The following is a 56,366-nucleotide window of genomic DNA, read 5'->3' as shown; positions in this document are numbered from 1 at the left end:
CGACAAATGTCATCCAGGCAGCAATCAACCAGAGTGTGAAAAAGGTAATCTTTACCAGTTCTGATAAGGCGGCAAATCCCTCTAACACGATGGGGACGACAAAACTGCTTGCAGAAAAACTCATAATCGCGGCAAATGACTATGGTGCCAGGACTACGGTCTTTTCCTGCTGCCGGTTTGGTAACGTTGTCGGTACAAGTGGCTCGGTTATCCCGTTGTTCAGAAAACAGATTCTCGAAGATGGTGCCATTACCATTACCGATCCTGTCATGACACGGTTTATGATCACCCAGGATACTGCAATCGATCTTGTCCTTAAATCAGGCTTCGTTTCCGAGGGGGGGGAAATTTTTATCTTCAAGATGCCGGTGGTCAGGATCGGGGATCTGGCTGATGTGATGATCAGGAAATATGGAAAAGCAAAGAAGGTAATCATCGGCAAAAAACCCGGTGAGAAGATGTATGAGGAGATCATGACGGAAGAGGAGATGTCCCGTGCTCTGGAAGGGAGTGACATGTATATCATCCTCCCCCAGACAAAGACTCAGGAGTTTACCTGTTATTCAGGATATGCCCCGGTAAAATCCATCAGGAAATCCTCCGAGATGAAGCCACTCAAACCAGCAGAGATTCAACAGCTTCTCAACGAGGCCCATGTATGACCGTACTGGTCACCGGTGGAGCAGGCTTTATCGGGCGCTGGGTAGTCGGGCATCTCCTCAATGAAGGCAATTCTGTCGTGGTGCTTGACGATCTCTCCAACGGAAGCAGGGAAAACCTGTCCGAGTTTTCAAAAAGATCAGATCTCACTGTCAAAATCGGGGATATCAAGGATAAACAAACCCTGTCTGATATCTTCAGGACCGATATCGAAGAGATCATCCATCTTGCAGCGAATATCAATGTCCAGGAAAGTATCGATAACCCGAGGAAAGTCTTTGAGAACGATGTGATCGGGACATTCAATATTCTTGAAGAAGCAAAAAAGGCAGATGCACGGTTTGCATTTATCAGTACCTGCATGGTTTACGATACTGCATCATCCGGCGAAGCTATATCAGAAACCCACCCGACAAAAGCCGCCTCCCCGTATGCCGGTGCAAAACTTGCCGGTGAAAATATGGTACAATCGTACTACCATGCGTATGGATTACCTGCTGTAATTCTCCGCCCGTTCAATACGTATGGCCCTTATCAGAAGACCACCGGGGAAGGGGGCGTTGTTCCGATCTTTGTGAACAAAGAGCTGAACGGAGAAACTCTGAATATCTACGGTGACGGTAACCAGACCCGCGATCTGATGTATGTGGAAGACTGTGCAGAATTTGTGGTCAGGGCCGCGATGAGTGACCGGTGTACCGGGCAGATACTAAATGCAGGCCTTGGCAAAGATATCACGATTAACGATCTTGCGGCCATGATCTGCAAAGACAGGAGCCGTATAAAACACATCCAGCATATCCATCCCCAGAGTGAGATTCCCCGGCTTGTCTGCGACCGGTCAAAAGCAAAGAAACTGCTCGGGTGGGAACCGGGGACGTCACTTGAAGAGGGGATTGGGAAGACCCGGGAATTCATGAACCTTACGAGGAGATAAACCGGCACATATGATTGACACGGTGATTCTTGATTTTGATGGTGTCATTCTGGAATCAGTTTCAGTGAAAACAGACGCTTTCCGGTCCCTTTTCTCATTTGTCCCTGATCACGTCGATGAGATTATAGAGTACCACCTTTCCCATGGGGGGGTTTCCCGGTTTGATAAATTCAGATTCATTTACCATGACCTGCTGAAAAAAGACCTGTCAGAGGAACAGTTTAATTTTCTTTCTGAAGAGTTTGCAAAACTGGTGTACAACGGGGTACTCACATCTCCTTATGTGAACGGAGCAATGCCTTTTTTGGAAAAAAATCATCAGCGGTTTCACCTTTTCGTTGTTTCTGCTACCCCGGAAGAAGAGCTGATCTCCATCATCAGGACCCGGGGGATAGCACACTATCTCCAAGGCGTTTATGGAGCACCCCGGAAAAAAGAGGATTGTATCAGGCATATTTTATCTGAACGGGGAATCACTTCGGATTCTGCACTTTTTGTCGGGGACTCTCCCAACGATCTCGAAGCAGCACAAAAGACCGGGGTTCATTTTATCGGGAGAGTCAGACCTGGAGATACTGATCGGTTTTCTGGTAAGCCGGGTATCGAACGGGTTATTGGAGATCTATCCGGGCTGGCGGACTGCATTGAGGGAGTTGTCAGATGATACGGATCTCGTATCCCCTCAGACGAGACACCCCCCTGTATCCAGGTACTGCCCCGCTGAAAATAACTCCCGACAAATCGATGTCTCATGGCGATTCCTCTAACACCAGTGTATTCACCTTCAACAGTCATTCCACAACACATATCGATGTACCCCGCCATTTCTGCCAGAACGGATATTCCGTATCTGACCTGATGGATGATGAGATGGTCTTTTTCCCGGCGTACTGCCTCGATATTCCAAAAAATGACGGTGAATGCATCAGCACCAGCGATTTTTCAACGATTTCTTCCGGGATTTCGGATGCCGAAGCCCTGTTGATTAAAACAGGATTTTTTCAGTATCGGCTTTGTGACAATGACCGGTATTCCAATCATCATCCCTGGATTCATCCCGATCTTCCCGATATGTTGAGAATGGTTTTCCCCAACCTGAAACTGGTCTGTTTTGATATGCTGTCCATTTCAGTACCCGGTCACCGCGAGGAAGGGCGACAATCCCATCGCGCATTCCTTTGTGGAAATTCCCCGATCCTCCTTCTTGAGGATGCCGATTTGTCCGATCCCCTCTTGTTGCATAAACGGCATCATCTCCGGATCCATCCCTGGATCTTTGAAGATACCGATGGAGTGCCCGTAGTTGCATTCGTCACGGATAATTGATTCCCGGGAGATGACATCCGTTGAACTGCTATCCAAGATGTGATTTAATATCCCTGTTCTGATAAAACCGTGACAGATTCTCTTCAAGGCCCGGGGTTTTTCGGGAGAACATGTGTTCGTATTTGCTTATGGAAAGGGAAAGGTCACCCTGTCTTCTGGCTTTGAATGAATCCGGTTTCGTCGTTGATGGCGTGATCGTTGAAGTATCAAAACCAAATTTTCGTGCTAGTGCCATACCGAATTCGTATTTCGAACAACGTTCCGATCCTACAATGTTTAAAACTCCCCCAAAATCTGAGCGCATGACAAATTCCAGTGCCTCAGTAAGGTAACTGACTTCGATCGGGCAGAAATACAGATCGGTGAATAGGGTTATTGGTGTTTTCTCACGCAGGCTGTTGAAGATCCACTCAGCAAATGTGGGGGGATGGTACCGGGGACTCCACCCGAAAAAATTGGTTCTGATAATTGCAGCATCCGGAGCCAGATGACGAACCGTATCCTCTGCCTTCAGTTTCATAGTTCCATACACGTTTAAGGGGGCCGGCAGGTCCTCTTCCGAATACATCATCTTTTGCCCGTCAAACAGTTGATCGGAGGAGATATGGATCAGGTGACATTCCCGTTCCGATAAAGACCCTGCAATCGTGCGGGCTGTATCCACGATCATTTTTTCAGCCAGGTCCGGTTTCTCTTCACACAAATCCACATTCACAAGACTAACCGTATTGATGACGACATCCGGTTCAATTGTTGAGATGAGATTGTCAACAAAGGATTTGTCGAGTAAATCCCCCTGGAAGAATCGCTCGTTTTTTTGCCCTGCGGGATCTCCCGTGCGGGAGGTTGAAAAGATTTCATAATTCCTGTTACCGGAGAGTGTGTGGATTAGGTTTGATCCTAAAAAACCGCGAGACCCGGTGATGAGAATTTTTGTCATGTCATTACTGTTTATTGTAAAACCGGATGATAATTGTCTCGATATTCCTTAATCCTGTGTTGGCAGCTCATTTCCGGATATTCCGGGAACGGGATGCGTTGGGCCCCCCATAAATAATGGTATTTTGCTAGACTCATTTTTTTATTGTATCTGTTTTATTGGTTTACAGGGGTTGCCGACGGCAACTACCTGTGAAGGAATATCTTTTGTTACAATGGATCCGGCACCTATTGCACTTCGGGCTCCAATATGTACATCGGGAAGTACTACAACATTGGCACCTATCCATACCCCATCATCGATTACTATTCGTCCAGGGATGTGACCGCTCCCTTTTCGATAATCATGGTTTGCAGAACGAAGTACTGTATTACATCCGATAGAGACATTGTCACCAATGATAATCTCTCCCCCTCCGTCGGAATTTATTACCACATTCCGGTTGGTTGAAAAATTTTCTCCGATTTGTATCCTGCCATTTCCCTGGTAAATATGTGATAACGGCATCAAACTTAAATTCTTTTTAAATTTTACTCCCTGAAGCAGTAAATACGATCTCCAGTATATATTGTGCATATTTTGAATAATGTTTAGCATCGTCAGCACCAAAATGTACTATTCATTAAGATTTTTCCTATCATATTTATTTTTCTCAACCTGCATTGTGAGATCTCTGCCCATTTCATGAAGGCATATCGCACGATTTTTTTATGAGATCTTGAACGTTTTACTTATTTGTCAAAAACCCTGCTGCCACTACCGGGAATACTGCTTATGGCGGACCGTATTCCGGTGATGATGCGTTTGACCTCAAAAATCGTGGCGGTGAAGATGAGTTCTCATAATTTTGATGGGGCCAATCACCACGAATTCGTCATACCGTTTTTCTTACGGAAATGAGTTGGTTATGGAATACGTTCACCATGTGTCCCCCTTCTTAAATCCCTTACACAACGAGCACCGGTATTCTCAAGCCGATCTGAATCCTGATGGAACAGAATCATTTTCTGAAATTCTCATCTGTCTGGACGAGATCGCATCTTATGATCGAATACAGTCCGGAAAGATTTCCTTTTGCCTCTCTCAACCCCCCGAGATCCCGTTCTTTTATACTCTTGAGGATGTTGAGAATAATGAGGCCAAAGGTTGACCAGTAAAACAGGAATATCGATAATTCCGGGTTTTTTTCCACGAAATGATATCGGTTGATGACCGACATTTTTCCAAGGGCTGTATTCTTCATCTTATTGTAGGGTGGGGGATTATGCCAGACTTTTGCTTCACAGAGGGTATAGAGATCAAATTTTTTGGAAACGGCATAACTGAAATCTACATCTTCCTGGTATGCCCACCCGGCATACCATTCATCAAACTGGTACTTGCCAAGGATCTCACGTCGCCAGACCGTGGCCCCTCCACACAACCAGTCGCTTTTGATATCTTTTGTAAGGGGTACTTCGGCAGACACGAACCCGGACTTCAGTACTTTTCCGGGAATGGAACTGTCTATGCAAAATATCCGCGTAATAACTTTTGAAAGTGGATTTCTCGTGGGGTTATTCACGATATTGAACTGAGTGCCCCCCGTGTTTTCCGGACATGATTGCCAGAATGTTAACAGTTTTTCCACGGTATCGGGTTCCATCTCAATATCGTCGTCCAGAAAACAGACAAGGGAGATCCCGTCTTCCAGACTGCGGATCCCGATATTTCTCTGTTTTGTAAGAGAGGGCTGGCTGACATGCTTATAGGTGAAGGGTATGCGGGTCCTTATCCTCAGATCATTTTCAAAAGGCTGATCACTCCCGTCCACAATGAGAACCTGATCAGGCTGAACCGTTTGTGCTTCAATGCTCGTAAGCAGTTTTGCCAGTAATTCAAGTCGGTTTCTCGTGGGTACGATTATCCCCAGTCTGTGCCTGAAAGTCTGCATTTCCATAGTACCCACGGATTAACCCCGCATTTTCAGCTCTTGCATCTATTTATTTTTAAATTATTCAATGGTTTTTACCAAGGAACACACTAATCGCACTACCATCAATCGGTGCAAAAAATTCCTGCACAAACGCTTTCCCTGTTTTCTGGGATTCGAATCCTTCCCTGGAAATCGTTAAAAATGCCTGATACATCTCTTCCGGTCGTGAAACAGAAACAATGTGATCGCTCTCGTTAAAAATATCCCTGTCAATTGTCAGATCTGAACGGACATGCAGTATCGGGATTCCCCGGGCCAGTGCTTCAACGGCAACGGTAGATCCGGTATACACAACAAGGTCAACACAGGATAGCAGGTAATCAACCGGTTTATCACTGACGATGAAGTTACCTGGGATTTGCGACAGGAACGCGGAGATCTTTCTTTTAGGAAACGTTGGGTGGAGCTTGACTATGCACGAAATCTCTTCTTTATTGCCAAAGGCGTGTATTGTTTTTGTGACAAGTTCAAGAGTTGAATTGATGTCATCAGTAGGAATGATTAATATATTTTTTATGCCCCTCTTTTTGGGGCTCACCGGGGAAGTCACATCCAAGGAATGGTAGCGGTATGCTCCGCCAATGATAACCCGGTTGTGATCGAATCCCGAATTGATTAATACGTCCTGTGCTCTCACACCGTTCACTACAACCATATCCGGCAGTGGGAGAAAATCCCGTTCATATGATGAGACCGAGTAGAATGTTTCCATTTTGCTGATCGTTGAATGCGCATACCCGATTATTGCGGTGTCTGGTGAGAACTCCCTGAACGACAGGCAGAACAACTTTTCCCACATTAAGTTTTCAAAGGAATAAATAAATGACCGGACTGAACAGTTTTTTGAGATCTTCTGACCCACCAGATAGTTGAGATATGTCTGGAATGCACGGAGGTTTCTCCGATCTGCTTCAAGTTCCTCATATACAATCGGGGCGATATCCATATCCCTGAACCGGGGAATTTCCGTCGGTTTTGGAAAGTGAGCCGAGACCGAATATACTGATAACAGGATGTCAAGTGGATTTATGAACTCCTCCATTACAAGGAAATCTTCCCTCATCCCCATGAGTCTGGATAACGCAACCGGAAAAAAACAGGTTGGCAGGACATCGATGAGATACCAGACACCAGGATGAATTTTTTTAAGATCGCTTCCCAGGCGTCCAAGAAACACATCCTCATACATGCCAGGAGTCTGGAACGATCGGTGGTCTGTCCAGGAGTGTATTAAAATTATTTCTCCCTCATGAGCAAAGCTCTTTTTCTGAAAAATCCTTGACACCGAAAAAAGATATGCCAAAACACATCGCCCGGTCCATCGGACAAGAAAAATTGCAGTACTTCTCAGCCGGAGGATCCCGTTCAGGAGATCTTTCATGACCGGCCGGGACGGATTATAATCGACGTGGATATCTTCTGTCTCCTTCAAAAAAGTATCAATTGCTGTCATCAGTGCCGGAGATTCACAGATGATAACCAGGTTCTGGAATGTCTTTTTTTTATAAATATCCGCAACTACCTCCAGGTAACAGCTATAGAGAAATACATTTGAAATGAACGGGTTTTTTTCAGAAATTGATGTCAGCCACCAAAACCTGGTTCTCTCGGAAGCTCCCATTCTTCCAACATAATCGATATAATCCTGCCGGGCATTGTTGGCAATCGTCTGCAATGAGTCTGCAATATCCAGTCGTTGGGCCTTCATCCCGATCAGATCATTCAGGAACAGGCTCAATGGGACGTCTTTTCCCAGAAATATCCAATAAACGTTATTTTTTGAATTTTCAATTCTTTTATCTTCATTCTCAAAAAATACCTTTATGCTTGTGGGGTCTGCAGGTAAAATTGCAATATACCGCGTTTTTGTATCCGACATGATAATAATCCAGAATGCGGGGAAAATGCTGTAATTATTGTACTTCCGTTTGACTCTCGTGATACAAATTTATTACGGTTAAAACACAATATCACTTGAAATCCGGGTAATTCGTGAATTTTATGAAAAAAATCAATGTTGCGGTTACGATACGATCTTTCAATAAAGATAATCTGAGCAGGGAGGGCTTCATGAAACGATGTGAAGTCTCCTTTTTTAATGCAACGGGTCGTCGTTTATCCGAAAATGAACTCATCCGGGCACTTGATGGTGCTGATGCGGTTATTGCCGGGACCGAACACCTTGGTGAGAACGTTTTTGCAGCCTGCCCATGTCTCAGGATAATTTCCCGGGTTGGTGTTGGTGTCGATAATATCGATCTTGAAGCGGCAAAAAAAAATCACGTGATTATTCTCTCTACGCCGGAAGCGCCGGTTCAGGCAGTTGCTGAGCATACGATCGCGTTGTTACTCTCCCTCATGAAACATATCCCGATGTACAATGTGAACGTGAGAAACGGCAATTTCACGCTGACCGCGGGATCCCTGCTCTGCGGAAAAACCGCAGGTATCGTCGGAATGGGGCGTATTGGAAAGAAAGTGGCATCAATCCTCACGGGTTTCGGCTGCCGGATACTCTATTATGACCCGTTTGTTCAGAACAGCATCCCTGAATCGTGGGAGAGACTGGAACGTCTTGAAGACTTAATGAGTCGATCTGATATCCTGTCCCTTCACTCGCCACCCCAGCCGGATGGATCCCCCATTATCACTGCAGAACTTATGACATGCTCCCGTCGGGGAATGATTATTATTAATACCTCGCGGGGTTCAGTATTAGATGAGCAAGCTCTCATGCATGGTCTGGATTCCGGAGTGATCTCCGGAGCGGGACTCGATGTTTTTTCTGTCGAACCTTATACGGGGCCGTTGTTAAAATATCCGCAGGTTATTGTCACACCTCATGTTTCTTCAAATACCACGGAGTCACGGGATCAGATGGAGACCGATGCTATGGATAATTTACTGACTGCAATAGAGGGTGTTATGCAATGAAAGTGCTGGTAACCGGTGGATCAGGTTTTCTCGGAAGTCATATTGTCAGGGAATTGGTAAAAAATAACGTAGAGACGATCATTTTTGATAAAACGGCACCAAAAAATCTTAAATCCCCGATCACAGACTCAGACTATTTCACATTTATAAAAGGCGATGTGCTCGACTATGATGCAGTATACAAAGCAATGGAATCCTGCGATATTGTCATCCACGCAGCAGCTATCGCCAACCTGGACAAAGCACGTTCAATGCCTGTCAAAACGATGCAGGTCAATGTTATCGGAACGGTTAATTGCCTCGAAGCTGCCAGGAATCTTGGCGTAAAGCGATTTCTCTATGCAAGTTCAGTATATACTGCCGGGAAATGGGGATCTTTTTATCGCGTTTCCAAGCAGGCCGGGGAGTCCTTGTGCAAGACATTCTACGAGGAATTTGGCCTGGAATATACAATAGTGCGGTATGGAAGCCTGTATGGACGTGATGCCAATGAATGGAATCCCATTTATAATGTGCTGAAGGCCCTTCTCACCACCAGTGAATATACCTACATCAGTTCCAAGGATGCCGTCCGGGAGTATATCCACATCTACGATGCAGCCCGGGAAACCGTCCGGATAGCACTGGCCCCGCAATTTGCAGAAAAAGCTGTGCTGATCACAGGGCACCAGAGAATCAAAGTCGAAGAGCTGTTTTCCATTATCAAGGAGATCCTGGGAAAAGAGATCACAATCCATTACACTCCTGCCGAAAAACACAAGCACTATGTTATGACCCCGTATTCATTCCAGGCGGACATTCCCGAACGGGTAAATCTGTCCACGTATGTTGATATCACCGAAGGACTTCTTGATTGTCTCCGGGAAATCCAGAATGAACTGGACCAGGATAAGAACTGATACCTGAATAGTATTCCCGATAAATCCGGAACTGATTATGACCACTTGTTACCTTTGCCAGAATGACACATTTGACCTTGTGACCGAGAAACTTCGGTATGACGTTCCAAAAAAAGCATATAAATGTAAAAAATGCGGGCTCGTCTTCCTGTCCCCCCGTATGACCCCGGAAGAGGAACGGATCTTTTATGAGAAGGAATACGGTGACATCTACAGCACCGAAAAGGGAACGACCCCCGACAAATTATTCCAGTCACGTCTGCCTGATGCACAACTATACTTCGACTGGGTTAAACCGTATCTTGCCTCCTCGCACGATTGTCTTGAACTTGGATGTGCATCCGGCTATTTCCTTGCAACTATCCGCGATACGGTAGCACGCGTGTCCGGAATAGAAACACACAAGCTTCTCAATGAGTATTGCAGGAATATCGGGATCAACACCTATGAATCCCTTGAGGGATGCGGAGACTCCCAGTTTGACAGGATTTTCATGTTCTTCCTCCTCGAGCATATCGGGGATCCTGTCGAGTACCTCCACTCCGTAGACCGGGTCATGAAGCCGGGTGGAAAGCTTTTCATTGTTGTCCCCAATGTCAACGATGCCCTCATGAGCCTGTACGATATTCCTGCATTCAAGGATTTTTACTTCACGCCGGCCCATCAGTATTATTACACGAAGGAGACCCTTACCGCTATGCTGGAAAAGGCCGGGATGAACACGATCTCGGTTTTCCCACGCCAGAGGTATGACCTGTCGAACCACATGCACTGGATGATGAACGGGAAACCCGGGGGAGCTGGCCGGTATAATTCCGTCTTTTCCCGGGAATTACTCCATGAATATGCCAAGAATCTCGAAGATCATTTCCTGTGCGATACCCTTTTTGCGGTTATCACAAAAACGGATCATTAACGGAAAGAAACCAGGACGTCACGATTATGGCCGAGAGAAAAAAAGCAGCGATTATTGGTTTTGGGGGAATGGGTCAGCGGCATCATTCCGCCTACGCATCTATCGGTGTCGATGTTGTTGCAATTTCTGACTGGGAACCGCAAAAAGTAAGGACTTTGCTGCCGTCATTCGATCCCGATCGTATCTACCATACCTACCAGGATCTTATAGAAAATGAGAAGGACAACGTGGATATTTTAAGTGTGGTGACAAACGGCCCCACGCACGCGGAAATCACTATCTGTGGATCCGAGGCCGGGATACGCAATATCCTCTGTGAAAAACCGATGGCAACAAATCTTCCCGATGCACAACGGGTTATCGATGTGTGCAGGAAAAACAACACCCGTCTTGCAGTAAACCATATCCGGCGATGGAGCCCCGACTATTCAAAGATAAAAGCGATCATAAAAAATGGGATTATCGGGGATATCCGGCATATGTACTTCAGTTGCGGATCAACAGGGATTGGGAATTTTGCGATACATTTTTTCGATACCGCACGCTTCCTGACCGATAGTGAACCCGATTGGGCGGTAGGATTTCTTGATATGACGGGAACACCCAATCCCCGGGGAAAATCATTTGTTGATCCCGGCGGATATGCAGTTATCCGGTTTAAAAACGGCGTCCGGTTTTTTATCGACACTTCGGAAGATACCGGAGTCCAGTATTCTTTCCAGATTGTCGGTGCCTATGGCAGGATAATTATTGATGAACTGAACGACCACTGGGAGATCAGGGCGAGGAACGCCGATAATAAAAAGATTCCCCTCACCCGGTACGGCACAGATATGGATCCCGTCTCCTTCAGGAGTGAGGAGAAACTTGATATAGTCCGTCTCACTTCGAGAGCAATGGCAGAACTCCTCTCGGGCCAGTCGATCAGCTCTACCGGGGACGATGGCAGGAAGTCTCTTGAGATGGTGATAGGGATCCATCTTTCCGATGATGCTGAAAATGCAAAAGTCCCCTTCCCTGTTACGGGAAAAGGTCTTGAAAAAGATGTAAAAATCGCATGAACGGGCCACAGGAATTCTGATGAAAAAAGAGATACTTATCACCGGGGGTGCGGGATTTATCGGTTCCCACCTGGCAAAGAGGCTGCTTTCCGACGGGCATTCGGTAACGATTATCGACAATCTCGCTACCGGCAGCAAAAAGAATGTACTTCCCGAGGCAACCTTCATCAAAGCAGACCTTTGTAATAAGAACGTACTTAAAAAAATTCCCTCGAAAGAGTACGATGCGGTCCTCCATCTTGCGGCACAGTCTTCCGGTGAAGTATCCAATGAACAACCGGAGCATGACCTGAAGGTCAATACCCTGAGTACCCTGCAACTGCTGAAATGGTGCAAAGATTCCGGTATCCCCCGGTTCATGTACGCAAGCTCCATGGCAGTATATGGTGACACCGCACATTCACCGGTTGCCGAGAATGATCCGTGCCAGCCGCTGTCCTTTTACGGGATATCCAAGCTTTCCAGTGAACAGTACGTTCAGCATTTTTCAAATGAAGGACTGGATACAACCTGTTTCCGGATGTTTTCCGTGTACGGTCCCGGGCAGAATATCACCAATATGAAACAGGGAATGGTCAGTATCTTCCTCGCATATCTCCTGAAAGGAGAGCCAATCTGGGTGAAAGGAAGCGGGGACCGGTTCAGGGACTTCATCTTTGTCGATGATGTCGTTAACGCATGGTGCTCTTCCCTTGACAGCCCCCGTACGTTTGGCAAAATCTATAACCTGGCCACCGGTAAAAAAACCCTGGTTCGTGAACTCGTCGAAAAGGAGATACGTGCTTTCGGGTCAGAACCCGCTGCATACCCGGTAAAATATGAAGGTCATACACCCGCAGATCAGTTTGGGTTATATGCCGATATCTCAAGACTCAGGGAAGACCTTGCATGGGAACCTGCGGTCAGCCTCGATGCCGGATTAAAGCAGATGTTTGCATGGGCAAAGAAAGAATATCTTCACGAATAACCATTTATTATACGTTCAGGTGTTTCACGCAATGATTCCTGCATTATTGATTGGAAGGGAAGGAAGTGTCGGGTTTCCGGGAAAAAATGTGTATCCGGTTCTTGGGAAACCCCTGATGGCATATCCGTTGATGGCTGCAAAAAAGGCAAAATCTGTCGATACGGTATATGTTTCTACGGATTCCCAGAAGATCAAATCGATTGGGAAGGAATACGGGGCTGAAATTATTGATCGACCCCCAGAGCTTTGTTCCAAGGAAGCGTTGGGAGAAGATGCATACGTTCATGGCTACCGCTATATAAAGGAAAAGACCGGTAAAGATATCGAACTGGTTGTACTTCTCTTCTGTAATGCAGCAACAATTCTGCCTGAAACCATAGATGAAGGAATTGCCGTGCTGAGAAAAAATCCCGGCTATGATTCTGCTGTAACGGTCTCAAAATACAACATGTGGAGTCCCCTCCGTGCCCGGAAAGAAGGGGCTGACGGCTTATTGCACCCCTTCGTTCCTTTCGAAACGTTCGGCGACCCGAAATCACTCAATTGCGATCGTGACTCGCAAGGCGATGTCTGGTTTGCAGATATGAGTGTATCCATCGTCAGGCCACACTGTCTTGAGCATCTTGAGGAGGGGCTCCTTCCCCAAAAATGGATGGGGCAGAATATTTATCCTCTTAAACAGTGGGGTGGATGCGACGTCGATTATGAATGGCAGATCCCGCAGGTCAGATTCTGGCTCGAAAAACACGGGTTTAAGGAGTAACTGCATGGTCAGGCCGAAATCACATCTTGAGGATATATACCGATCATCAGCTGAAAAGTTTGACAGGACCCGGTACCTGCGTCTCGACAAGAATGAAAATACCGGCACTATACCTGCCCCGGTACTTGAGATTATCAAATCAGGGATTACACCGGAATTAATCTCCTCCTATCCCCAGGTCTATCCCCTCTATGAAAAATTAGGCCGGGTGCTCGGTCTGGATGAAGATTGCCTCCTTCTGACTGCGGGTTCTGATGCAGCGATAAAAAACGTATTTGAAGTGTTCGTTAATCCCGGTGATGAGATCATCATTCCCGATCCCACCTATGCGATGTACGAAATTTATGCCCAACTTTTCCAGGGTGTATTGCAAAAAGTACCCTATGGGGCGGATCTGACGTTTTCGCTTGATGACGTATATGAAAAGATTACCGATAAAACAAAGCTTATCGCGCTTGCAAACCCGAACAGTCCCACGGGGTGTGTTCTGGATCAGCAGGAACTTGTGGCTCTCATAAAGTATGCTGAAGAAAAGGACATTCTGCTCCTGATCGACGAAGCGTACTATCCGTATTATCCCCATTCAGTAATCGATTATATTCCCGGCTGCAGGAATCTTATTGTCACGAGGACGTTTTCAAAAGCCTACGGCCTTGCCTCGTTGCGCCTGGGTTTTGCTGCTGCGAATCCGGATACAATCCGCTCGCTGGCCAAATTCCGGCCGATCTATGAGACAAATGGTCTTGCCGTCCTCTTCGGGTGTCAGCTGCTGGATCATCCTGAGATCATCTCCAGGAATGTGAGTGATATTACTGAAGGAAGAGAGTTCCTCTTTAAGGAAATGGAAAAAATGGGTTTTTCCTGTTATCCGAGCCATACGAATTTTCTCAATATCCGGGTCGGGCAAAAACTCGTTATACCGTTAACTGATCACCTTAAGGCCCGGGGAATTCTTATAAAACCCGGCTATGACCACCCGGCGCTGAAGGAATGCATCCGGGTGACAATTGGTCCGATCCCCCAGATGAAACCGGTGATTGAATCTATTCGAGATTACATTGAACATAATTCTCAGATCTGATGCTGAAAGCACCGGATATTCTTCCCGTCCCTGAGAAATCTTTCCGGAGCAGGTACCATGTCGCCCGATGAAAACAAGAACAACCCCTGGTCCGTCCCGAATGCGGTACATTTTTACGCGAAGAACCGGCAGTCCGTTGACGAAGTGTACGCATCCGAAGAGTTCTTTCTTAAACAGGTGATTCAGCCGAATATCTCGATTCTCGACGTTGGATGTGCGGCAGGCGGTTTTTATAACATTTTCAGATCCATTGAGCCATCCGTCCGGTATACCGGGGTGGATTTTTCATTAGAGATGGTTCAGGAGGCAAAAAGATGTTTTCCCGGGACAGCGTTTGCAGCAAGTGACGGTGGTGCACTACCATTCAGGGCAGAATCCTTCGATGTTGTGTATTGTTCCGGGGCAATCCACCTGTCACCGGACTGGAGGGATATCCTGAGAGACTGCTGGAGAGTTACGAAAAACCACTTCGTATTCGATGTGAGGCTCGTTGAGACAGGCGGATCTGTTGAAGATATTAAAAAATCCTATGAAAAGATCGCGTTTTTCAACAACTGGGATGGAAAAGCCATCGTTCCCTACATTGTACTGAACGTGCGGGATTTCCTCCATGAAATTTCCCGTCTTGTGCCGGAACCGGTTTCACAGCAGTATTTTGGATATTACCGGCCGGTTTCGAAAATGGCAGTTTCTCCCTATAGCGAAGTATGCATGTCTATGTGTTGTTTCAGTAAGAATATGCTGACGGAAAAGGGTGTTGTGTGGAACTTGCCGATAAAATACGAAAAATGCCCGTGACCCCGGAGTATCTCAAACTACGATCTTTTTGGAACTGAAAAAACCAGGTCTTTCCGCCCGGGACTGGGATCTCTGTGAACTGGCCCACCGGGATACCGGACGATCATTTCTTCCTAACGTTATTAACGAAGTTTAACGCTTCAGAGCACCGCTCCTGCCTCCCCGTTGTAGCGAACCCCTGCAACGTCTCACCATTTTGTTTTAAACCTGTGAAGACCAACGATAGTATATGTCATCTTTTAGCGAATGAGGACGCATGCTCCGGGAAACGGATCGGAGGAAGTATCGGGCCCCCACTCATCCGTATAAAAATTACCGTCCCCGGAACCGACAGACTATATTTTAATAGATGGAAACGCGAAGTAATTGAAAACAGTTAGTCAGATCCTGATAGAATGAGATCCTCATGCAACAAAGCCCCTGATGAAGATTTACAGGAGAGCGGAGAAGTTAAGGAATTCTCAACTTTTGATTATAATTACATCGATCAGTATGCGCAACAGAACAAAGTCCTTTCCAATATCGAATCGATCTATGAAAACGAATTTTGCAACGACACTTTCATTGGAAAGATCGAATCCCTTGTCGGATCACCGGTGATACGGGGATCGTATAAAAGGGCGATATGCTATATTCTATTTAGAAATTACCGGAACAGATTTTTCAATATTCCCAAGATCCCTGTCCCTTTCTGGAAAGCGGGCTATAAAAAAGTAAAATCGGTTTCCCAGTTCGCTCTCTATCCTCTCTGGATCCTGTATCAGATCGGGGTACCCTCATTCCGTAAGAAAACACCACAATCCTATCAGTGTGGTATCCGGGTGGGTTGTTGCGACTGGTCATTTAAGAATACGTACAAGTCATTTGACTTTCTCATTGACAACCGCGAACTAACTGCAGAGAACGTACTGTTCTGTATTGAAGAGCCGATCTCACAGGAATACCAGGACGCCATTGACAGCCGGGGGTATCATTCGGTTCGCCTGCGCGAAGTTCTGAAAGGTGCAGATATATCATTCATTTACCGGGTATTCCTGAAAAAACAGGTTCCCGTATGGCTGCATCTGCTTTTCGGGTCGTTCAAAAAACAACCGTTTATGCTTCCCCTGACCCTGGAGATAATGTACAAGTCCCTGATCTGGTCCAAGCTTCTCGAAGAATATCATATCCGGCATTATGTGGTCTTTAACGACTATCTCACGGCAGACACCGTACGATATATCCATTGCGATCAGAATGATACCCAGACCTGGTGTTACATACATTCGAGCAGCACGAACGACCTCATCACTCCGCCCGGGGAGGAGGAGGTTATTGATATCCAGTTTGCCTTTTATGCCACCCATCACCTCGTTGTCTGGGGCAGAAAGATGGAGAATTATTATAAGAAACACCCGAATTATATAAAAAATTTTGATCTTTCCGGATGCATGACATCAGAGCTGATCCGGAATGCCCTGGAACCGCCGGCATCAAACATCCCCCGTACCAAAATTAACGAAAAATGTTCCCCGAAAAAAATAATCGGTGTTTTTGACACTTCGTTTACTGAAATATGTCCTTTGACTTACCGGGATATGGCACAGTTTGTCGAGGGCCTTTTACGACTGCTTGACGATTTCCCGGATGTCGGGATCATCTTCAAGGACAAAAAGTCTGTGGAATGGTTGTCCGAATATGTACCGCAGATAATCCCGTATTACCAAAAACTGAGAGATCACCCCCGCTGTTATTTCCCGGATGTGGAAAATACCGATCCTACCGAGTGCATTGCGGCGTCAGACCTGATTATTTCAGCCCCCTTCACATCTCCCAGCATCGAAGCGCTCGGGGCAGGTATAAGGGCAATGTATTACGATGCGTCTGACAGGTTCCCGGGTTGTTATTATGATCGCATTCCCCGGTTTGTGGCTCACAATTATGACGAGCTGAAAGACTTTGTTGAATACTGGCTTTACGGAACTACCGCTGAGGAGTTTGAACTGTTCCTGAATACTCACATAAAAGGGGAGATCCATGAACACCTTGACGGGAAAGCGATCACACGATTCAGGCAACAGCTGTCCCGGCAGCCTTAAACGCAGGCCATCAATTTTTTTATTGTATCTTTCGTATCAATGCCCGGATCTCATCCCTGTTCAACAAATATGCTTTTCTCGATGAGAACTCCTCAACATTGGCTTTTTTGAAAGAAGGCGGTCTTTTTGTCTCAAACGGGTCATCATGGGTGATTTTCTGCGGCAATATTATGAACATCTCATCGTTTTCATATGCATGTTCCGCTTCTTCTTTTGTCATTAATTCCTCGAATAATTTTTCACCGCCCCGTTTTCCTATGACGGTTATGCCGATATCCCCGGGATCGAACCCTGAACGTGGTGCATATTCATCGATCATTGCATACGCAAGATCGATGATATTCATTGCCGACATCTTCAAAATAAAAATTTCCCGTCCCCGGCTGATCCGGCCCGCATTGATAATCAGTTCTACTGCTGAGGGGATATCCATAAAAAAGCGGGTCATTTTTTTGTCAGTAATCGTGACCGGGCCCCCCTTCTGGATCTGTTTTGAGAAGAGTGGTATGACCGATCCACGTGAGTTCAGGACATTCCCGAATCTGACACTTGAGAAAACGGTCCGTTTGGTCCCACGATAATAATTGGCAGAGATCGTAAGTCTTTCCGCTAGCAGCTTGGTTGCACCCATCACATTGGTCGGACTCACGGCCTTGTCGGTACTGACATTTATCACTTTTTCAACTTCTTTTGAAAGCGCTGCATCCAGGACATTCTGCGTCCCGATGACATTGGTTTTTACTGCATCGAACGGGTTGGATTCGCATAACGGAACGTGTTTCAGCGCCGAGGCATGAAACACGATATCGATTCCTTCAAATGCCATCAGGAGGCGGTCCTTATCGCGGATATCCCCGATAAGCGGGCGGATTTTATTAGAATCCAGCTCGTTCTCCAGCTCAAACAAACCCGTCTCATTGTTGTCGAAAACCCTTATGGTACCTGGATCATACTCCAGAAGTTTTCTGACAAGTTCGTGTCCGATTGAACCGGCCCCGCCGGTTACCAGAATCCGTTTATTCCTGTAGAATGACAAGTTATCCATCTAGTTCATCTCATAGAAGTGTTGGATTGAATCCACAACCAGGTCAATTTCATCTGTAGTGATCCCGGGATGGAATGGCAGGCTCAGAATAGTGTCCGAGACCTGCTCGGTCACCGGCAATTTACCGGTGTATTTCAGCTGGCTTTTGTAAAAGTTGGTACAATGAACCGGCGAGAAGTAAATCTTTGTCATGATGCCGTTCTTTGCCAGATATGCCATCAGTTCATTTCTCTTTGGCACGCACAATGAGAATAACTGGTATACTTCGAGATAATCCTTTGGCGGGTTACAAAATCTGACTCCTGCAACCTTCTTTACCAGCTTCTTTTTGTAATATTCTGCCTTTTCCCGCCGCAGGCTGATGATCTTATCTACCTTTTTGATCTGGGCAACACCGAGAGCTGCGGTGATATTTGACATCCTCATGTTGTATCCAAGGGACACGTATTCAAAATTTTCTGTCGAAGAGAAATAATCGCAGGTTTCGACACGGCCGTGGGACCTGATCAGTTTTAATTTCTCCTGGATCTTTTTGGATTTTGTGACGATCGCCCCTCCCTCACCGGTGGTAATTATCTTGTTCTGGCAGAAACTCAGCAGTGCGGAGTCTCCGAACGATCCCATCATGTCATTGCCGATCTTTGCACCAAATGCCTCTGCTGCATCTTCGATCAGGATAAGGTTATGATCATCCGCAATCTCTCTCAGTTCCCTGATCTGGCAGGGTGTCCCGCCATAATGGATCGGGATAATTGCCTTTGTTTTCGGGGTAATTTTCCTGATAACATCCTGCGGGTCCAGTCCCAGGGTCTTGTCTTCGATATCAGCAAAAACGGGTTTTGCGCCAACAAAGAGCGGGGCATTTGCGGTTGCAATAAACGTGAATGAGGGGACAATCACTTCATCGCCGGCTCCTATGCCGTATGCCAGGAGTACTGCATGTAATGCAGAGGTTCCGGAGTTGAATGTCACCGCATAATCCGAATGTATGTACTTTGCTGTGAGCTCTTCGAATTCCGTCACTTTTTTCCCTGTTGCCCAGTTCATGCCGGATTTGATCACTTCTGAAACAGCCTGGTCATCGGTGTCATCGGTATATATCCTGAATAATGGTATCTTCCACGTCACTGGATATCACGCCCGGTTTTTTCAATTTCTTCATCGGTGAGAGTCCGGACTACCGTTGCCGGAACTCCGAATGCAACGACATTGTCCGGGAGACTTCTGGTAACAAAACTGAATGCACCTACGATGGTATTTTTACCGATACAGACACCTGGCATGATGACCGAGTGGCTTCCGATACGACAATTCCTGCCTAAGATTACTTCCCCTTCCTTCCCATCAATAGTTGATACCGAGTAGATGGAACAATGCGATCCGATTTGTACGAAATCCTCAATTACTACCCCGTTTTTCGCATTTATATAGGTAAAGGCACCGATATCGGTTTGTGATCCCAGGGAAAAGTGTTTTTTGTTCTGGACGACCCAGTGATATTTTGTCAGGATTCCTTCGTCAATTCTGGGATGTTCCCAGTGGGAAAATCGTGACGGCATTACTGAATAATTTCTCTTATTAGCATAAAGGCTTCTGCATATTTTACACCGATCTCCGATCCACGCTTCATTGCAAGGGCAGAGATCAGTTCTGCCGATCGCGGGTGAGGTGCATCTTTTAATTCAGTCTCAAATAATCGCATCGCTTCTATTTTAAGTCCGATAAAATCGGTGATGTCGATATAGACACTGGGCCGGAATTGTGCAATCGAATGTCCCCATTCTGTTTCTGAAAGGGTCTCATAGGCCAGTATTTTTTTGATATTGGAGGAGAACGGTCGTGTTGCCACAAGAGATGCTTCATGAACTATGCGATGGTCCCTGTTGAGATCCCCATAGTGAGGGATAAAAACAAGATCCGGTTTGTGTTCGGAGATCACCTTCGATAATGCATCGTTTAATTCCTTTTGGGGGATTGTATCGAGTTTTACGGTTGGATAGTCAAGGAAGATGGTTTTGGCGATCCCGAGCTTTTTATTTGATTGTTGGATCTCTTCTGCTTTTTTTCGTATATATTCCGGTGACCAATCCGGAGTATAGGCTTTTGTCACTATACAAAGGACGACCTCATCACCTTTGCTTGCGAAACGTCCGATAGTTCCGCCACACCCCAGTACTTCATCGTCTGGATGTGGGGATACAATTACTATTTTAGACATACTTTTCCTCCACCCCGCAATTGAATAAATAGTCTATTACAGAAAGATTTGGTATGAAATCCCCCCATGCCTGAGGGTATCTGGGATAAGAAAATTCCTGATATTCCACCGTTATCCCATGCTCCCTGAACAAATCTTCCTTCATATATACCTTGGCTCCCTGGCCGGATAAATAAACATCGGCTCCGACAGTTTTGCATAAATTAATTAATTTTTCATTACTCATTCCTTCTGCTTTCAGCTCAGATGATCTGTAGAATTTTGTTTTGATCCCCATGATCTCGCAGATCGTTTCATTCATGGCGATAGTCAGGTCTGATAAAATTTTCCAGTCCCTCGAATAGATCTCTTCGAAAATCCCGGCATATTCTTTGAAGAACAACGTCTTTGAATAATTGCAGGTTATTGTTTTCCAGTGCTTCTCTCTCCAGTTACCGCTGTTGTCTATCTCTGTCTCATGTATGGATCTTCCACTTTTGTATCGGACGGGTACTGTAAGCCAGAGTTCGCCGATCTGTGTCTTGATCCTGTTCCTGTTGAAGAGATTATTTTTGCTGTATTGGGCGTCGTCAAAAAAAATATGTACGTCGCTCTTGGAAATTTTGTCGAAATATCCAAGCCATGGTAAATATGCGGGTTGATGAATACTGGCGATCATTTTTACTGAACTATTTCCTGCCCGAGCCGGTCCTGCTTGCCCAGGCAAAAAGCTTCTTCACTATCGCTTTTTCCCATCCGTAATAGCCAAAAAATCTCAGTCTCCAGCGCAGGTGAGCAGAAATCTCGAACGGCAGGATGATCAGACGTTTCAGACCGGGAAAATTCCTGTCGGTGGAATCGCCTTTTTTACCACGGAACCGCAATCCGGATATATAATACAGATTTCCGGCAACGGGATTCACCTCGTTGCTGAGGGTCATTTTGCTCCATCCATCCAGATCGTGCGGCTCTTTGAATCCCGCCTTTACGGCTTCATTGTACAGCTCACTGCCGGGATACGGGGAATATGCATCGAATGTGATCTTGGCATTCTTATCGGTTTTCCAGATCCAGTCGGCCAGATCCATACTCTGGTGCATTTCGTGTATCGTCTCGCTTGGCAGGCCGGCGATGAAATTATACCTGCTCTGAATTGTCGTCCCGCTCAGTACCCGGGCACATTCGCGGGTATCCTCCACACCATGAGGGTGCATTTTATTGACCACTTCTTTAAGGACCCGATCTGAGCCGGACTCAACACCCAGGAGTAATTCCCTGCATCCGCTCTTTTCCAGCATCCTGGCGGTTTTCTCGTCGATACTGGGGCATCGTATACTCGTAGTCCACTTCAGCCCAAAATTCCTGAGAATGTCAGATATTTTCTGGATCCTGTCCTTTCTCGAACCAATATTGTCGTCATTGATATAGATATTCTCTATGTGGAATTCGTCGACAAATATTTTTAATTCAGTCTCGAATTTATCTACCGGCATCGGCCTCCAGGTTCTCTTATTGAAGATCTGGTTATAACAGAAATTGCAGTTGAACGGGCAACCTCTGCTTGCCTGGAACATCAGTTCCCCGCGTTCGGCAGCAATCCGGAAATATTTCTTACTTTTTCCGGTCATGGGAAACGGCCATTCTGACGGATCCATAAATTCCCGTGGTTTATTGGTTATTATTTCCCCGTCTTTTTTCCAGACGATTCCGTCGACCTTACTCAGGTCCCCCTTGTTTTTCAGGGTTTGTATCAGTTCGAGCATTGTCTTCTCACCCTCGCCGACAACAACGAAATCTACAAACGGCTCTTTGATGCATTGTTCCGGTAACAGAGACGGGTGGACTCCCCCGAAAATCGTATGAATATTTGGGTTTATTTTCTTTGCATATTCGAGCATCTTTTTGCTGCCGATCAGCTGAAACCCGGTCATTGAGGAGACGCCTATGGCAAAAACACCCGCTTCCAGCAATAACACAAAATCCTTGAATTTATCGAATCTTTCATCAAAATATTCGACGTCCAGACCATTTTTTTCGAGCTCCGCACCAAGATAAAAAATACTTAACGCTACACCTTTGGTCGGGCTGTCTTCCGTTGGTATGGGATATGCTAGTAAACAGTCAGTCATTGTAATGCTGCACCTGGGTCGGGGCCGGTCTTCAGCTGGTATCGGATCTGCCGGAAGCAATCTGTTATGTTAATACGTTAGATGTTTTTCTAATAATTTGTTGTCCAGTTTGACTTTTTTCAAGACTTTGACAATTTTTTCTCCTGCCTTGCCATTGCCGTACGGACTCCTGCATTTTTCAACGTGTGCCAGGAATTTCTTGTCCGACAACGCCTTTTTGATAGCCCCGGTTATCTCTTTCCTGTCATTGGTGACAAATATCTTATTCCCGGCGTTCTCCCTGACGGATTCCCTCGTACCTACGTTCACGACAGGAAGTCTGAAAATCGGAGCGTCGATAGTCCCGCTGCTGGAATTCCCCACCATCACGCTGGCAAGTTTCATCAGGCTGAGATAATCTTTCCTCGGAAGATTCTTAAAAGTTTTCAGGAAATCGTATTTTTCATACTTTTCAATAATCTTTATCATTTTTCTTCCCCCGGCATCCGAGTTCGGATAGATCAGAATTGTCTGGAGATTGATCTCTCTCAATGCTTCTAAGGTCTCTGTAATCTGTTTTTCAGCCTGATCTATCTGGGTAAGCGAGGGGTGCTGAATTGCAAGAATAAACGGCCTGCTCAAATCCAGTCCATATTTTTTTTCAAGAAAATCCCTGGAATAAAAATCATCTGACAACAGATCATCCACCGCCGGTGACCCGACAAGGTGGATCCTCCATGGCTCCTCACCCATCTTCAATAACCTATCAGCACTCTTTTGTGTTGCTGCCAGATGGATATGTGCGAATTTGGTAATGGAATGTCTGATCGGGTCGTCGATATGCGCACCGTCATCTCCCTGGTCACCGCCATGAATATGCGCAACAGGGATATTCAGGTGTGCTGCGGCAAGTGTACCGGCCAGAGCCTCTCCCCGATCCCCGGTCACGAGTAAAATGTCCGGTTTCACGCTTTCCAGGGTCTGGGTAATTCCGATTATCGCAAGGCCGAGTGATTTTGCCATTGCTGCAGCAGAATCGTTTGCCAGCAGCATATCTACCGTATAATAGTGTTCAAAACCGTCCTTCCTGATATCAGTGAGCGAGTACCCGTACTCCGGACAGAGGTGCATCCCCGTGATAATCAATGTTAAACTGAATTCTTCTTTGATTTTCAGCAGGGTGGATCGCATCAGTCCGTAATCCGCTCTTGTACCAGTTATGTAGCAGATCTTTCTCTCACTCATTTTCCGGCACCCCCTACCATATTCCAGTGGATAATGGTATCCCGGGGAATTTCAACCCGTGCGACTTTTCCGATCACGCCGGAGATATTTGTCAACGTTGGTTCAATTCCGAAGCCGGGGCGCTTGATGCACAACATCCCTTCTGAGATGACATCGTTCCGGTGGATGTTTACTGCCGAAACAATACTTTTCCTGGATGATCTGATGACATCCTTCTCTCTCGATGTCGGTGTTTTCTCATAATTTCCCCGGTATACATCAATATCCGGAATTGTTTGTTTTATCAGCGAAAGACGCGGATCGCCCGGTGCCACTCTCTCAATAATCCGTATATGGTTAATCATTTCCCTCAATTCAGCTGGTTCGATTGAAGCCTTATGATCGGGTCCGGTCATTGTCCGATCAAGGGTGAAATGCTTCTCAATGACCGTCGCCCCGAGCGCGACTGCTGCAATGGACGCATGAATCCCCATAGTATGATCGGAATATCCTGCCGGATAACCGAATTTTTCCTGTATTGTCAACATTGCATTAAGATTTACCTCGCCTGGCAGGCACGGATACAGACTCGTACACTGTAATAATACAATCTTGTGATTCCCCTCATCCTCAATTACGCGGACTGCATCCCCTACTTCCTTAAGGGTGCACATACCGGTCGATAATATCACAAGTTTATTGGAAATTGCCACGCGTTTTAACCGTGGATGATTTGTAATATCGCCAGATTCAAGTTTGAATACTGGCACAATGGCTTCCAGAAACGATATTGCATCGTCAGAATGTGGAGTCGAGAGGAACAGGATATCTTTTTTATCGCAGTAGTCTTTCAGTTTTAAGAAGTCTTCATGGCTCAATTCCAGTTTTTTAAGCATTTCCGCCTGGGTTGTCTCGCTCCCGGAGTTCTCAATCTGGTAACTCTCCATCTCTGCATCTTTCGTGCAGACTTCTTCAGAGGTAAACGTCTGGAATTTTACGGCATCTGCCCCGCATTCCTTTGCGGCTGCAACCATCTTCTTGGCTAACTCCAGAGAACCGTTGTGATTCACTCCGATCTCTGCAATGATAAAACATTTTTCATCGTTACCAATATTCAGATTATTAATTTTATACGATGTCATTAAGCCTCGGATGCACGTAATCTTCTATTATCTTTGTAAATCAGAAATATTTTATACCTTCCTGATATCCCTGTTCACTGTTCTTAAGAAGGTCGCCTCCCGGTTTTGCGCTCATTGGTGTATTGTTCACCTCTGTGAAATTACCGGTCCAAGTGATCCCCGGGCCGGGACGCCTGGACTATGGTCCATCTCCCCGTAACGAGCAGGTGAGAAACAGATGCTGTCACGCCGGTAAACTGGTGGCATTTGATCGAGGGTTATTTTAATTCCGGTGGTTCAGTATCGTTTCTGCCATCAGGAAATCAAATTCCGTGTCAATATCGATACTTGTCAGGGATGACATGATGAGCGGAATAATCTTTTTACCATAGAATCCCTTGTTTTCTACAAATTTTTCCGGCGTTGAAACATATATTGCCCCATTCGGGATATATGTCGGAGGAAGATCCTGCCTCCGTGTATGGAAGTATTTCTCATCGAACAGGGGTTTTAAGAAGCTCTTTTCAAGGGTAAAACTCCAGTAGGGAGAATGCGGGGTTTCAGAAACGCTGACAACGGAATCGCAGTCTTGGTGTAAAAAAATATCAATTGCGGTATCGATCTCCTTTGCATTCCGTAACGGGGACGTGGGCTGGAGGAGGACCATGACATCCGGTGTATAGTGCCCCTCCCCGAGTACCTTTATCGCATGGGTAATGACATCATCGGAATCTGCAGTATCCGTGGCAAGTTCTTCCGGCCGATGAATTATTTCTGACCCGTATTTTTTTGAAACCCGGGCAATTTCCTCATCTTCCGTTGAAACGACAACCTTGTTGATATACCTGGATTTCAGGGCCTCGACAATAGAATAACTGATCAACGGTTTCCCGCAGAGCAGTCTGATATTTTTTCTCGGTATCCCTTTACTTCCCCCGCGTGCGGGAATGAGCGCTAAAATATTCCTGCCGCCAGTCATATTGCGTCCTGTTTCGTGTTCATCGTATATATTTCCATTTTGCCGTTTCCGTACCGGGATCGACGGATACACATCCTTCATCCGGAAGACCTGGGACGGGCTGCTTAAGATCCGGAAAACACCGGAGAATTATGGGTATGCCCATGATATCCGCATGTCCTGGTATGTATCAGGTATTCTCGGTAACCACATTGTACATTCTCCAGTAATCCCCTTTGTTCCGGAGTAACTCTTCATGAGTACCTGCTTCAGAAATTTTTCCGTCCTTCAACAGATAGATTTGATCAGCATTTATTATCGTGGACAACCGGTGGGCGACGATGATGGTCGTGCACTTCTTGGCAACATTCGAGATCGCATCCTGGACTGCTTTCTCTGATACCGTATCAAGGGAACTTGTCGCTTCATCGAGGATCAGGATCTCCGGTTTGCGGATGATTGCCCGTGCGATAGCAATTCTCTGGCGTTCTCCCCCGGATAACTTCAGGCCACGATCTCCTACAATGGTGTCATACCGGAGGGGCATTCTGTCGATGAACTCGTGGGCATTAGCCAGTTCCACGGCTTCCATGACCTCCCCGGGGGAATACGAATCCCCGAATGTGATGTTCTCTCTGACAGACGCGTTGAATATGAACGTATCCTGGCTCACAAACCCGATTTTTTTCCTAAGGGATGTCAGGTCATAACTGGTAATATTTTTATTATCTATCTCAATAGTACCTGAATCGACATCATACATGCGTAATACGAGATCGATCATGGTGGATTTGCCGGAACCGGACTGGCCCACAATTGCCGTTGTTTTACCTGATGCGATCGTAAGTGAGATTCCCCTGAGAATCGGCTCTTGCTTCTTGTACCCGAATTCAACGGTGTTGAACGATATCCCGGGTTTTTTTGCGGTTAACGGGATCTCTCCGTTGGCTATCCGTGAATACGATGTATCCATCTGGATGTCCCGGACAATGGATAAATTGGGGAGGGCACTCATGATTCCCATCTGGTAATTCCCGAAATTCGCAAGTTTTGGCAACAGCGTCAGGACTGCAAGCGAGAATGTTCCGAGAACCGGGAGATATGCAATAAAATTCTCCGGGTAATACAGCTTGATTACAATTATCACAAGCCCGATAACGACAAAGATAAAGAGATATAGTATCAACGACGGGATCTGGAGCCAGAATGTATCTTCTTTCCAGTAATTCCAGTATTCCCTGACAGAGCTCTCGAATTGTTTTATCCAGAAGTTTGATGATCCGGATGCCTTGATCTGTTTTACCCCATTGATATATTCGTTCAGTATAACGTTCTCCTGTTCATTTGCCTGGTATCTTCCCGTGCCTGACATATACGATACTTTCAGACTGAGATACCGGGTAAACAGGTAATATCCCAGGCCCGCTATGATCAGAACGACTGTTCCATATAATGAGATAGAAATCAGGAGAAACAATGTCGATACTGAAAGCAGACCATCAACCAGGAGTTTGGTTAAATTGATAAAAACATCGGAAATGAACTGAGGTGCTCTCGATATCCGGTAAATGATATCCCCTTGTTTGCTGTCAATAAATAACTGGTAATCCGAGCGGGTATATTTCTGAAAAAGTTTTTCTTTATTCTGAACCGTGATGTCTGTTGTAATTTTAATTGACACTATCATAAAAACAACAGTCAGGATAAATGACACGATTGCCGTACAAATGAACAGCAGGCAGGCGGTAATCAGGGGATCCTGGATATTGAAAATTCCTGAAAAACCCTGTTCGAAAAGACCGATCAGGGTAAAAATAATATTGTGTGGCTGATAGGTCTGGTTCGTGCTGAGAGAGAGAATCGGGTACAGCAATGCAAGATTAAGCATACTGACCAATGACATCACGATGCCGAGTAATAATAACCCCAGGAAAATAAATTTGTAATCGCGTAAAAAAAACCAGATTAATTTTACTGAATCCCGTTCTTTCATATTTCCCCGTAAATTGTAGTAATGTAGTTCTTACTGGTTTGCAGTTCAGTGGCTTAGAGTTGTCTACCCTTGTATATATCTTCAGGTTTTTACATAAATTCCTTGACCCCGGATTCCGATGAATTCGTAGGGGAAAAGCAGATCCAGCCTTCGTTTTTGTAGTATGAAAAATTGTTACGGCCTCATCCGTGGCTGACGGGCATCCATCAAACCCCGGCTTCGGTAAATGTTCCCACTCTTCTTGATTTGTGTTTAATTAATGATTTTGCAACACCACCCTATCGCATGAATACATGCATGTGAGCAGTACCAGGCAGGCAGACATTATTGGGAGGTGAGGGTATATTTTGAGAATTGGTGTGCAGGCTGTTCTCTATTGCGATGCCCCCCACCCCGCTTCACAAGGAGCCCGTGCGAAACGAGCGAATACGAACCCGGCCCGCAGGTACCATCGCCACATCTATATACTCAATCAGATAATATCCGTTCCAGCCCATCGGATGACCGGGAAAGGATGAACGGCTCCGGGAGGAATTAACCATGGATACCAATACCCTCATGATTGTTGCATTAATTCTGATTGTAATCGTCGCGCTCCTCGCCATGGCGATAAAGATTGCGAACCAGTGGGAGCGGGCGGTGGTCCTCTTCCTTGGAAAATTTATTGGCATCAGGGGCCCCGGGTTGTTCTTTATTGTCCCGTTCCTGAGCCGGGTCGCGTACATGATTGATCTCCGGGTGATCACCACCTCGTTCACGGCCGAGCAGACCCTGACAAAAGATACGGTCCCGGTCAACGTGGACGCCGTCTTATTCTGGCAGGTAATCGATGTAGAGAAGGCCGCGCTCGAAGTCAGGGATTACCAGGGTTCAATATCCCTGGCATCGCAGACTGCGCTCCGGGACGTGATAGGCAAGACCATCCTTGCCGACATGCTCACCGGCAGGGAAGCCATTGACGCCGAACTCCAGCGGCTGATCGGGAGCCGTGTCAGCGGGTGGGGTATCAGGATCCTGTCCGTTGAGATCCGCGACGTGATCATCCCCGGCGCACTCCAGGACGCGATGTCCATGCAGGCGCAGGCAGAGCGCGAGCGACAGGCCCGTGTGATCCTCGGGGATTCCGAACGGCAGATCGCCGAGAAGTTCGAGCAGGCCGCAAAGAGCTACGAGAACAATCCCACCGCGCTGCACCTGCGGGCGATGAACATGTTGTACGAAGGGCTGAAGGGCGGGCAGTCGACAATCGTGATCGTCCCGTCAACCGCTCTCAATACGATGACGCTTGGTGATACTACGGGCATGATTGCGCTTGCAAAGACGATAGAAACCGAGAAGAAAGTGCAGAAGGATACCGGGCAGCAGGGGCAGCAGTAACGTAGGGGGCCGGGTCGAGCAGTCGTCAGGGGCGACTCATTTTTTCCTGGCGAGTTCTGATGAAAAATCTGATTGGCGTATGTCCATTGCGATGCTCCCCCCTCCCCGCTGCGCAGGGAGTCGCGCGGGGGGGTCTCGCGGCCGACCCCTCGCTGAGCAGTTCGGTTTTAATAATGAGGACAGGTAAGTGCGTAGCGCAAAACCTGACGAGTCGTTTTGCGCGTGGGGAACATTGCAAATGAATCGGATAAAAACCCGGCAGATTTTTGCAAATAAATTCCGATCAATTTTTTTCAAAAAGTTTTACAAAATTTCGCTGGAGAAGTTTTCTCAAAAAAATTTCAAAAAAGCCTCAGCCGTGACTGACTTTTACTGTTCAAACCATTAAGACGATGATATTTCAAAATTTATATCGGGGAGGTGCCCAGCCGGAGTATAGTGACGAATAAAAACATGTGAAGAAAAAAATAACCAAAGTCAACTGCCAGAAATAGCTGATATACAACATCTGGTACAGGCAGGCAATAACAATAATCAGAATCCAGAGAAGGACAGACAGGTAATGCCCCCGACCGATAGCGTTCTTTCCGCCCCGGATATTTGATACGATATCGGCAATTCTTCCAACCCATATGTCATACAGTTCCTGGTAAAATACATCCTGTGGATCCTGTTTTGTATAAATGGGGAAAGTCTGACCTGGTTTCGGTCGGTCATCCGACAAATAGTCCCGGAACTTTTTGCTCACAATAAAGGCGACGATCAGACCAACAAGAACGATAATCAATAACGCTATGAAAATTCCTACTATCATGATACCAAGCTCATGCGGTGTGATATCCAAAGACTATCAACTCTCTCTGAATAAAATAATTTTACTAGATTATAACTTTACTGAAATGAAAGTCATAGTATTTTTTTAATCAAAGTTAATGATGTGAGATTATTGATGAATTCTACAGAGTCAAATGCGAACTTTCAAGAAAAATATCGAAATACGGCAAAATTATGATCAGTTTGACAAGATAAGGCAAAATTAAAGAGATTCTCCCAAGCCTCAGCCGTGATTTGAACACGGGACCTGCTGATTACAAGTCAGCCGCTCTGCCAACTAAGCCACTGAGGCGCCATACTATTTTATCATTTGATGGTAAAAAAGATGGTGCCCGTCACGGCAGATTCCCGCCAGTACTCCGCAGGAACGAGAAATTCCCCCGCAGAATCCGGATGACAAAAACGGATACAAATATCTTATACCCCCCGGCACAGACGTAGTAATACAGATGGCCCAACTGACCGTGGATATCGGGGGCAGCCCGGGTGTCGGCTGCCGCGGTTTCTGCGAATACTGTTATTTCAAAAAAGTCCGGGGTGTGCAGCCCCTCGGGTGCCGGTACTGCCTGCCGTTCAAGAAAGGGTGCGACTACTGCACCCGGGGCGTAAAGGAGGAGTACGCCGGGTTCAAGGACCTCCGTTCCATAGCGGACGAGACGCTCGCAAGCCTCCAGACCAGGCAAGGGGAGATCGAGCGGATCACGATCAGCGGCGGGGGCGATCCCAGCTGTTACCCGCATTTTAAGGATCTTGTCGAGCTGCTCGGGAGCACGGAAGCCCCGCTCCATATCGGGTACACGAGCGGGAAGGGCTGGGATGATCCTGCCATCGCCGATCTCCTCATTAATAACGGGCTCACGGAGATCTCCTTCACGGTCTTTGCCACCGATCCAAAACTCCGGAAGAAGTACATGCACGACCCGACTCCCGAGGCCTCGCTCGCGATCCTCGAACGGCTCTGCGGTGCGGTCGATGTCTATGCAGCCGCGGTCGTCCTCCCGGGCGTGAATGACGGGAAGGTGCTGGAGGAGACCTGCCGGTGGCTCCAGGACCGGGGGGCAAAGGGTCTGATCCTGATGCGGTTTGCCAATAATGCCGACCAGGGCCTCATCCTCGGGAACGGACCGGTCATGAGTAAGCAGAAGGTCCAGAGCGTCGAGTCCTTCCGGGACTTGATCACCGATCTCAGCAAACGGTTCACCATGAAGATCTCCGGTACCCCGCTCTGGGACCCGGAGACCGGCTCGCCGTTCGCGATCCGCTACGAGCCGGCCCTGCTCGCAAAACTCCCGAGGGTCACGAAGAGGGCGAGCGTGATCAGCGGGAGCATTGCTACGCCGTTCATCAATACAATTCTCACGACGTGCGGGTCAAAGGTGCCGGTCGTCCCGGTAAAGAAGGAGATCGCCTGCCTGATCACCGCTGACGATCTCCGGCGGATCGATCTTGCAGCGCTCGAACCGGTCGTGATCATCCCCGGTCGTGCCTTCGTGCACGATGCTGAGGCAGAGGAAATCCTGTCACGCGACGGGATCGACCGCGTGGTGATCCGGGGCCCGGAGATGCTCACCGCCGATGCCGAGACCAGCATGGGCATGACCCGGGACCAGGTGCTCGAGATGGAGATGAGCGGGTTTGCGGATCTCATCCGGTTGATCAACCGGTATGGGGTGTAACGGGTTCGTTCACCCTGCTATATAATTGTAAAAAAAATTACTATCTGTTGTGAGGGCTCCCCGCCTCAGGTCCTATCAGGGGCACAGCGGGGCAATACGGTGTCTTTAAACATTCAGCTTTGAGCAACTGTTTCGCCGCTCTGGCTAAAACGCCGAATGTAACAATTCCCGAACAGGTAATTCCCGCATCATCGCAATGCGGGAGATGCCCACGCGGCGGGGAATTAATCGTCGCTCAGTGAGGAATAATTGGAGAATAATTCGTCAAAATTCTTCGATTGGGAAGATGCGAATATCGAAGAACCTGCGGTTCTTCTGCAGCCCGCTCTTCCCTCCGGGAACAGCAGGCTCCCCCAAGAGCGTCAAATCTCCACGAAATATTTTAAAAAATCAGGCGTAAAACCGGAAAAATGCTGCGAGAGGGTTACGATCCCCCGATCTCCAGATGTCCCAAAGCGTGAACGCGAAATTGTGTTCAACACCCTATGAGTCTGGCGCCCTAACCAACTAGGCCACCGCAGCACAAAAGTGCATAATAAAAAGGCCGTAAAAATTATTAAAGGTATTCATGAGTCGTCGGGAGAACCGCCTCATTCCTTCTTCTGCTGCATATACATGTTGACGGCTGCCGTGATCGCAGCCACTTTCTTGCCCTGATCAAAGGAACCGGCCAGCGTCTGCATACGAGCCTCCTCGTCCCGCTTGTATCGTTCGAGCGTGCTGAAGATGTGCTCCTCCTGCAGGAAGTGCGTGTGGGTGTTGCCCTCGACGAACGCCTGGTTGTTCATGATCGCATAGTGGAGTGGGAGGGTGGTCTTGATCCCGAGGATAATATACTCCGATATCGCCCTGCGCATCCGCTTGATTGCCTCCGGCCGTGTGCTGTCCCAGGCACAGAGCTTCGCGATCATCGAGTCATAGTTCGGGGGAATGGTGTATCCCATGTGGATGCCGCTGTCCATCCGGATGCCGGGGCCGCCGGGCGAGCGGTACCGCACGATCTTCCCGGGGTCGGCCGCGAAGTTGTTGAGCGGATCCTCGGCATTGATCCGGCATTCGATCGCGTGGCCCCGGATGGAGAGGTCCTTCTGTTCGAAGGTGAGCGACTCTCCCGCCGCAATCGCGATCTGCTGCTTGACGAGGTCAACGCCGGTGATGATCTCCGTGATGGTGTGCTCAACCTGCAGCCGGGTGTTCATCTCCATGAAGTAGAAGTTGTCCTGGTTGTAGAGGAACTCCACGGAGCCGGCATTGGAGTAATCGGATGCCTCGGCAACCCTGAGTGCTGCCTTCGACATCCGCTCGCGCAGTTCCGGCGTCATGATCGGTGACGGGGCCTCCTCGATCAGCTTCTGGTGCCGGCGCTGGATCGAGCACTCGCGATCGTACAGGTGGACCGCGTTCCCATGCTCGTCCGCCAGCACCTGGAACTCGATATGCCGGGGCTTGACGAGGTACTTCTCGATGAAGACCGTTGCATCGCCAAACGCGGACTTTGCGATCCGCTGGCTTCCGGTGATTGCTTCTTCCAGCGTCTTCTCGTCATTGACGATCTGCATGCCGATACCGCCGCCACCGGCGCTTGCCTTCACGATGACCGGGTACCCGATCTCTGCGGCGATCTTCCTGGCATCGTCGATGCTGCTGATGCCGCCTTCCGTCCCCGGGAGGACCGGCACGCCGGCCTCCCGCATCATCTGCTTGCTCCCGATCTTGGAACCCATCGCCTTGATTGTCTTCCACCGGGGCCCGACAAAGGTTACGCCCTCGTCAAGGCAGAGCTTGGCAAACCGGTAGTTCTCTGCAAGGAAGCCATAGCCGGGGTGGATCGCCTCGGCCCCGCTCTTCTTCGCGATGTCGAGGATCCGCTCCATGTTGAGATAGCTCTTCGAGGGGTGGGCCTCGCCGACATGGAAGGCCTCGTCCGCGTATTTCACGTGGAGGGCGTTTTTGTCGGCATCGGAATAGATCGCCACGGTCTCGATGTCGAGCTCGCGGCAGGCCCGCATGACACGGATCGCAATTTCTCCGCGGTTTGCTATCAGGAGTTTCTCGAAATATTTCATTGGACCACCAGCAGGACATCGCCGTTCTGGACGACATCGCCGGTATCGACAAAGATCTCGGTGACCCTGCCATCGACCGGGCTGTGAATCGGGTTCTCCATCTTCATGGCCTCGAGCACGATGAGCGGATCCCCCTTCTTCACGTGGCTGCCGCGGCTGACGAGCACCTGGAGCACCATGCCCTGCATGTTGCTCTTGATCCCGCCGGCATATTCGCCCCGGGGGATCTTTGCCTGCGGCGTAACGCCGGTGACCCCGACCTGGCTCCCGCCGACGGAGATGATCTTGACCGAGAAGACTTCCCCGTCCACCTCGACTTCCATGATGCCCGGCATGCCTGTCCCGGCTTTCGGTACCGGCTGCTTCTTCGGGAGCTCTTCTGCGGACTTCCCGCCTTTCAGGAATGCCGGGGCGATCGCCGGGTAGAGGATATAGGTGAGGATGTCTTCCTCTTTCTTCACGAGGCCTGCCTTCTCCGCCTCGTCCTTCATCTTTGCATAGGCAGGTTCCAGCAGGTCTGCCGGACGGACCGTGATCACTTCCTCATCACCGATGATGAGCGTGCGGATCTCATCGGAGACCGGTGCCGGGGATTTCCCGTACAGGCCCCGGACATAATCCTTGACTTCCTTGGTCACATTCTGGTACCGCTTGCCGTTGACCAGCACGTTCAGCACGGCCTGGGTGCCCACGATCTGGCTCGTGGGGGTGACGAGAGGCGGGTACCCGAGATCCCGGCGCACCCGGGGGATCTCTTCAAGCACCTCGTCCCACCGGTCGAGTGCGTCCTGCTCCTGGAGCTGCGACACGATGTTGGAGATCATGCCACCGGGGAGCTGGTAGATGAGCACGTCGCTGTCCACCCGTTCCGAGATCGGGTTGAGCAGGCCGCCGTATTTCTCCCTGACCTGGAGGCAGAGGTTGCGGACCACACGGAGTTTGATTAAGTCGATGCCGGTATCGCGGGGGGTGCCCTTCAGCGACGCCACGACACTCTCGGTCGGCGGCTGGGAGGTGCCCATGGAGAAGGGCGACATCGCGGTATCGAGGATATCGACGCCAGCTTCTATCGCCGCTTCATAACTCATCGGGGCGATCCCGCTCGTGGAGTGGCTGTGGAGGCAGACCTTCACATCCACGGATTTCTTTATGCCGGTAATCAGGGCCTTTGCCGCGCCCGGCATGATCAGCCCTGCCATGTCCTTGATGCAGATCGAATCGCAGTCAAGGGTGTAGAGCTCCTTTGCCATCTCAATGAAGGTCTCAGTGCTGTGGACCGGGCTCGTGGTATAGGATATTGTGGCCTGGAGATGGCCGCCCACGTCCTTAACCCGCTTCATCGACCGGGTCATGTTCCGGATATCGTTGAGCGCATCGAAGACCCGGAATATTTCAACACCGTTCTTGTAGGAGGCATCGACGAATTTGTCTACGACATCGTCGGAATAGTGCCGGTACCCCACGAGGTTCTGCCCGCGGAGGAGCATCTGGATGGGGGTATGGTTCAGTTCTGCCTTAAGCGCACGGAGCCGGTCCCACGGATCATCGTTCAGGAACCGGATGCAGGTGTCAAAGGTCGCCCCTCCCCAGGCTTCGACGGAAAAAAATCCACAATGATCGATCTCCCTCGCAAGAGGGATCATATCCTCAGTCCGGAGCCGGGTCGCGATGAGCGACTGGTGGGCATCCCGGAGTGTGGTATCAGTAATCAGGACTTTTTTGGATGAGGCGGTATGCATAGAGGAGACCTCTGACGGGCAGCAAAATTCTGTACAGCCTCTCAAAAATTCATCGGTATAGTATAAAAAATTCACTTACGGGAATGATGGCGAGGACTGCAATGCAGCATGCAAGCAGGCTGGCGACAATGTCCCGTCGTGTCGTTTCAAAAGCGGGACAGAGCGATCCGCCGTCGCTATACCCACGGACGGCAAGGAGTTCTGCGGTATCGTCAGCCCGGCGGAGAGCATTGTTCACCAGTACAATTCCCGCAGGTACGATGCGTGCTGCATTCAGGGGTCGCCGCTTCAGTCTCTCTGCAATCCGTATCTTCTCAAAATCGGCGATGAGCAGGTCCATTGCCTGCATTCCCATATCAGCAACCAGGCCCATGTCAAACCCGGCTTTTTCTCCAAGCAGCCAGACCCCGAGCCGCAGGAACTCGCCTTTCTTCTGTTCGGAATATACCCAGGCCCCGATGAGGACGATCACCATCATGCGGATGAAATACGACACCCCGTCCCCCCCGCTTATCGCAAGCACGATGGCAAAAAAGCCTACCAGCACGCCAAGGGACAGGAACAGCCGGACATGTTTCCGCAGCGACACCTTGCGGGCAAAGATCAGGCACCAGATGGCTGCCGCTACCGCACCCGCAAGGCTGAGAAATGCGGCTGCCGAGAGCAGCATCGCGACCCCTGTCCGTAGTCTCACGTCCTGCATGCGGCCTCCACCAGATCATCGGGAGAAATATTTTCCGGGATTTTCCCGGCTGCAAGAAGGTCCCTGACAATCTTCGGTGCGTGCTGCCATGACGGGAGCGCGTCCGGCAACCGGCCCCGGTATGCGAGCCTGCCCTGCGAAATCTCCCAGATATGATCCACCCGGGGGAAGATCTGCTGCTCGTGAGTGAAGAGGATCGTTATCCCCGTTTTTCTTCCCGAGAGCTCCTTGCACACCCGCTCTTTTTCCCGGCAGTCAAGAGAACTGAAGGGTTCATCGAGAATCAGGAGGTTATATTCCTGCCCGAGAAGACAGGCAAGGTGCAGGCGCTTGAGCTCTCCCCTGCTGAGCCGCATCGGAGAGAGATCGCCTTTCCCGTCAAGCCGTGTGGCTGCCAGCACCTGCTCCGGATCCATTCCCCATGATGTGCATTCGTCCCGCACCGTGAGACCGGTGACATGGTACTCGGGAAACTGGAACGAGAGCATGGATGAACTGATCCCATCCCGCTCAACGGAGCCGGAGGCTGGCAGGATCAGGCCCGCGAGCGTCAGGGCAAGCGTTGTCTTCCCGGACCCGACATCCCCGCTGATAAGATGTATTCCTTCTGCGAAGATCCCGTGCCCGGCCAGCGACCAGTCTCCCTCTCCCCGTCCCGCCACAACCCCGTTCATGGAGAGCTTCATGCCCTGCACCGCCATGAGAGGGGATAAAACGGTGTGCCGGAAAGCCCGGAAAAAACTTCTTCCGGGGATCCGGAAAAGACTGGTTTTCCATCATCCAGGTACAGGACATGATCGCCCTGTGCCGCGACTTCCATCTGCTGGGTACACTGGATCACGTACGGGATCGCGCTCTGGCGGATCAGGTCGCCAAGTGTTTCTGTACGGGATTCATCCAGATGGGAGTCGCACTCGTCAAGGATAAGCACATCCGGCTGGTGAACGATTGCGGCAGCAAACGCAACAAGGATCTTCTCGCCTCCGGATAATTCCCGTATGGATCGATCGCGGAGATGGGAGATGCCGCACCACGCAAGACAGCCGTCAACACGTTTTTCTGTCTCACTGCATGGCACCCTGCGGAACCGGAGTGGGGATGCGATCTCATCCATCACGGTCCCGAAGAGGATGTTCCGGTCCGGGAACTCATTCACCCACCCGACTTCCCTATTCCTGGGGGATTGATCGCCGATCAGGATGGTTCCGGCTTCTGGCAGATCGATGCCGGAACAGAGCCTGAGTAACGTGGTCTTCCCGCTGCCATTGGGGCCGATAACTGAGGTGATGCCAGGCCTGATGTCCAGCGAATCGATCGCAATGTGCCGGTGGCGGAGCGAGCGGATCGCGATCATGGCAGCCGTTCTGCAATCAGGTATGCAGCACCGGCCTTGATCACGTCACCGATCACGAAAGGGGCGACACCGGCAACTATGGCCGGGACCAGTCCCATGCGGAGGGAGATGATAAGCCACGCCACTCCGAACAGGTAGATGATTACCGTTCCGAGAACGATCCCTGCACCATGAAGATATTTTGATCTCCGCTCGTATGCCAGTCCCACGACGAGGGCAGCGAAGACAAACCCGACCAGGTATCCGCCGGTGGGGCCAAGAAGGACGCCCGGCCCGGTCATACCGTTATGGAATATCGGCAGGCCGAGTGTTCCGAGAATAAGGTAAAGCGAGACCGGAACTACCGCATGCCGTTTCATTACGGCGCCGGTGAGAAGGACGAACAGGGTCTGCAGCGTGAACGGCACCGGGATAAACGGGACCGAGATCCAGCCCCCGAGTGCGATCAGCCCGATACATGCCGCAGAACAGGCAATGATTCGTGATTTATCCGGGTTACCAAACATCGTCAACCTAATAAAAAATGATGGTTGACGATAAAAAAATAGCGTTGCTGCTTTTGAGTTTACTGGTGGAAACAGTCGCCGGCTATAACCCGCTCGAGTTTCCCGTTCTCTTTCCTGATGATCAGTGCGCCGAACTCGTCAATATCCACCGCATCGCCTTCGAAACTGTTCTTCAGTGTCCGGATCTGGACCCGGTTCTCCAGCGTGCAGGAGATGCTCTTCCATTCCTGGACGATCGCATCGTACTCCCCGCTCTCTACGAGGAGATACCGGCTCTCGAACTCCTTGAGAATCCGTGCAAGGAACGAGGCCCGGTCGACCTCATGGCCCATCTCGGCACTGATGGACGTGATCCGGTCCTGTAATTCCGGTGAAAAATTACTGATCGGGACATTGACATCGATACCAATACTGAGGAGGCAATGGTGCACCACATCTGCCTCAGCGGAGAGTTCGAGAAGCAGGCCGGCCACTTTCTTGGTGCCGATGAAGACATCGTTCGGCCACTTGATCAGCGCCCCGATATCGAATTCCTTCCGTATCGCACGGGCCACGGCAATGGACCCGGCCATCGTGATCATGAAGATGTGATCCACAGGCACGTTGGGTTTGAGGACGATCGTAATCCAGATCCCGCCGATTGGCGAGACCCATGCCCGGCCCATCCGGCCGACTCCCCCGGTCTGCTCCTCGGCGATGATCACCATGCCGTGCATCTTCTCGACATCCCCCTCAGAAGTGAGCTCTTTGCCGATCCAGATCGTTGAGGGCGTGTTCTCGAGATACCGCATCTTCTTCCCGATCACCTTTGTCCGGAGTTTTTTGTGGATCTCATACGGCAGGAGCTTGTTGCTGGTCCGCGTGAGCCGGTACCCTTCCTTCTGGGAGGACGAGATGTCGTACCCCATCATGCGGAGTTCGTTGATATGTTTCCACACGGCCGAGCGGGTCATTCCCATCCCGTTGCTTATCGCCTCGCCGGACAATGGTCCCGTTGCATGTTCAAGGATCTCGAGCACTCTGAAAGCCGAATCTGGCATCTGATCACCTCTTGGAATCGATCTGTTCTGAATCAAGGGGGCAGGGGTCCTTGCCGCAGACCTGTTTTATTATTGCCGACTGGTTCTCCATCAGCGTTGCCAGGTCAAAGATCCCGGTGATGTCGACAATGCCAATGGCACCGATGGCATTCCCGCTCTCGTCCCGGAATGGCGTAACCCTTACCGGGACTCCCTTGTACGCCCCAGCTGACGGGGTTACCTGGATCTGCTGGTTCTTCGCGATCGCCTCGAGAAGAACCGGCCCGTTGTAGTGGCGATCGACTACCCTGCCGTCTTCCACCCGTATCCCGTCCATATCCCGGGATTTTGCCGTTACCGGGAGGCGGTGGATAAGTTCATGGACTGCGAGGACGATGGGCTCGAGATCATTAGCCCCCGCACTGCAGGATAACGTGTACCGGTCCATTGGATTTACCTCAAGTACTCTGGTCAGCCTTTATGCAGAAGAAGATTGCGCAAGGCGCAACACAGTGGGGCGGTGCGATGGGTAGAGCGAGAAGCTGGGAAGATAATTTTTCTATAAAAATAATTGAACTCAGATCAACGGAGATGACATTTTCGCAGCAAAGAACATGATAGCTCTTATCGCATCAAATCAGCCTTCGGGAGATGGTAAATCAATAAATTCGTACTAACGGGAAATTATAAAATCCTTCAATACCTGCGAGGGTCCCCCGCCTCAGGGCCTCTCCGAGGAGGCAATCGTCGCTTCAGCGAGGATTGACTGGAGAAGAATACGCAAGGATTCTTCGACTTGCGAAATCTCATGAGAGATGAGGCACGGCGGGGCAAAATGCTTTTTTAATAATGTTTTTAGTCGTTGATCCGCCGCGGGGGCGCCCCGTCGGGGGCGGCAGCGTTGCCCGTAAATTAAGATATGTAGATTCCTTCTCATAGGATCAATATAAACCCAAAACAGAATTAATCCAAAATCGGATTTTCTTCCGGATTGTTGGAATGGTCTGGGGCAACAGCCTACCTTGCTTATTTCTCTCATAAATCTTGTTGATTTACTCCGGTAATACCGCCTCATCGCTCTATGGGGGATGCCACAGCGGTGGGGGCGAAGCCCCCAGGAGTGTTCAGAGATTTTTCCGGGCAATCGCTTCGGTCAAAAAAAACTTCAGAACACCGTCTGCTCCCCTTCGCAGCAGAACTTCCTCAAAAACTCCCGGGACGGATACTCGTGGACGCTTGTCACCAGGATCTTTCCTTTCCCGAGAGTATATTCGATGATCACATCCGCAGAGTCCGTTGTCCCGAGGCAGACTCCGCCATGGGATGGGAACGACCCGTCGCATTCGATCCGGTCCGCATCGTAATCATCGATCAGTTCGGCCCCCGGCGATCCCTTCTCGCACCTGATCTGTGCCGGGTGGAAATCGTGGGCATACGAAACCGGGAACGGGAGCCAGTCATAGGCATCCGGTTTTTCGGCTGCCGCCCCGAAAACGAGGAGCCTGCCGCCATTCTCAACGAACCGTTCGATTCTCGATGACGAGGCCCGGAGAGCGGGAAGCAGGTTCGTATACTTCGCATTGCCAAACCCGGTCGGGATGATCAGGCAGGTGAAGTGCCCGCGGAAGTACGGGGCGGCGAGCATGTGCGGTGTGACCAGTTCGCAAACGGCACCGCAGTCCTCAATATACCGGGAAAAATGCTGCGGGGTCTCCCAGACAAAGCCCACCCGGCAGCTCATCTTTGTATCATCCCTTGATCACGCCGATGGGGGAGAGCCGGGCCACGAGCCGGGAGATGCCCACATCGTGCACCACATTCACGACTTCATCGCTGGACTTGTACACGTCCGGCGCCTCGTCGACAAGGGTGCTGTCGTTCGGTGCCCGGACCATGATACCGTCCCGGAGCAGGTGTTCGGCGATCTCCTTCCCGCTCAGCTGCTTCTTGGCCTGCGTCCGGCTCATGATACGGCCTGCACCATGACAGGTGCTGCCGAACGTCCGCTCCATCGCAGTCTGCGTGCCGCGGAGCACGAACGACGATGTCCCCATGCTGCCGGGGATGATGACCGGCTGGCCTATGGATGCGAGTTCCGGCGGGAGATCCGGTGCACCGGGCCCGAACGCCCGGGTCGCGCCCTTGCGGTGGACGCAGACCATGGTTCGTTTCCCGTCGACGGTGTGCTCCTCCATCTTCGCGACATTGTGGGCAACATCGTAGACAAGCGGCATCTCTTCGTACCCGATACGGAACATCTTTGAGAGCAGCTGCCGGACCGTGTGGGTGATCATCTGGCGGTTGGCCCACGCATAGTTTGCCGCTGCGGCCATTGCACCGAAGTACTCTTTTCCTTCCGGCGATGTAATGGGGGCACAGGCCAGCTGGCGGTCGGGAAGAGTGATGTGGTATTTCTTTGTCGCTCCCTCCAGCACCTTCAGGTGATCCGTGCAGGTCTGGTGCCCGAGTCCCCGGGAACCGCAGTGAATCATGCAGCAGACCTGCCCGGCCCGGAGTCCGAACGCTTCCGCAGCCGGGGCATCATAGATCTCGCTGACAACCTGGATCTCAAGGAAATGGTTGCCGGACCCAAGGGTGCCGCCCTGGGGAATCCCGCGCTGCTTTGCCTTTGCGGAAACCGCCCGGACATCCGCCTCTTTCATGCACCCCTTCTCTTCGCACCGTACCAGGTCGCGGGGGACACCAAAATCGTTCTCCACGGCCCAGCGGGCGCCCTTCACCATCATCTCGTCCAGTGACTTTGGCGAGACCTTGTGGGAACTCTTGGCCCCCACGCCGGTGGGGACCGCATGGAAGAGCCCGTCTACGAGATCCCGGCGCCCTGCCACATCCGCCTTTACCAATGGTGTGGTGATGAGCCGGACGCCGCAGTTGATGTCAAAGCCGACCCCGCCCGGCGAGATGACCCCCGTGTCGAGCGCGAAGGCAGCAACGCCCCCGATGGGGAACCCGTATCCCCAGTGAATATCGGGCATGGCAAGCGAATTTTTTATAATGCCGGGCATGGTTGCAACGTTTGCCAGCTGCTGGAGGGCTCCCTTTTCAAGGATTTGTGCCAGAGACTCTGAAAGGAAAAACCTTCCCGGCACTCTCATGCCGGGAACATACCCCACCGGTACTTCCCACTCATTTATGCCGATCCGGTTTATCCCTTCAATCATGAGTTCTCTCCATTCTCTTGTGCGTTTATCTGCCGTTATACATCAAATAAGATCTCCAGCATATATCCGTTCGTATCCTGTGTAACGGACATGCCCGAATAGGAGATTCCCTTGACCTCGGTGCCCCCGGCATGGCGGCTGCGGTCAAATGGCTCGCCCTGCATGACTGCATGGAGATGCGTCCCGGTGATCCGGACAACGACTTCTGAAAAGACCATCCCGTCCACTTCCGACCGGAAGAGTAATTCCGAGAGAAAATCTGCAAGAAGGCTCTCGGTGTCGCTGGAATCCACGTCAATCTCTGCAGAGATCACTGCACGGCGTTCTTTCCCGTACATAACCTGCATCAGCGCTTCGCAGGCTTCAGAGAAAAGGGTTTCAAGCGTGGGGGCATGTGCCCGGATTTTTATATCTGCCGTATGCGGCATTTCTTCAAAACTCATCCGCGTTCGTACCTGGTCAGTTCATCGTCGTCAAAGAACGGGATCATGTCCATCTGGATGGTATTGAGAAACCGTGCCTGGTGAACCGAGACATAGATCATCTGGTTGCCCGCTTTCAGCAGGAGATCGGATTTTTTTGGCTGCTTGATGCGGGTGGAGAGGAGTACCGGCCCGCCGCACGAAGTACAAATACGAAAATCACAACCCCGCTTATTGATATATTCCAGTACTTCAGGGGCAATGGTGACTTCGCCGAACTCGGCAGGGTCCTGAGAATGAGAATACATGATGCTAATAGCATAGGAAGGCTGGAGTAAAAAACGGTTATGGATCAGGGGTGCGCCGCGGGCTATACGGCCCCGACGATGCTGATCACAGTGTCGACATACTTTTCCTTGAGTTCGTAGCTGTTGACTCCATCGGTGTTCCGCGTGGCGCGGAGGATACCGATGCGGGAAGCAATGATACCGACCATGGACGCAATCGCGTGGAATGTGACCGTGAACCGTTTCTGGAGCTCGGCAACAATTTCCGCGATGGTGATCGATTTGGTTTTTACAAAGAGTATGAGGACTTCGCGCCGGATTCCGGTCCTGTCCCTGGACAGGTAGGAGCGCAGCCGACCTTCAATCACTCTCTTGATCTCTGAAGGAGATCTCATACTTTTACTCTCCAAGTTCTCTGTATATATATTTTTTGATTTTGTGCGTTTTAAAATCCCTGTTCGTGGATTCAGCCATTTTAAAAAGAGACAAAAATTTTCTGCGAACTCCGGGAAATTGAAGAAAGTACACCTGCGCGCGGATTGTTGTTCCGGGAAGGTTGGGGGGCATGATACAGGAATCCGGGAGAAACATATCTGGTAAATATTTAATCGTACGTAAACAGATGATTACGCTATGGGATTGATCAACTACAATATCGAGAAATACTCGCCAAAACAGCTGGTGGTAATCCCGCTCGTTCTCCTTATCATCTCCCTCATTGTCCTCGCCTATTATACAGCGATGACAGGGATGCCCGTTACGCCGGGTATTGATTTTTCCGGAGGAACAGCGGTTACCATAGAAACCAATGAGAGTGTCGCTCAGATGCAATCGACCTTTGCAGGATACCCGCTTGTCGGTGTCAGTGATGTGAACGGGGGAAAATTCCTGAAGTTCAGCGCAATGGATACTACGCAGTTCAACTCCCTGACCGCGCTCATCACCCAGAAATATCCCGCTTCCACGATCGAGCAGATCGATGAATCGTTCGGGAAAACCCTGCAGTACCAGGCAGTGATTGCCCTGATCTTCTCGTTCATCGGCATGGCAATCGTGATCTTCATAGCCTTCAGGACCTTTGTCCCCGCCTTCGCGGTAGTCCTTTCCGCCTTTGCCGACATGGTGATGACAGCAGCCATGATGAACGTTGTGGGAATCACGCTCTCGCTTGGTACAACCGCGGCCCTCCTGATGTTGATCGGTTATTCCGTGGACAGCGACATCCTGCTTACGAACCGGGTGCTGAAACGGCAGGGCAAGCTGCATGACAAGCTTGCCGGGGCATTCCATACCGGGATCATCATGACCTCGACAACGTTTGCTGCGGCCACCGCGCTGTTCATTGTCTCGTGGTTCGGGTCGATCCAGATGCTTATGGATATCTCCGCGGTACTGCTCATCGGGCTTGTTGCTGATGTCCTCAACACCTGGCTGACGAATGCAGCAATCCTGAAATGGTATGTCCAGAAAGGAGGCGGGAAATGAACGAGAAGGAACTCAAGGCCTTCCTGACCGACTGGAGAATCGCCACCCTGATCATTCTCATTGTCCTCTCCGTGATCGCGATATATCCTCATTTCGATCAGGACGGCAACATTGCAACCAACCTGCAGTATGGTCTCGATCTCCAGCAGGGCTCGTGGATCCAGCTTGAGCTCAAAGGTGAAGTAGTGGGTTTCACCACCGATCGGCCGGTAAATGATTTCATCACGAACCTCTCCCAGAGCCTTGATACGGAAGTCGACCAGATCGATGCAACCCACCTGGAGATCCGTAAAGCATACACGCAGCCGGATCTTGAAGTTCAGTTCACTAATGCCGGTGGGAAGCTGACCAGTTACCAGCAGGGAGTCTCCAAAGCGACTGCGGAAGACGCCAAGATGATCCTGGAAAACAAGATCAACTCCCTTGGCACCAAGGATGCAACCGTCAACACGCTGACCGGGTTCAACAACGTGGCCCGCTATATCCGGATCGAGATGGCCGGTGTAGATATGAACGAGGCCCAGTCGCTTGTCGGGAAGCAGGGCAAGTTTGAGATCCGTGTACAGACCACCGGCAATGATACCGAGCATGTGCTGTTCGGCAATGATATCACGAGCGTCCAGACCCCCGCGCAGAACCCGGCAGGCAGCGATAACTGGGGTGTAGCGTTCACGCTGAGCGATGCAGGGGCGGCAGCATTCCAGCAGGCAGCGATCCAGTCCGGGGCAACAAACGATCCCACGCACCATTACCTGACTATGCTCCTTGACAACCAGACCGTCTATTCCGCACCCCTGAATACGGCCCTCGCCACCGAACTCAAGACAACGCCGACCCGCCAGATGATTGCATCGACCGGAACCGGTACGTACGGGTCCCAGGAGGCGACAAACCTTGAGATCCATCTCCGGGCCGGTGCGCTCCCGGTTGATGTGAGCATCGCCGGTTCCGGCAGCACGTCGGCACCCCTTGGGGAACGCTACAAGGTAATGGTGCTTCTCGCGGGAATCCTTGCGCTTATTACCGTGGGCTGTGTGATCTACTACCGGTACCGCGAACCCAGCATCGTCCTTCCGATGGTACTGATCAACGCGTCCGAGATCCTGATCCTGCTCGGGTTTATCGCCCTGATCCGGTTCCAGATGGACCTGCCGACCATTGCCGGTCTGATTGCCGTGATGGGAACGGGTATCGACCAGCTGGTCGTGATCACGGACGAGATCCTGCACGAAGGAAAAGTCCCGTCGCCCAACCTCTATCTCAAGCGGCTGGCCCGGGCACTCGGTATCATCGTGGTTGCCGCAGCAACGGTGATCATCGCAATGGTCCCCCTCGCTCTCATGGATCTCTCCACGCTCAAGGGTTTTGCCCTCATCACCATCCTCGGTGTGCTGGTCGGCGTCATCGTGACCCGGCCTGCCTATGGCAAGATCATCATGGAGATCCTCTCCAAGTAGCGATACCATAGGTTTATCTTTTTTTTCATCGAGTAATTTACCGGGTAAACTCACATGAGCAAACCGGTTTTGTTTGACTTTTTTGCCACCTGGTGTGGTCCCTGCAAGATGCAGACGCCGATCATCGAGGAACTGGCAAAAAAGATGGGAGATAAAGTGGATATCCGGAAAATGGATGTGGATAATGATCCGGAGCTTGCGGGAAAATACGGCATCCGCGTTGTCCCGACTCTCATCATAGAAAAGGACGGGAAGATCGTCCATTCCCTGGAAGGGGTTACCGATGCAGTCACCCTTGAAAAACTCTTAACACCCCTGGTGGGATAGCTCTGTGAAGATTGGTATCGTTGGCGGGACCGGTGATATCGGTGAAGGGATGGCAATGCGTCTCTCGCCGATCTTCGATGTGGTCGTGGGATCCCGCGAACAGGATAAGGCTGAAGCAAGCTGCACGATGAGCCGCGAACTTCTCAAAAAACGCGGGAAGGAATGCTCCCTCACGGGTGTCGGGAACCAGGCAGCAATCGATGAAGCGGATCTTGTCATCCTTGCGATTCCCTACAAACACCTTGTCGGGACACTGGAGACCCTTCATGGTTTTGAAGACAAAATTGTGGTCAGCCCGGTCAACCCCATGGAGAAACAGGATCATTTCGTGTTCGTACCGCCCGTCGAAGGTTCAGCTGCGCTCCTGATCCGGCGGATGCTCCCGAAAGAGGCCCGGATCTGCTCGGCGTTCAATACGATTGCCGCGAACAAATGGAAGGCGCTCGATGAGGAACTCAGTTACTCCGTCCCGGTCTGCGGGGATGATGCGGAGGCCAAGAAAGAGGTCATGGCAATCGTCAATAAAATATCACGCCTCCGGGCATTCGATGCCGGCCCCCTCTCCGTTTCTGCCATGGTTGAATCCCTTACGCCGCTTCTCCTGAATATCGCGCGGTACAACAAGATGAAGGATGTCGGGATCCAGTTCCTCTGAGGTCAGCAGGAGAACGATCTGCAGGATCGTCCGGGCCCTGAAGCAGCGGTACGGGAAGATCCGGTGGTGGCCCGGGGATACCGATGAAGTGATGGTCGGTGCGATCCTCACGCAGCAGACCCGGTGGGAGAATGTGGAGCGGGCGCTTCTCGATCTCAGGAGCCGGGGACTCTGCACCATGGCCGGGATCCATGCTGCGGATACCGCGGATATCGAGTCCGCCATCCGGTGTACCGGCTTTTTCCGGGTCAAGGCAGCACGGCTGAAATCCCTTGCACAATTTGCTCTGGAGAGCTGCGGGGGTGTCCAGGTGATGGCGGAGATTCCTACAACGGAACTCCGCGAAGGCCTGCTGGCGGTCCATGGGATTGGTGAAGAGACCGCGGACAGCATCCTCTGTTACGGTTTTTCCCGGCCGGTTTTTGTTGTCGATGCATATACGGAACGGATGGTCCGGTGCGCCGGTATCACGGAACCCCGCAACCAGCTGAAAGCATCGTTCGAGAGCGTGCTGCCGAAAGACAACGAAGCCTGCCGGCAGACCCATGCCCATATCGTGGAGTACGCAAAAGAGTACTGCGGGAAGAAGAGGTGCGATGCATGTATACTCGTGAATTCGAACGGATAGGGAAACGCCTCTTTGCCGAACACCTGGTGGGCGGCAACTTCGGCAACATGAGTCTCCGCGATGGGACCGACGGGTTCCACATCAAGCGGACCGGCGACTATCTTGATGACGTGCACGAATTGGTCTTCGTGCCGTTTGACGGCTCGGTACCGAAGAATGCCTCGACTGAGTACCGCGTGCACCTTGCGGTTTACAAAAACTCCTCTCATGCAGCTATAGTCCACGCGCACCCGCAGGCAGCCATAGCCGCTTCACTTGTCATGGGCCGGATCGTCCCGGAAGACAGCGAGGGAAAGATGTTCTGCCCCGAGATCCCGGTTGTGTCCGGGGAGCCGGGCTCGCAGGAGATCGCTGATAATGTGGCGGCGGTACTTTCCCGGTCGAAGCTGGTGATCGTGCGGGGGCACGGCACGTTTGCCGCGGGAAAAACCCTTGACGAGGCGTACCAGTTCACCTCGCTTGCCGAGCACTCGTGCCGGGTGCTGGCGTTGAAGCGGGATTTTGTGCGGATGTAAGGGGGCGGCGGCCCGAATTACATTCCATTAGGCCCCCTTCTTGTGCCACCAGTCCCCCAAGGGGGACGGGGCACAATTATGATAGTGCCAACATATGGTTTACATTTCCCACGGGTTTTGTTATGGTAATACAGCGTCATCGCAATGCGGGGGATGCCCACGCGGCGGGGGCGGAGCCTTTGGCGCAGCCCCCAAGAACGTTAAATTCCTGCTTACTTCTATAAAACATTTTCAAAATATTTTATGAAACCGGATTCCGGCAATATAAAAAATAAAATTCACTTAAAATCACTTCGGCGGTTTCCCCGGCTGCAACAGCTGGATCTCCCGGATAATCTCCCGGTGGAAGACAAGCAGCATATCGCTGATCATACCGAACATGAAGATCTCGATACCCACGACGATGAGGAGCACGGTGAGGATCGTGAGCGGTATATGCTCGATGTGCCGGAACCATTCAAGAAGCACATAGACTCCCGTGAGAAGACCGAGGATCGAAGTGAATATACCCATCATGCCGAAGTAGAACATCGGGTTGTTGACCCGGGCAAGCCGGTAGATGGTGCTGACGATCTTGATGCCATCGTGGAATGGTGACAACTTGGTGGCGGTGCCGGGCCGCTGGGAATACCTGATGGGTACCACCATGATCCGCTGGCCGTTCCGCACTGCTTCAACAGAGATCTCGGTCTCGATCTCGAACCCTTTCTCCTTCAGGTGCATCTGCTGGACAGCAAGCTTCGTGAATGCGCGGTACCCCGAGAGGATATCGTGCAGGTCCCGGCTGTGCGCGACCTTGAAGAGGAGATTGAGCATGTGGTTGCCAAAGAGGTTCAGCCGGGAGAAGGATCCCTCCTCGGCATTGATCAGGCGGTCCCCGATCACCTGGTCGAACCCGAGGAAGAGCGGCCCCAGCATCTTCTCTGCATCCCGTGCAGAGTACGTGCCGTCACCATCAAGCATGAGAATGTACGGTTGCTCGATCACTTCGAATGCCTCGATGATCGCATTACCCTTCCCTTTTCCGGACTGTGTCCGGACATTGGCACCGGCCTCGCGGGCGATCTTGACGGTATTGTCCGTACTCTTGCCGTCGACGACGAGGATATGGTTATACCCAAGGGTCTTGAACTCCCGGACTATGCTGGCGATTGTCGGGCCTTCGTTCAGCGTGGGAATTAAGATGCAGACCTCATCCTTGTTGAATTTCATTGGTATACTATTTTTAATCGGTTGACATAAGTGCTTCTATGCACATGCCCAAAAAAGGGCTTCGGGCACTCGGGATTGCAGAAAGTTATACGGGCAGGATCCGGTCGAATCTCGCGGGGGTCGTCATGAGAAAAGATCTGCGCATCGACGGTTTCGCGTTTGGATCCGTGACGGTCGGCGCTATGGACGCCACGGATACGATCCTGCAGATGGTCCGTGAACTAAAGCGCCGGGACATCAACGTGATCCTGTTGTCCGGCTGCGTGATCGCATGGTTCAATGTCATCGATCCCGGCCGGGTTGCACGCGAGACCGGGATCCCGGTTATCTGCGTTACGTACGAGGAATCCGACGGACTCCTTGAGGATATCGCACGACATTTTCCGGATGATGATGCCCGGATATCTGCGTACCGGCAGCTGGGTGAGCGCACCGAAGTCCGGCTGCACACCGGACTGGCATGCTTCATCCGGTCGTGGGGGCTCGCTCAGGACGATGCCGCACGGTTCTGCGATGATTTCACGTGCGAGGGAAAGATTCCTGAGCCCCTGCGGGTGGCCCGGCTCTGTGCCCGGAATCTGCCGTGCTCCTGTCGTCCGGATGATGCAACCATCTGAACCTGACGTTTGGGTTCTGCCCGGAAAGGTGCTTTCATATAACCGGAGGAAAAATTATTGTTGCAATCAATCCGGTTGTTCGGAGATTATTTTCTATGTCACAGGCTGTTAATTCTTGTCGATGGGTATGTCTCGAATGCCATTACGTGTATGACCCGGCGAAGGGAGATCCCAAGAACGGTATTCCCCCCGGCACAGCATATGAGGATATCCCGGATACCTGGCGCTGTCCCGAATGCAAGATCCTCAAGTGCAAGAAAGGCGTTTTCAAACGTCTTGATGATTGAAGTATAATCGCATCATCTTTTCCTGGTTTTCATTGGTGTGCGGGTAGGTGTCCCGCGAAATGAGCTGGTTGCTAGTCCGGTCGTAGACATCGAACTGCATGCTGTCGCCGGGATGGAAGGTTCCTTTTGAATAATAAATAAAGATCCCTGCCCCGGGATACCAGGAAAAGTCGTCGGATCCGACCCCTCCCATTTTCCAGATCCCATACGGATGAAGCGGGCTGATGAGATCATGTCCGTTCATGGTGGGAATATCGGGAAGATGAACGCCGTTCCTGTAGGTTTTTGCACATAGTTTCCTGTTGTCATAGGTAGTATCTCCGGTGTTCATCACTACCATGTAACTGTCGTAATCGAGAATACCATCCTGATCGGTATGCCCGATTTTCGTGATCTCAAAAATTGTCGGAACTGTCGGATCGTACCACAGGTTTGGCAGCTGGAGTGCCATGAGCAGTACCAGCAGGGCCAGTACGATCGTGATCATTACCGCCAGTATGGCCCCAAGGGGGCTCTCTGCTGCCTCTTCGTAGCGGATGGGAACACCCATTGAGCGTTGACAGGAAAATATATAATTATTTTGAAATTAATTCAGGTTAAAAAAATATGCAAACATATAATATCTGTTTGGGCCGTATCGGGAAAATGTGCGCGTGATCTGTGCCCGGAACACCATGAACATAAATATCCTGCGCACAAACTTCTGTTAAGTATAATCTCCTTGTTTCCAGGATTGCATCACATGGTCTCTCTCTCAGAAGCGTCCGAAAACACCCCGGTATCCCGCCAGAAAGGGCGGGAATTTTACCTGGAGGGGCTCTCACTCGGGCGCGAGGGACGGCACGATGATGCCCTCACCTCGTTTTCACTTGCGCTTGCGGTCGATCCGGATCTCGCTCTTGCCTGGGTAGGCCGGGGTTTTGCCCTTGGCAAACTGGGGCGATATGAGGAAGAGATCGAATGCTGCGATAAGGCGATCCAGCTGGACCCCTATTGTGTGGATGCCTGGAACAACAAGGGATTTGCCTTTGGGATGCTCGATCGGTTCGAAGACAAGGTCGAATGTTGCGAACGGGCATTGCAGATCGATCCTGAGAATGCAACAGCCTGGAACAACAAAGGAGTAGCTCTTGGCATGCTCGGCAGGTTCGAGGCCGAGATCCGGTGTTGTGACCGTGCCCTCGAAATCCGGCCCCGGTATCTCTCTGCATGGGTCAATAAAGGGTTTGCCTGCGGGAAACTGAAACGGTACGAAGACGAGATCGTCTGCTATGATCGTGCCCTCAGGATCTATCCGTTTTTCCTTTCCGCGCTCATCAAGAAAGGTGTGGCCCAGATCAACCTGAAACAGTATGTCGAAGCCATCGAAGTACTGGACCGTGCACTGGCGATCGAACCGGACAATGCCAAGGCGCTCTACCGGAAAGGGCTCGCCCTGTCGATGATGTCCCGGCATGACGAGGCAATACGGTGCCTTGAGAAAGCCCTCGAGACCGACCCTTCGATTGCCGACGCATGGGTCGTCATGAGCAACTCGTGCTTTATGCTGGGCAGGCTGGAAGAGTCTGCGAAGGCATTCGACCAGGCCTATTATATCGATGTGAAGGATGTGAGGTCCGGTATGCGGCGGGGTTTGTCCATGCTGAAGATCGGGAAATTCGACGATGCGCTCCGCTGCTTCTCCGATGTGTTCGGTGTGCTCCTCCGCTGATTTTTACGTGGCTCCCCTGTTGGCAGATACCTCGCCTTTTTTATTCCTGCTTCACCAACGAAAAATATGGATGTTGAGGAGTATGTCCGCAGGGGCCTCTCGGACGGGAAAGACGAAAAAACATTACAAAAAAACCTGGCGGACCACATCATCCGGATAAAGAACGTAGACTCCTCCTATGCATCTGCCTTTGCCCGGGCGGTAATCGAAGAAGTGAACAACTCCCGGTCGCTCACCGGCGATTTTTTTACCTTTGAACCAGCCGGTGTCGGGATGGGCGAATTCGGCGTGGGATCCCGGGGGAAGGGGGATTTCTTTGCCCACCGCCAGATCGCCCGGATCATCGGGAAGACCTCCGCATCCGTTGGCGTCGATGAGATGGACGACGCCGGGGCTGTCTGTGCCGGGGGAAAATACATCATCTGCACCGTAGACGGGATGCACTCCCGGCTCTCGGACTTCCCGTTTCTTGCAGGCTTCCACGTGACGCGTGCCACGCTCCGGGATGCGTACGTCATGGGCGCAAAACCGGTCATGCTCTTCTCCGATATCCACGTGGCCGATGACGGGGACGTAGCAAAGATCTTCGATTACACGGCCGGCATCACGACCGTTGGCGAAGCCATGGATGTGCCGCTGGTTACGGGCTCCACCCTCCGCATCGGCGGGGACATGGTGCTTGGCAGCCGGCTCACCGGGTGCGTGGGCGCCGTCGGCGTGGCCGAACACCTTACCGCCCGGAAGTCCACGAAGCCCGGCGACGTGCTGCTCATGACCGAAGGTGCCGGTGGCGGGACGATCGCAACCGCCGCGATCTACTCCGGTTTCCCCGAAGTGGTTGAGCAGACGATCAACCTGAACTTCCTCAATGCCTGCGAAGTCCTGATGAAGAGCAAGGTCTTTACCCGGATCCATGCGATGACCGATGTCACCAATGGCGGGCTGCGGGGCGATGCGTTCGAGATGGCCGAGACGGCGAACTGCCGCATCGTCATCGACGAGTCCGATATCGGCAGCCTTGTCCAGCCGCAGGTGAAGGAGATGCTCGAAGCGCTGAAGATCGATTATCTCGGCGTGTCGCTCGATTCCCTTCTGGTTGTCGCCCCTGCGGAAGCTGCGGATGAGATCTGCCGTGTCATCGGATCGGCCGGCGTCACGATGAAGCAGGTCGGGCATGTGGAAGCGGGGAAGCCGGAAGCGGTGCTGCGGGTCGATGGGAAGGACCATGATTTCTCGCCCCGGTTCCGGGAGTCCGCGTATACGCCGGTCAAGAAGGTGGCGGATACCGAGCCCCGCGACTTCGAGGAGATGAAGGCCGGGGTACTGCGGGCTTCGGATGCGGCGATCCGGAAGAAGGAGCGGGTGCTGGGGAAGCTGAGGGTCTCCGGGAAGAAGTAATTTTTTAATAAAATTAAGTGGTGGTTTGACGCTCTTGGGGGCTTCGCCCCGCCGCGTGGGCATCCCCCGGGTTGCAATGATACAGCAGTACCGGAAACATTGACATGCGGATTAGGGGCTCATATTTTTTCAGGATCCCCAAGCCCCCTCTTTGAAAATTTTTGAAAAGCCCCCGGACCCGGATCAAAAATTTCCAAAAAGCTTGCTATCCCCCTGTCAAAATTTTCCAAAAAATATCTGGCGGGAATCAGACCATCTCCACCCCGGGAACTCCCTCACGATATCACCGTGAATCCACGTATAGCCCCTATATATTAGTGCAGATCCGGCCTTGTGCAAAATACCCGTGACGGGTCATTGACCCGGCCAGTGCGCTTGACCTGTTACAGGTATATTACCCGTCACAGGTATCTGACCTGTCACGGGTCAGGAGACCCGTCTACGGGTAAGGCAAAATTGTACATTATTCTCCGACGGAGAATAAGCGCTCTCCGACGTGAGGCAGATCGGTAAAACAGGGGTTCTTTTCATTTTCCCGTACCAAAGCCTGTCCGGAAGGAGATCGGCCAACCAATAGCGTCTATTTGCGCACTTTTGGATATTCGACGGAGAAAATCCAATCCGGGCCCGTATAACCCAGGAAAATCTCCTCATTGCACCCGTTTCCGGAAATTCGGCACCCTGAACCGGTTACGGGGCGATTGTCCGGTAAGGTTCTCCGACGGTGAGGATGGTCTTCCGAAATGTATCTTGCCAGTGGTATTGCGGAGGGATGATCTCCGACGTGAAATATGCATCTCCGTCGGAGGAAAGCATACGGCCCCTGTCTTTGTGAAAAATATCCAGGAGGATCGCATCAAACAGGGGGTCGGAGGAGGTCAATCGGATCTCAATTTGGGCTTTGTTTTGAAACGGGGCCCGTATGGTGCCCGGATTGGGGGTGGTTTCAGATCGGAAAAATGGTGGTTCCTGGTGGGGTGTTTCAGACCGTGAGAGTGGTTGTTTATTAGGATGAATGGACCGGATTATTTTCCGGGCCGGAGAAATTTTGTGGAGATGTTGCGGCCAAAAAATTTTGTAAAAAAATCCGGAAGAAATTTTTGAAAAAGTTTTGGGAAAAAAATTGCACCAAAAATTCTGAAATGTTTTCTAAAAATATTTACAAAAAATTTCAGAGAAAATTTCCCGGAAAAAATTTGTAAAAATTTTTCAATAATTTCTGGAAATTTTTTTTGTAACGAATTATCCGTGACAATCCGGAACAGATCAAATGCCTTAATACCACCCATTTAGATGACGTAATGAGGCAACAACATGATAGTTCACAATCTGTTATTGAAGCTACAAGATAGGAGTAGCGAAAGCAGTGCAAAGGCGAAAGACTTACTATTAACTCTGAATGGTAATGTTGAAGTAATTCGCAAATTGAAAGTAGGAGTGGATATTCGACGGGCTGAGTCATCGTATGATGTGGCATTGATAGCTAAATTTGATACAAAAGCGGATTATCAGTCTTATTTAGTGCATCCGTTTCATGTTAAAGTAGGTAATCAACTTAAAAGTAATATTGCGGCTGCGGCATCTGTTTGTTTTGAAGAGTAGATGAATTAGGAAATACTAAAAAAATTGCAGAAAATGCTTCCAAAAACATTTTTTTGCTGGAATAAATTTACTAACAAGTGTTAGATATTTTTAGAAAAAGTTTCCGAAAACTCACTCCGCCTTCTTAGCACACACAAAAATATTATACGCCAGCTGCGGCACCCGCTTCTCGACAAACGGCTCGATCTTGCACGCGAGATTGAAGAGGGGATCGATCATATCGATGTGGGCAAACGAGCACCACTTCACCGAGACATCCGTGTACCCGGCGCCGGTGAAGAGCTTGTCCATCTCTTTCTCATCGTAGTAATACTCCCCAAAATCCTTCATGACCACGTGCTTCACGTTGATCTTCTCGCCGAGCTGGTATAATGCCGGGATGCCCCGGGTCAGGAGTTTCTTGCCGAGAGTACAGAGTGCAATCGCGCCACCGGGCCGGAGGACACGGAACGTCTCTGAGAGCATCGCCTCGGGGTCCTTGACATAACTGAAGACCAGCAGGCTCGATACGGCATTGAACGATTCGTCGCGGAACGGGAGCTTCTCCCCGATCCCGACCGTGAAATCGCACACGGGGAAGCGCTTGCGGGCCCGGGCTACCATCTTCTCGCTGATATCGAGGCCGGTCCCGTGGCCCCCGTGCTCAATGTATTTCCCGACAAAGAGTCCGGTCCCGCACCCGATGTCGAGGAGATCGCCGCCTTTCGGGAGTGCGTTGATGAGGTAATTGCTGATGTGCGTATGGTAATTCCTGCCACGCTTGTGATCGTAATGATGGTCGTAGGTGTCAGCAATGGTATCGTAGTGGTTCCGGATCTTCTCCTGCTTGATGGAACTCATGAAAAAATCTCCTGTATTTGCGTGGTAAGTGCCCCCATCTGGACAAATTCGCTGTTGGCGTGTTTCATCCGGTATTCCGCATCGGCAAGGGCAATGGCAAGGCGCGGATCGTTATACTCGCGCTGGATGATGGTGCGCAGCTCTCGGATCACTTCGGCGCCCGACAGCCCGGAATCGATCATCAGCGATTCGAGCCTGCGTGCAGCGCCCCGCGTGTCCCCCCCCTGGAGGGCTGTTATCGCAGAGGTTGCGATAGTCGCCGATTCTGACTGTGCAACCCCCAGGAGATCCTGGCATCGCCCGGTCTCGGTCGCTGCCTGCAGGAGCAGGAGGGCCCTGCGCATGTCACCGGCAGACGCCTGCACGATCAGTTCGAGATCATCCCCGCTGCAGGGAACCGCTTCCGATTTCTCCTTCTCCACAATTTGCCTGAGACTGGCAAGCATCACGGACTGTTCAACCGGGGCAAAGAAGAGCGGAAGGCAG

The 56,366-nt window shown here is 50.5% G+C and carries 59 protein-coding genes and 2 tRNA genes (2 of these 61 cut by a window edge); 27 read left to right on the top strand and 34 right to left on the bottom strand.

The window, feature by feature from the left end; genetic code table 11:
• The 4 genes in view from ABSE13_RS01075 to ABSE13_RS01060 are tightly spaced (at most 10 nt apart) and all read left to right on the top strand, a layout consistent with a single transcriptional unit that may run on beyond the window.
• On the top strand, positions 1–662 hold the 3' portion of the coding sequence (locus ABSE13_RS01075; RefSeq protein WP_424026624.1) for an SDR family NAD(P)-dependent oxidoreductase. 328 nt of this gene lie to the left of the window's left edge; 662 of the gene's 990 nt are visible here — the last part of the coding sequence; its start codon lies off the left edge, out of view; it ends in the stop codon at positions 660–662.
• A complete protein-coding gene (locus ABSE13_RS01070) occupies positions 659–1,597 on the top strand; it encodes a dTDP-glucose 4,6-dehydratase (RefSeq protein ID WP_424026623.1) in 939 nt (312 codons plus the stop codon). The genes ABSE13_RS01075 and ABSE13_RS01070 overlap by 4 nt, the downstream gene beginning before the upstream one ends.
• A 10-nt stretch (positions 1,598–1,607) precedes the next feature.
• Positions 1,608–2,261 (top strand): HAD family hydrolase, encoded by a 654-nt coding sequence (locus ABSE13_RS01065; RefSeq protein WP_424026622.1) that lies wholly within the window; start codon positions 1,608–1,610, stop codon positions 2,259–2,261.
• On the top strand, positions 2,258–2,923 hold the full coding sequence (locus ABSE13_RS01060) for a cyclase family protein (protein WP_424026621.1): 666 nt from the start codon (positions 2,258–2,260) through the stop codon (positions 2,921–2,923). Before ABSE13_RS01065 ends, ABSE13_RS01060 begins: the two co-directional genes overlap by 4 nt.
• Positions 2,924–2,951: 28 nt before the next feature.
• Here the strand turns inward: ABSE13_RS01060 and ABSE13_RS01055 are convergent, their stop codons facing one another.
• From ABSE13_RS01055 to ABSE13_RS01040, 4 genes are all read right to left on the bottom strand, one after another.
• Positions 2,952–3,863 (bottom strand): SDR family oxidoreductase, encoded by a 912-nt coding sequence (locus ABSE13_RS01055; protein WP_424026620.1) that lies wholly within the window; start codon positions 3,861–3,863, stop codon positions 2,952–2,954.
• A gap of 141 nt (positions 3,864–4,004) precedes the next feature.
• A complete protein-coding gene (locus ABSE13_RS01050) occupies positions 4,005–4,460 on the bottom strand; it encodes an acyltransferase (RefSeq protein WP_424026619.1) in 456 nt (151 codons plus the stop codon).
• 403 nt (positions 4,461–4,863) lie between these two features.
• Positions 4,864–5,796, bottom strand: a complete 933-nt coding sequence (locus ABSE13_RS01045; protein WP_424026793.1) for a glycosyltransferase family 2 protein — start codon at positions 5,794–5,796, stop codon at positions 4,864–4,866.
• Between the two features lie 64 nt (positions 5,797–5,860).
• A complete protein-coding gene (locus ABSE13_RS01040; RefSeq protein WP_424026618.1) occupies positions 5,861–7,717 on the bottom strand; it encodes a hypothetical protein in 1,857 nt (618 codons plus the stop codon).
• A 191-nt stretch (positions 7,718–7,908) separates the two neighbouring features.
• Between ABSE13_RS01040 and ABSE13_RS01035 the strand changes: the two genes are divergently transcribed.
• The 9 genes from ABSE13_RS01035 (at position 7,909) to ABSE13_RS00995 (ending at position 17,335) form a co-directional block, all read left to right on the top strand.
• Entirely contained in the window at positions 7,909–8,772 is an 864-nt protein-coding gene (locus ABSE13_RS01035) for an NAD(P)-dependent oxidoreductase (protein ID WP_424026617.1), read from the top strand.
• The gene (locus ABSE13_RS01030; protein WP_424026616.1) at positions 8,769–9,671 is read left to right on the top strand and encodes an NAD-dependent epimerase/dehydratase family protein; all 903 of its coding nucleotides are present in this window, start codon (positions 8,769–8,771) and stop codon (positions 9,669–9,671) included. The genes ABSE13_RS01035 and ABSE13_RS01030 overlap by 4 nt, the downstream gene beginning before the upstream one ends.
• A gap of 79 nt (positions 9,672–9,750) precedes the next feature.
• Positions 9,751–10,587: a class I SAM-dependent methyltransferase gene (locus tag ABSE13_RS01025; RefSeq protein ID WP_424026615.1), complete on the top strand. Its 837-nt coding sequence runs from the start codon at positions 9,751–9,753 to the stop codon at positions 10,585–10,587.
• 26 nt (positions 10,588–10,613) lie between these two features.
• Positions 10,614–11,648, top strand: a complete 1,035-nt coding sequence (locus tag ABSE13_RS01020) for a Gfo/Idh/MocA family protein (RefSeq protein WP_424026614.1) — start codon at positions 10,614–10,616, stop codon at positions 11,646–11,648.
• Between the two features lie 19 nt (positions 11,649–11,667).
• Positions 11,668–12,615: an NAD-dependent epimerase/dehydratase family protein gene (locus tag ABSE13_RS01015; RefSeq protein WP_424026613.1), complete on the top strand. Its 948-nt coding sequence runs from the start codon at positions 11,668–11,670 to the stop codon at positions 12,613–12,615.
• A gap of 31 nt (positions 12,616–12,646) precedes the next feature.
• The gene (locus ABSE13_RS01010) at positions 12,647–13,378 is read left to right on the top strand and encodes an acylneuraminate cytidylyltransferase family protein (RefSeq protein WP_424026612.1); all 732 of its coding nucleotides are present in this window, start codon (positions 12,647–12,649) and stop codon (positions 13,376–13,378) included.
• Positions 13,379–13,382: 4 nt separating this feature from the next.
• The gene (locus ABSE13_RS01005) at positions 13,383–14,459 is read left to right on the top strand and encodes a pyridoxal phosphate-dependent aminotransferase (RefSeq protein ID WP_424026611.1); all 1,077 of its coding nucleotides are present in this window, start codon (positions 13,383–13,385) and stop codon (positions 14,457–14,459) included.
• 57 nt (positions 14,460–14,516) lie between these two features.
• Positions 14,517–15,257, top strand: a complete 741-nt coding sequence (locus tag ABSE13_RS01000; protein ID WP_424026610.1) for a methyltransferase domain-containing protein — start codon at positions 14,517–14,519, stop codon at positions 15,255–15,257.
• A gap of 395 nt (positions 15,258–15,652) precedes the next feature.
• Entirely contained in the window at positions 15,653–17,335 is a 1,683-nt protein-coding gene (locus ABSE13_RS00995) for a polysaccharide biosynthesis PFTS motif protein (protein ID WP_424026609.1), read from the top strand.
• A 19-nt stretch (positions 17,336–17,354) separates the two neighbouring features.
• Here ABSE13_RS00995 and ABSE13_RS00990 read toward each other — a convergent pair whose 3' ends face one another.
• The 10 genes from ABSE13_RS00990 to ABSE13_RS00945 all read right to left on the bottom strand — a co-directional run bounded on the left by ABSE13_RS00990 (position 17,355) and on the right by ABSE13_RS00945 (position 27,360).
• Entirely contained in the window at positions 17,355–18,380 is a 1,026-nt protein-coding gene (locus ABSE13_RS00990; RefSeq protein WP_424026608.1) for a UDP-N-acetylglucosamine 4,6-dehydratase family protein, read from the bottom strand.
• Positions 18,381–19,508 (bottom strand): DegT/DnrJ/EryC1/StrS family aminotransferase, encoded by a 1,128-nt coding sequence (locus ABSE13_RS00985; RefSeq protein ID WP_424026607.1) that lies wholly within the window; start codon positions 19,506–19,508, stop codon positions 18,381–18,383.
• Positions 19,505–19,939 (bottom strand): acyltransferase, encoded by a 435-nt coding sequence (locus ABSE13_RS00980; RefSeq protein WP_424026606.1) that lies wholly within the window; start codon positions 19,937–19,939, stop codon positions 19,505–19,507. Before ABSE13_RS00980 ends, ABSE13_RS00985 begins: the two co-directional genes overlap by 4 nt.
• Complete coding sequence (locus ABSE13_RS00975) at positions 19,939–20,598, bottom strand: PIG-L deacetylase family protein (RefSeq protein ID WP_424026605.1); 660 nt, start codon at positions 20,596–20,598, stop codon at positions 19,939–19,941. Before ABSE13_RS00975 ends, ABSE13_RS00980 begins: the two co-directional genes overlap by 1 nt.
• Positions 20,591–21,256, bottom strand: a complete 666-nt coding sequence (locus tag ABSE13_RS00970; RefSeq protein WP_424026604.1) for a WbqC family protein — start codon at positions 21,254–21,256, stop codon at positions 20,591–20,593. The genes ABSE13_RS00975 and ABSE13_RS00970 overlap by 8 nt, the downstream gene beginning before the upstream one ends.
• 10 nt (positions 21,257–21,266) lie before the next feature.
• On the bottom strand, positions 21,267–22,706 hold the full coding sequence (locus ABSE13_RS00965) for a B12-binding domain-containing radical SAM protein (RefSeq protein WP_424026603.1): 1,440 nt from the start codon (positions 22,704–22,706) through the stop codon (positions 21,267–21,269).
• A 69-nt stretch (positions 22,707–22,775) separates the two neighbouring features.
• On the bottom strand, positions 22,776–23,930 hold the full coding sequence (gene neuC / locus ABSE13_RS00960; RefSeq protein ID WP_424026602.1) for a UDP-N-acetylglucosamine 2-epimerase: 1,155 nt from the start codon (positions 23,928–23,930) through the stop codon (positions 22,776–22,778).
• The gene (locus ABSE13_RS00955; RefSeq protein ID WP_424026601.1) at positions 23,927–25,051 is read right to left on the bottom strand and encodes an N-acetylneuraminate synthase family protein; all 1,125 of its coding nucleotides are present in this window, start codon (positions 25,049–25,051) and stop codon (positions 23,927–23,929) included. The genes neuC and ABSE13_RS00955 overlap by 4 nt, the downstream gene beginning before the upstream one ends.
• 262 nt (positions 25,052–25,313) lie before the next feature.
• The gene (locus ABSE13_RS00950) at positions 25,314–26,009 is read right to left on the bottom strand and encodes an acylneuraminate cytidylyltransferase family protein (RefSeq protein ID WP_424026600.1); all 696 of its coding nucleotides are present in this window, start codon (positions 26,007–26,009) and stop codon (positions 25,314–25,316) included.
• Positions 26,010–26,178: 169 nt separating this feature from the next.
• Positions 26,179–27,360, bottom strand: coding sequence for an ABC transporter ATP-binding protein (locus ABSE13_RS00945; RefSeq protein WP_424026599.1), 1,182 nt, complete (start codon positions 27,358–27,360; stop codon positions 26,179–26,181).
• A 283-nt stretch (positions 27,361–27,643) separates the two neighbouring features.
• On the opposite strand from ABSE13_RS00945, the gene ABSE13_RS00940 reads away from it, so the two are divergent.
• Both ABSE13_RS00940 and ABSE13_RS00935 read left to right on the top strand, forming a co-directional pair.
• Complete coding sequence (locus ABSE13_RS00940) at positions 27,644–27,820, top strand: hypothetical protein (RefSeq protein ID WP_424026598.1); 177 nt, start codon at positions 27,644–27,646, stop codon at positions 27,818–27,820.
• 701 nt (positions 27,821–28,521) lie between these two features.
• Complete coding sequence (locus ABSE13_RS00935) at positions 28,522–29,358, top strand: slipin family protein (RefSeq protein WP_424026597.1); 837 nt, start codon at positions 28,522–28,524, stop codon at positions 29,356–29,358.
• A gap of 400 nt (positions 29,359–29,758) precedes the next feature.
• On the opposite strand, the gene ABSE13_RS00930 is transcribed toward ABSE13_RS00935, so the two are convergent.
• Entirely contained in the window at positions 29,759–30,202 is a 444-nt protein-coding gene (locus ABSE13_RS00930; RefSeq protein WP_424026596.1) for a hypothetical protein, read from the bottom strand.
• A gap of 209 nt (positions 30,203–30,411) precedes the next feature.
• Positions 30,412–30,484: transfer RNA gene (locus ABSE13_RS00925), tRNA-Thr, on the bottom strand.
• Positions 30,485–30,641: 157 nt separating this feature from the next.
• Here ABSE13_RS00925 and mmp10 point away from each other — a divergent pair.
• Complete coding sequence (gene mmp10, locus ABSE13_RS00920) at positions 30,642–31,868, top strand: methyl coenzyme M reductase-arginine methyltransferase Mmp10 (protein ID WP_424026595.1); 1,227 nt, start codon at positions 30,642–30,644, stop codon at positions 31,866–31,868.
• 411 nt (positions 31,869–32,279) lie between these two features.
• Here mmp10 and ABSE13_RS00915 read toward each other — a convergent pair.
• From ABSE13_RS00915 to ABSE13_RS00850, 14 genes are all read right to left on the bottom strand, one after another.
• A tRNA-Met gene (locus tag ABSE13_RS00915) sits at positions 32,280–32,390 on the bottom strand.
• A 68-nt stretch (positions 32,391–32,458) separates the two neighbouring features.
• Positions 32,459–33,934, bottom strand: a complete 1,476-nt coding sequence (locus tag ABSE13_RS00910; protein ID WP_424026594.1) for an acetyl-CoA carboxylase biotin carboxylase subunit — start codon at positions 33,932–33,934, stop codon at positions 32,459–32,461.
• Positions 33,931–35,673 carry a pyruvate/oxaloacetate carboxyltransferase gene (locus ABSE13_RS00905; RefSeq protein ID WP_424026593.1) on the bottom strand — a complete coding sequence of 581 codons (1,743 nt, stop codon included), beginning with the start codon at positions 35,671–35,673 and terminating at the stop codon, positions 33,931–33,933. Before ABSE13_RS00905 ends, ABSE13_RS00910 begins: the two co-directional genes overlap by 4 nt.
• A gap of 49 nt (positions 35,674–35,722) precedes the next feature.
• On the bottom strand, positions 35,723–36,376 hold the full coding sequence (locus ABSE13_RS00900; protein WP_424026592.1) for an energy-coupling factor transporter transmembrane component T family protein: 654 nt from the start codon (positions 36,374–36,376) through the stop codon (positions 35,723–35,725).
• Complete coding sequence (locus tag ABSE13_RS00895; protein ID WP_424026591.1) at positions 36,364–37,077, bottom strand: ATP-binding cassette domain-containing protein; 714 nt, start codon at positions 37,075–37,077, stop codon at positions 36,364–36,366. The genes ABSE13_RS00900 and ABSE13_RS00895 overlap by 13 nt, the downstream gene beginning before the upstream one ends.
• Positions 37,059–37,730: an energy-coupling factor ABC transporter ATP-binding protein gene (locus ABSE13_RS00890; RefSeq protein WP_424026590.1), complete on the bottom strand. Its 672-nt coding sequence runs from the start codon at positions 37,728–37,730 to the stop codon at positions 37,059–37,061. Before ABSE13_RS00890 ends, ABSE13_RS00895 begins: the two co-directional genes overlap by 19 nt.
• Positions 37,727–38,236 (bottom strand): biotin transporter BioY, encoded by a 510-nt coding sequence (locus ABSE13_RS00885; protein WP_424026792.1) that lies wholly within the window; start codon positions 38,234–38,236, stop codon positions 37,727–37,729. Before ABSE13_RS00885 ends, ABSE13_RS00890 begins: the two co-directional genes overlap by 4 nt.
• Before the next feature lie 59 nt (positions 38,237–38,295).
• A complete protein-coding gene (locus ABSE13_RS00880) occupies positions 38,296–39,276 on the bottom strand; it encodes a biotin--[acetyl-CoA-carboxylase] ligase (protein ID WP_424026589.1) in 981 nt (326 codons plus the stop codon).
• 4 nt (positions 39,277–39,280) lie between these two features.
• Complete coding sequence (locus ABSE13_RS00875; protein ID WP_424026588.1) at positions 39,281–39,703, bottom strand: DUF2111 domain-containing protein; 423 nt, start codon at positions 39,701–39,703, stop codon at positions 39,281–39,283.
• 717 nt (positions 39,704–40,420) lie between these two features.
• Positions 40,421–40,996 carry a hypothetical protein gene (locus tag ABSE13_RS00870; protein ID WP_424026797.1) on the bottom strand — a complete coding sequence of 192 codons (576 nt, stop codon included), beginning with the start codon at positions 40,994–40,996 and terminating at the stop codon, positions 40,421–40,423.
• A 7-nt stretch (positions 40,997–41,003) separates the two neighbouring features.
• Entirely contained in the window at positions 41,004–42,437 is a 1,434-nt protein-coding gene (locus tag ABSE13_RS00865) for an RtcB family protein (RefSeq protein ID WP_424026587.1), read from the bottom strand.
• Positions 42,438–42,472: 35 nt separating this feature from the next.
• Positions 42,473–42,880, bottom strand: coding sequence for an archease (locus tag ABSE13_RS00860; RefSeq protein ID WP_424026586.1), 408 nt, complete (start codon positions 42,878–42,880; stop codon positions 42,473–42,475).
• Positions 42,877–43,167 (bottom strand): hypothetical protein, encoded by a 291-nt coding sequence (locus tag ABSE13_RS00855; protein ID WP_424026585.1) that lies wholly within the window; start codon positions 43,165–43,167, stop codon positions 42,877–42,879. The genes ABSE13_RS00860 and ABSE13_RS00855 overlap by 4 nt, the downstream gene beginning before the upstream one ends.
• 62 nt (positions 43,168–43,229) lie before the next feature.
• Entirely contained in the window at positions 43,230–43,541 is a 312-nt protein-coding gene (locus tag ABSE13_RS00850) for a DUF2551 domain-containing protein (RefSeq protein WP_424026584.1), read from the bottom strand.
• Positions 43,542–43,779: 238 nt separating this feature from the next.
• On the opposite strand from ABSE13_RS00850, the gene ABSE13_RS00845 reads away from it, so the two are divergent.
• From ABSE13_RS00845 to ABSE13_RS00820, 6 genes are read left to right on the top strand one after another with little or no spacing between them, the layout of a single operon-like run.
• Entirely contained in the window at positions 43,780–44,631 is an 852-nt protein-coding gene (locus ABSE13_RS00845) for a protein translocase subunit SecF (RefSeq protein WP_424026583.1), read from the top strand.
• The gene (locus ABSE13_RS00840) at positions 44,628–46,088 is read left to right on the top strand and encodes a preprotein translocase subunit SecD (protein WP_424026582.1); all 1,461 of its coding nucleotides are present in this window, start codon (positions 44,628–44,630) and stop codon (positions 46,086–46,088) included. Before ABSE13_RS00845 ends, ABSE13_RS00840 begins: the two co-directional genes overlap by 4 nt.
• Before the next feature lie 54 nt (positions 46,089–46,142).
• Positions 46,143–46,415: a thioredoxin gene (gene trxA, locus ABSE13_RS00835; RefSeq protein WP_424026581.1), complete on the top strand. Its 273-nt coding sequence runs from the start codon at positions 46,143–46,145 to the stop codon at positions 46,413–46,415.
• Positions 46,416–46,419: 4 nt separating this feature from the next.
• On the top strand, positions 46,420–47,070 hold the full coding sequence (gene npdG / locus ABSE13_RS00830; protein ID WP_424026580.1) for an NADPH-dependent F420 reductase: 651 nt from the start codon (positions 46,420–46,422) through the stop codon (positions 47,068–47,070).
• The gene (locus ABSE13_RS00825; protein ID WP_424026579.1) at positions 47,048–47,698 is read left to right on the top strand and encodes an endonuclease III domain-containing protein; all 651 of its coding nucleotides are present in this window, start codon (positions 47,048–47,050) and stop codon (positions 47,696–47,698) included. The genes npdG and ABSE13_RS00825 overlap by 23 nt, the downstream gene beginning before the upstream one ends.
• Positions 47,671–48,213 carry an aldolase gene (locus ABSE13_RS00820; protein ID WP_424026578.1) on the top strand — a complete coding sequence of 181 codons (543 nt, stop codon included), beginning with the start codon at positions 47,671–47,673 and terminating at the stop codon, positions 48,211–48,213. Before ABSE13_RS00825 ends, ABSE13_RS00820 begins: the two co-directional genes overlap by 28 nt.
• 288 nt (positions 48,214–48,501) lie before the next feature.
• On the opposite strand, the gene aglJ is transcribed toward ABSE13_RS00820, so the two are convergent.
• Complete coding sequence (gene aglJ, locus ABSE13_RS00815; RefSeq protein ID WP_424026577.1) at positions 48,502–49,425, bottom strand: S-layer glycoprotein N-glycosyltransferase AglJ; 924 nt, start codon at positions 49,423–49,425, stop codon at positions 48,502–48,504.
• Positions 49,426–49,469: 44 nt separating this feature from the next.
• Here aglJ and ABSE13_RS00810 point away from each other — a divergent pair, with 44 nt between their 5' ends.
• On the top strand, positions 49,470–50,042 hold the full coding sequence (locus ABSE13_RS00810; RefSeq protein WP_424026576.1) for an endonuclease dU: 573 nt from the start codon (positions 49,470–49,472) through the stop codon (positions 50,040–50,042).
• A gap of 95 nt (positions 50,043–50,137) precedes the next feature.
• Positions 50,138–50,329 (top strand): rubredoxin, encoded by a 192-nt coding sequence (locus ABSE13_RS00805; protein WP_424026575.1) that lies wholly within the window; start codon positions 50,138–50,140, stop codon positions 50,327–50,329.
• On the opposite strand, the gene ABSE13_RS00800 is transcribed toward ABSE13_RS00805, so the two are convergent.
• A complete protein-coding gene (locus ABSE13_RS00800; RefSeq protein WP_424026574.1) occupies positions 50,310–50,879 on the bottom strand; it encodes a hypothetical protein in 570 nt (189 codons plus the stop codon). The two genes, ABSE13_RS00805 and ABSE13_RS00800, sit on opposite strands and share 20 nt — an antisense overlap.
• A 192-nt stretch (positions 50,880–51,071) precedes the next feature.
• On the opposite strand from ABSE13_RS00800, the gene ABSE13_RS00795 reads away from it, so the two are divergent.
• The 3 genes from ABSE13_RS00795 to ABSE13_RS00785 all read left to right on the top strand — a co-directional run bounded on the left by ABSE13_RS00795 (position 51,072) and on the right by ABSE13_RS00785 (position 55,040).
• A complete protein-coding gene (locus ABSE13_RS00795) occupies positions 51,072–52,040 on the top strand; it encodes a tetratricopeptide repeat protein (protein ID WP_424026573.1) in 969 nt (322 codons plus the stop codon).
• 66 nt (positions 52,041–52,106) lie between these two features.
• On the top strand, positions 52,107–53,438 hold the full coding sequence (locus ABSE13_RS00790; protein ID WP_424026572.1) for an AIR synthase-related protein: 1,332 nt from the start codon (positions 52,107–52,109) through the stop codon (positions 53,436–53,438).
• A gap of 1,314 nt (positions 53,439–54,752) precedes the next feature.
• On the top strand, positions 54,753–55,040 hold the full coding sequence (locus ABSE13_RS00785) for a Dabb family protein (protein ID WP_424026571.1): 288 nt from the start codon (positions 54,753–54,755) through the stop codon (positions 55,038–55,040).
• Between the two features lie 111 nt (positions 55,041–55,151).
• Here ABSE13_RS00785 and ABSE13_RS00780 read toward each other — a convergent pair whose 3' ends face one another.
• Positions 55,152–55,880: a class I SAM-dependent methyltransferase gene (locus ABSE13_RS00780; RefSeq protein WP_424026570.1), complete on the bottom strand. Its 729-nt coding sequence runs from the start codon at positions 55,878–55,880 to the stop codon at positions 55,152–55,154.
• On the bottom strand, positions 55,877–56,366 hold the end of the coding sequence (locus ABSE13_RS00775) for a DNA polymerase III delta subunit-related protein (protein WP_424026569.1). 506 nt of this gene lie beyond the right edge of the window; only the last 490 of its 996 coding nucleotides appear in the window; its start codon lies beyond the right edge, outside the window; it ends in the stop codon at positions 55,877–55,879. Before ABSE13_RS00775 ends, ABSE13_RS00780 begins: the two co-directional genes overlap by 4 nt.

Origin of the sequence: Methanoregula sp., assembly GCF_049518935.1 — an archaeon.
GTDB lineage: Archaea > Halobacteriota > Methanomicrobia > Methanomicrobiales > Methanospirillaceae > Methanoregula.
The sequence above is the reverse complement of the archived record's forward strand: the minus strand, read 5'-3'. Positions and strand labels throughout refer to the sequence as shown.

Excerpts from the sequence above, each read along its gene's own strand:
- ABSE13_RS01010 (WP_424026612.1), top strand. The coding sequence starts at position 12,647 with ATGATTCCTGCATTATTGATTGGAAGGGAAGGAAGTGTCGGGTTTCCG.
- ABSE13_RS00885 (WP_424026792.1), bottom strand. The coding sequence starts at position 38,236 with ATGTTTGGTAACCCGGATAAATCACGAATCATTGCCTGTTCTGCGGCA.
- ABSE13_RS00980 (WP_424026606.1), bottom strand. The coding sequence starts at position 19,939 with ATGCCGTCACGATTTTCCCACTGGGAACATCCCAGAATTGACGAAGGA.
- ABSE13_RS00790 (WP_424026572.1), top strand. The coding sequence starts at position 52,107 with ATGGATGTTGAGGAGTATGTCCGCAGGGGCCTCTCGGACGGGAAAGAC.
- ABSE13_RS00870 (WP_424026797.1), bottom strand. The coding sequence starts at position 40,996 with ATGAGCTGCCGGGTGGGCTTTGTCTGGGAGACCCCGCAGCATTTTTCC.
- ABSE13_RS00880 (WP_424026589.1), bottom strand. The coding sequence starts at position 39,276 with ATGCCAGATTCGGCTTTCAGAGTGCTCGAGATCCTTGAACATGCAACG.
- ABSE13_RS01050 (WP_424026619.1), bottom strand. The coding sequence starts at position 4,460 with ATGCTAAACATTATTCAAAATATGCACAATATATACTGGAGATCGTAT.
- ABSE13_RS01005 (WP_424026611.1), top strand. The coding sequence starts at position 13,383 with ATGGTCAGGCCGAAATCACATCTTGAGGATATATACCGATCATCAGCT.
- ABSE13_RS01070 (WP_424026623.1), top strand. The coding sequence starts at position 659 with ATGACCGTACTGGTCACCGGTGGAGCAGGCTTTATCGGGCGCTGGGTA.
- ABSE13_RS01065 (WP_424026622.1), top strand. The coding sequence starts at position 1,608 with ATGATTGACACGGTGATTCTTGATTTTGATGGTGTCATTCTGGAATCA.
- trxA (WP_424026581.1), top strand. The coding sequence starts at position 46,143 with ATGAGCAAACCGGTTTTGTTTGACTTTTTTGCCACCTGGTGTGGTCCC.
- ABSE13_RS01035 (WP_424026617.1), top strand. The coding sequence starts at position 7,909 with ATGAAACGATGTGAAGTCTCCTTTTTTAATGCAACGGGTCGTCGTTTA.
- ABSE13_RS00805 (WP_424026575.1), top strand. The coding sequence starts at position 50,138 with ATGTCACAGGCTGTTAATTCTTGTCGATGGGTATGTCTCGAATGCCAT.
- ABSE13_RS00840 (WP_424026582.1), top strand. The coding sequence starts at position 44,628 with ATGAACGAGAAGGAACTCAAGGCCTTCCTGACCGACTGGAGAATCGCC.
- ABSE13_RS01040 (WP_424026618.1), bottom strand. The coding sequence starts at position 7,717 with ATGTCGGATACAAAAACGCGGTATATTGCAATTTTACCTGCAGACCCC.
- ABSE13_RS01060 (WP_424026621.1), top strand. The coding sequence starts at position 2,258 with ATGATACGGATCTCGTATCCCCTCAGACGAGACACCCCCCTGTATCCA.
- ABSE13_RS01030 (WP_424026616.1), top strand. The coding sequence starts at position 8,769 with ATGAAAGTGCTGGTAACCGGTGGATCAGGTTTTCTCGGAAGTCATATT.
- aglJ (WP_424026577.1), bottom strand. The coding sequence starts at position 49,425 with ATGAAATTCAACAAGGATGAGGTCTGCATCTTAATTCCCACGCTGAAC.
- ABSE13_RS00975 (WP_424026605.1), bottom strand. The coding sequence starts at position 20,598 with ATGTCTAAAATAGTAATTGTATCCCCACATCCAGACGATGAAGTACTG.
- ABSE13_RS00780 (WP_424026570.1), bottom strand. The coding sequence starts at position 55,880 with ATGAGTTCCATCAAGCAGGAGAAGATCCGGAACCACTACGATACCATT.
- ABSE13_RS00855 (WP_424026585.1), bottom strand. The coding sequence starts at position 43,167 with ATGTATTCTCATTCTCAGGACCCTGCCGAGTTCGGCGAAGTCACCATT.
- ABSE13_RS00910 (WP_424026594.1), bottom strand. The coding sequence starts at position 33,934 with ATGAAATATTTCGAGAAACTCCTGATAGCAAACCGCGGAGAAATTGCG.
- ABSE13_RS00895 (WP_424026591.1), bottom strand. The coding sequence starts at position 37,077 with ATGGCGGTGCAGGGCATGAAGCTCTCCATGAACGGGGTTGTGGCGGGA.
- ABSE13_RS00945 (WP_424026599.1), bottom strand. The coding sequence starts at position 27,360 with ATGTCAGGCACGGGAAGATACCAGGCAAATGAACAGGAGAACGTTATA.
- ABSE13_RS00935 (WP_424026597.1), top strand. The coding sequence starts at position 28,522 with ATGGATACCAATACCCTCATGATTGTTGCATTAATTCTGATTGTAATC.
- ABSE13_RS00865 (WP_424026587.1), bottom strand. The coding sequence starts at position 42,437 with ATGATTGAAGGGATAAACCGGATCGGCATAAATGAGTGGGAAGTACCG.
- ABSE13_RS00825 (WP_424026579.1), top strand. The coding sequence starts at position 47,048 with ATGTCGGGATCCAGTTCCTCTGAGGTCAGCAGGAGAACGATCTGCAGG.
- ABSE13_RS01045 (WP_424026793.1), bottom strand. The coding sequence starts at position 5,796 with ATGCAGACTTTCAGGCACAGACTGGGGATAATCGTACCCACGAGAAAC.
- neuC (WP_424026602.1), bottom strand. The coding sequence starts at position 23,930 with ATGAGTGAGAGAAAGATCTGCTACATAACTGGTACAAGAGCGGATTAC.
- ABSE13_RS01055 (WP_424026620.1), bottom strand. The coding sequence starts at position 3,863 with ATGACAAAAATTCTCATCACCGGGTCTCGCGGTTTTTTAGGATCAAAC.
- ABSE13_RS00955 (WP_424026601.1), bottom strand. The coding sequence starts at position 25,051 with ATGACATCGTATAAAATTAATAATCTGAATATTGGTAACGATGAAAAA.
- ABSE13_RS00785 (WP_424026571.1), top strand. The coding sequence starts at position 54,753 with ATGATAGTTCACAATCTGTTATTGAAGCTACAAGATAGGAGTAGCGAA.
- ABSE13_RS00850 (WP_424026584.1), bottom strand. The coding sequence starts at position 43,541 with ATGAGATCTCCTTCAGAGATCAAGAGAGTGATTGAAGGTCGGCTGCGC.
- ABSE13_RS01000 (WP_424026610.1), top strand. The coding sequence starts at position 14,517 with ATGTCGCCCGATGAAAACAAGAACAACCCCTGGTCCGTCCCGAATGCG.
- mmp10 (WP_424026595.1), top strand. The coding sequence starts at position 30,642 with ATGGCCCAACTGACCGTGGATATCGGGGGCAGCCCGGGTGTCGGCTGC.
- ABSE13_RS00950 (WP_424026600.1), bottom strand. The coding sequence starts at position 26,009 with ATGACTGGCGGCAGGAATATTTTAGCGCTCATTCCCGCACGCGGGGGA.
- ABSE13_RS00965 (WP_424026603.1), bottom strand. The coding sequence starts at position 22,706 with ATGACTGACTGTTTACTAGCATATCCCATACCAACGGAAGACAGCCCG.
- ABSE13_RS00970 (WP_424026604.1), bottom strand. The coding sequence starts at position 21,256 with ATGATCGCCAGTATTCATCAACCCGCATATTTACCATGGCTTGGATAT.
- ABSE13_RS00875 (WP_424026588.1), bottom strand. The coding sequence starts at position 39,703 with ATGGACCGGTACACGTTATCCTGCAGTGCGGGGGCTAATGATCTCGAG.
- ABSE13_RS00905 (WP_424026593.1), bottom strand. The coding sequence starts at position 35,673 with ATGCATACCGCCTCATCCAAAAAAGTCCTGATTACTGATACCACACTC.
- ABSE13_RS00810 (WP_424026576.1), top strand. The coding sequence starts at position 49,470 with ATGCCCAAAAAAGGGCTTCGGGCACTCGGGATTGCAGAAAGTTATACG.
- ABSE13_RS00800 (WP_424026574.1), bottom strand. The coding sequence starts at position 50,879 with ATGGGTGTTCCCATCCGCTACGAAGAGGCAGCAGAGAGCCCCCTTGGG.
- ABSE13_RS00900 (WP_424026592.1), bottom strand. The coding sequence starts at position 36,376 with ATGCAGGACGTGAGACTACGGACAGGGGTCGCGATGCTGCTCTCGGCA.
- ABSE13_RS00860 (WP_424026586.1), bottom strand. The coding sequence starts at position 42,880 with ATGAGTTTTGAAGAAATGCCGCATACGGCAGATATAAAAATCCGGGCA.
- ABSE13_RS00940 (WP_424026598.1), top strand. The coding sequence starts at position 27,644 with ATGTCTGTTGTAATTTTAATTGACACTATCATAAAAACAACAGTCAGG.
- ABSE13_RS00820 (WP_424026578.1), top strand. The coding sequence starts at position 47,671 with ATGTATACTCGTGAATTCGAACGGATAGGGAAACGCCTCTTTGCCGAA.
- ABSE13_RS00990 (WP_424026608.1), bottom strand. The coding sequence starts at position 18,380 with ATGGATAACTTGTCATTCTACAGGAATAAACGGATTCTGGTAACCGGC.
- ABSE13_RS00795 (WP_424026573.1), top strand. The coding sequence starts at position 51,072 with ATGGTCTCTCTCTCAGAAGCGTCCGAAAACACCCCGGTATCCCGCCAG.
- ABSE13_RS00845 (WP_424026583.1), top strand. The coding sequence starts at position 43,780 with ATGGGATTGATCAACTACAATATCGAGAAATACTCGCCAAAACAGCTG.
- ABSE13_RS00995 (WP_424026609.1), top strand. The coding sequence starts at position 15,653 with ATGAGATCCTCATGCAACAAAGCCCCTGATGAAGATTTACAGGAGAGC.
- ABSE13_RS01015 (WP_424026613.1), top strand. The coding sequence starts at position 11,668 with ATGAAAAAAGAGATACTTATCACCGGGGGTGCGGGATTTATCGGTTCC.
- ABSE13_RS01020 (WP_424026614.1), top strand. The coding sequence starts at position 10,614 with ATGGCCGAGAGAAAAAAAGCAGCGATTATTGGTTTTGGGGGAATGGGT.
- ABSE13_RS00890 (WP_424026590.1), bottom strand. The coding sequence starts at position 37,730 with ATGATCGCGATCCGCTCGCTCCGCCACCGGCACATTGCGATCGATTCG.